The sequence below is a fragment of the Paracoccus sp. (in: a-proteobacteria) genome (assembly GCF_030538655.1).
Lineage (GTDB): Bacteria > Pseudomonadota > Alphaproteobacteria > Rhodobacterales > Rhodobacteraceae > Paracoccus.
In genome coordinates this window covers 1-54,979 of record NZ_JAUNTO010000018.1, presented here as the reverse complement: position 1 = coordinate 54,979, position 54,979 = coordinate 1, and the positions used below count along the sequence as shown (strand labels likewise).

Here is a 54,979-nt window from a genome sequence, read left to right as displayed (position 1 = left end):
CAGGTTCAGCCCATTTCCGAAATCACCGAAGAGGAAATGGACCGCGTTCACGCCGTGAACGTCAAAGGCGTGCTGTGGGGTATTCAGGCCGCAGCGGCCAAGTTCAAGGCCAATGGCACCCGCGGCAAGATCATTTCGGCGGCCTCTATCGCGGCGCATGAAGGATATGCGATGCTGGGCGCCTATTGCTCGACCAAATTCGCCGTGCGCGCACTGACACAGGTCGCGGCCAAGGAACTCGCCGCCGATGGCATCACCGTCAACGCCTACTGCCCCGGCGTCGTCGGCACCGACATGTGGCAGGAAATCGACGCCCGCTTTGCCGAACTGACTGGCGCCGAAAAAGGCGAAACCTTCAAGAGATTCTGCGACTCTATCGCGCTTGGCCGGTCGCAAACGCCCGAGGATGTCGCCCAGCTGGTCGCCTATCTGGCCGGGCCTGACAGCGACTACATGACTGGCCAGTCGATCGTCATCGACGGCGGCATGGTCTTTCGCTGAACCCTCAACATAAGGAATTATCATCAAGAAAGCGGCACGTTGGTATGCCGCCAAGGATATTCACGTCGAAGAGGTTGATGAACCGGCCCCCGGTCCGGGCGAGGTCAAGATCAAGGTCGCATGGACCGGGATCTGCGGCAGCAATCTGCATGAATATCTGGCCGGGCCAATTTTCGTGCCGGTCGATCAGCCCCACCCGCTGAGCGGCGGTCAGGCGCCCATCACCATGGGTCACGAATATTGCGGCACGGTCAGCGAACTGGGTGCAGGGGTCGAGGGGCTGGCCATTGGCGACCCTGTCGTAATCGAGCCGATCTTCGCCTGCGGTGACTGCCCCGCCTGCCGGGACGGCAAATACAACCTGTGCGACCGTCTTGGCTTTGTCGGGCTGTCGGGTGGCCATAGCGGTTTCGCCGCCTATTGGGTCGTGCCTGCGCGGATGGTTCACAAGATGCCAGACGGGCTGTCACTGGAACAGGGCGCCTTGATCGAACCGGCAGCGGTCGCGCTGCACGCCGTCCGACTGAGCAAGATCAGGGCGGGCGAGAAGGCCGCCGTCTTTGGCGCAGGGCCGATTGGCCTGCTGACGCTTGAGGCGCTGCGGATCAGCGGGTCTTGCCGCTGCTGGGACACGCCCCTTTTGGCGATGCCCGCGACGGGCTGACCGTGGGCCATCTGCTGACGATGCAAACCGGGCTGGCCAGCACCTCGGGCGCGAATTACGGCGCCTGGGTCAGCAGCCGCGACTGGGTGGAATCGGCTCTGGCCCGGCCCGAGGGTGCGCCGGGCGGGCGGTTCATCTATTCCACCGGCGGCTGGCATGTGCTGGGTGCGGCCTTGGCGCGGGCCTCGGGGATCAGCCTGCATGCCATGGCGCGCGATTGGCTGAGGGCACCGCTGGACATCGCCATTCCGCGCTGGATCGCCGATTCGCAGGGGCGCTATCTGGGGGGCAATGATATGGCGGTCAGTCCGCTTGCGCTGGCCCGAATCGGGGATATGGTGCTGAACGGCGGGCGGATGGGTGACCGGCAGGTGGTCAGCCGCGCATGGATTACGGCGTCGATGCAACCGCGCACCCGGTCACCATTTTCGGGCGATCAATACGGCTATGGCTGGTTTCTGACCCGGCTGGACGGTCAGCCCGCCGCCTATGCGCGCGGCTATGGCGGGCAGATGCTGGTCGTGGTGCCCTCGCGCCGGTTAAGCATCGCCATCACATCCGATCCCGACCGCCCGGCGCGAGGTGAGGGTTATTTCGGCGAATTGCGCCGCCTTGCCGACCGGATCACCGCCGCCGCCTGAAGGGTCGCTGATGAAAACCGCCTTGATGACCCTGACTGTTGTCGCCCTGTTTCCCCCGATCCTGCGCGCCGAGGACAAGATGCCCAGCCTGACCCTGAGCACCCGTGATGCCGTGTTCCAGATCACCCTGAACGACAGCGCGACGGCGCGTGATTTTGCCGCTCTGCTGCCTTTGGATATTGAGCTGAGCGATTACAACCGCGTCGAAAAGGTCTTCAGCCTGCCGCGCCGTCTGACCACCCAGGGCGCGCCCGAGGGATATGATCCCGCGCCGGGCGATGTGGCGCTGTTCGCGCCCTGGGGTAATATCGTGCTCTATTACGGTGATGCCCCCTGGTATCGCGGCATCGTGCCCATCGGTCGGTTTGGCGGCGATCTGGATGCGCTGTCGCGCGCCGATGGTCCGGCGGTGATCCGCGCCGATTGATGGCGCTTTGCGCGGGCTTGGCTCTGGCGTCGGGTGGGGATTTTCCCTAAACCGCCCGCAACCAAACAGGAGCCGCCCATGCTGACGCTTTCGCTGATCGCCGCGCCATCGGTCGCCAATCTGGAATCGGCGCTGATCGACAGCCTGCGCCGGTCGTGGGGCGGGGCGGATGTGCGCTGGCTGAACCCCGGTATCGCGGCGGAATTCCAGATGCCCGCCATGCCCGGCGATCTGGATCAGGTGGCCGGTGATCTGCAAACCATCGGTATTGATCTGGCAGTGCAGCCGACCCATGGGCGGCGCAAGCAGGTGCTGCTGGCCGATATGGACAGCACGATGATCGGGCAGGAATGTATCGACGAACTGGCCGCGATGGCAGGCGTGGGCGACCGCGTGGCCGCGATCACCGAACGGGCCATGAACGGCGAGCTGAACTTTCACGAGGCGCTGATCGAGCGTGTGGGCCTGCTGGCGGGTCTGCGCGAAGGGGTGATTCAGGACGTGCTGGACAATCGCATCACCCTTGCCCCCGGCGGGGTGGAACTGGTGACGACGATGCGGGCGCATGGGGGCTATGCCGCGCTGGTCTCGGGCGGGTTTACGGCGTTCACGGGGCCGGTGGCGGCGGCGCTTGGCTTTGACGAGCATCGGGCGAATACGCTGTTGGCCGATGACGGAGTGCTGACCGGCCATGTCGCCCTGCCAGTGCTGGGGCGCGAAGCCAAGGTCCAGGCGCTGCATGACATCGTGGCGGCGCGGGGTCTGACGGCGGCGGATGTGATCGCGGTGGGGGACGGCGCTAACGATCTGGGGATGCTGGCCGAGGCGGGCACCGGCGTCGCCCTGCACGCCAAGCCGGTGGTGGCCGCGCAGGCGCAGGTGCGCATCAACCACGGCGATCTGACGGCGTTGCTGTATCTGCAAGGCTACAGCAACGCCGAATTCGTCAGCCCGGTGGGCTAATCTGCGGGTCTGCGGGCGGATTTTCGTGCGTGCGGTTGCGTGGGGATTGGGCAGGCAAGGCGCGGCCTTGTGCCGTCTGGATCAGACGCGCAGCATGGCGGTGATCGTGGCGGCTGGGGCGGCGATGGCCTGTGCCGCGCCGGTTCCGGCCCAAAAGGCGCCATAGCCGCTGTCGCCTGCCGCTGATGCCGCGGCGTGCAGCGCTTTGCCCACCGAATAGGGCAGGGGATAGTCGGGCGCGTTTGTGGCCTCGATTGCCGTGAACCTGTTCAGCAGACAGCGTGCCGGGCGGCCGGATATGGCGCGGGTCATCTGTGTTTGCCCACCGGCCAGTGCCGCGCGATGTGCGGGGGGCGTGCCGCATTCATCGGCGTTCAGATAGGCGGTGCCGCATTGCACCGCCACGGCCCCGGCATCGCGTGCTGCCTGTGCGTCAGCGGCGGACATGATGCCGCCTGCGGCGATCACCGGCACGCCCACACGCGCCAGTTGCCGGGTCAGGTCCAGCGTTGACAGCCGCTCGTCCGGGCCATCGGTGTCAAAGATGCCGCGATGCCCACCCGCCTGCCAGCCTTGGGCGATCAGCGCGCGGATGCCGGATCGGGTCGCCAGACGCGCCTCGGGTTCCGATGTGGCGGTGGCGATCAAGGTGGCACCGGTGTCTGTCAGCGTGGCGATCTGATCGGCGCGGGGCAGGCCGAAATGGACCCCGATCACGGCAGGGCGTGCCGCCAGCACGGTGCGAAACAGCGCGTCGTTGATACGAAAGCTGGTATAGGGGATGGTCAGTTCACCGGGCGGGGTGGCCCCGACACCGGCAAAGGCCGGGCGCAGATGGTCGATCCACGCCGCTTCGCGCGTGGGGTCGCGGCGGGGCGGGGTGTGGCAGAACAGGTTGACGCCGAACGGCCCGTCCCATCGTGCCCGCAGATCGGCCATGGCTGCTGCTGCCCCATCCGCATCCAGCGCCCCGAAGGCCAGCATCGGAAAGCCGCCCGCCACCGCCACCGCCGCCGCCAGAGCCACAGTCGAGGTCCCCGCCATCGGTGCCTGAATCACCCGGTATGCTGCGAAATCCATCAGATCCTCCTGCCCCCGTTGGTGGGCAGTATGGCACTGCTGTGGCCCGCCGGAAAGCCGGGTTTACATTCGATCCCGCCGGGCGCATGTGGCGGGCATGTTTGAACTGACGCTTGATCTGGCCGTGATGTTGATTTTTGCCGCCTTTGCGGCGGGGTTCGTGGATTCCATCGCGGGCGGCGGCGGGCTGATTACCGTACCGGCGCTGTTGCTGGCCGGTATCCCGCCCGCGCAGGCCCTGGCCACGAACAAGGTGCAGGGTGCGTTCGGGGCGGCGACGGCGGCAATCAGCTATGCCCGCGCGGGGCTGGTCGATTTGCGGAGGCAGGGGCGGCTGGCGCTGATTGCCTTTGCGGCGGGGGCTTTGGGCGCGGCGCTGGTGGCCTGGCTGCCGGTGCAGGCGCTGAACTATGTCCTGCCCGCGATTCTGCTGGCGATCGCGGCGTTTTTCGCGCTGAAGCCGGGGCTGAACGATCTGGACCGGGTGCAGCGCATGGGACCGGCGATGTTTGCCGCAACGGTGGTGCCTCTGATCGGGTTTTATGACGGGCTGATCGGGCCGGGGACGGGCGCGTTCTTTATGCTGGCCTTTGTGATGCTGGCCGGATACGGCATCCTCAAGGCGACGGCGCATACCAAGCTGCTGAACTTTGCCTCGAACATGGGCGGGCTGATCGCCTTTGCCATCGCGGGCGCGCCCTTGTGGGCCATCGGTCTGGCGATGGGTGTGGCCCAGATGGCGGGGGCATGGCTGGGGTCGCGGCTGGCGATGCGGATCGGGTCACGGGTGATCAAGCCGCTGCTGGTCATCACATCCACCACGCTGGCGCTGCGGCTGATCTGGCGGCTGATGGCGGAATAGAACCGGCGTCCCCTCTGCCCAGAGGACGCCGGCCGGCAAGACTGCGGCAAGATGCCGGGGACTGGCTGCCGCGCGTGCACCTAAACACGTCCGTGCAAATCTTTCGTGACAGATCAGCCCGCAAAGCCCGGCGCGCGGCGCAATTCGCCGGTCACGATGCCGCGCCAGTTCTTTTGCGGGCCGGTCAGATAGGTGGCGACCACCGGATGATCGGCATCAAGCAGGCCCAGATGCACCAGAATCGCGGTGATCGCCGCCTCGGATGCGCGGGTGCCGCCGTCCATGATCTTCAGCGCGATGCCCAGGCCCCGGTCGGGGGCGATGGCGACAAAGACCGCCTCGGCCCCGGTTTTTACGGCGACGCGGCCACCCATGGCGCGCATCAGATTGGTGCAGGCACGCCCTTCGCCCGCGACCAGTTCGGGGAAGGCGCACATGGCCTGCACCAGCCGTTCCATCGCGCGGCCCCGCGAATCGCCCTGCGGCGCGGCAAAAGCCGCCATCGCGCGGGCCAGCCCGGTGACGGTGCAGGCGTGATTGGGCGCGGAACAGCCGTCGATGCCATAACCGGGGCTGGTTTCGCCGGTGACATCCTCGAAGGCGGATTTGATGGCGGTCTGCACCGGGTGATCGACCTCGATATATTCGGGACCGGCGCGCAGGTGCTGGTTCAGCGTCAGAAAGCCCGCGTGTTTGCCCGAACAGTTGTTGTGCAACTGGCAGGGCGATTCATCTGAACAGGTCAGGCGTTTGTTTTCGTCCTTGTCGGCGGGCATATGTGCGCCACAGCGCAGATCTGATTCGGCCAGCCCGCGCGCTGCCAGCCAGTTGGCCACGCGGCTGGTGTGGATGGCCGCGCCGTTATGGCTGGCGCAGGACAGGGCCAGTTGTTCCGCCGTCAGCCCGGCGGCATCGGCGGCCCCCGATTCCAGCAAGGGCAGGGCCTGTATCATCTTGCACGACGACCGCGGAAAGATCACCGCCCCCGGATCGCCCCATGCGGCCACGATGCCGCGCGCATCGGCCACCACCGCATGGCCCTGATGCACGCTTTCGCGCATCCCGCCGCGCCACAATTCGATCAGATCGGCTGGTGCCATCATGCCCCTCGTTCGTTGTGTATCCCTGACATTCGCGCGATTTCCCGCCAAGGGGCCTTTCTTGCGCAGCAAAAATCGCGCTATTGTCGCGCGAGGTGGTTGAAAACGCCACAGCAATCAGATTCAAAGCCGGTAAACAGGCGAATTTGGCAGGAGGCCAGAGCATGAAACTTACCACGCTGCGGGGCATGACCGCCATCGCGATCCTTGCCGCAGGGATTGGTGCGGCACAGGCGCAGGAATCCACGAATGTCGTTGCCACCGAAGGTGACTGGACGGTATTCGCCGCCGACAGCCCGCGCGAATGCTGGGCGGTGTCGCCGCCGCGCTCCTCGGTGAATACGCGTGACGGGGCGCCGGTGCAGGTGAACCGGGGCGATATTCGCCTGTATGTCGCCTATCGTCCCGGCCAGCAGGGTGAGGTCAGCTTTAGCGGCGGTTATCCCTTTGCCCCCGATTCCACGGTCGAGGTGGATGTGGGCGGCGCCAAGTTCAACCTGTTCACCGAAGGTGAAAGCGCCTGGACCGGCAGTGCCGATGATGATGCGCGGCTGATTTCGGCCCTGCGCGCCGGGGCAACGGCGGTGGTGTCGGGCCGGTCGTCGCGCGGGACGCGGACGGTGGATACCTTCAGCCTGGCCGGGATTACGGCGGCGACCAACACCGCCCGGTCGCGCTGTCAGTAACCGGCACCCGCGCCCCAAGGCCGGGGGCGCTTCGCCCCCCGGACCCCCAGAGGATATTTACGGACAGAAGATGCGGGCTGGTTGAAAGACCGGCCTGTTTCGCGTATATCCGGGTCTTTCCTCTTAAGAATCCGGTTTGCCCATGTCTGCCCCGATCACTCAGGATGTCGTGACCATCCCCCGCAAGCTGTCCGACGGCGGGCGGGTAAATATCGTCGGGCTGACCCGCGATCAGTTGCGCGCGGCCTTGATCGAGGCGGGGACGCCGGAAAAGCAGGCCAGGATGCGGGTCGGGCAGGTCTGGCAGTGGATCTACCATTGGGGTGTGCGCGATTTCGCGCAGATGACCAATCTGGCCAAGGATTACCGCGCCCTGCTGGCCGAGCGGTTCGAGATCGCCTTGCCCGAGGTGGTGACGCGGCAGGTCTCGGCCGATGGCACCCGCAAATATCTGCTGCGCATCGCCGGTGGGCACGAGGTCGAGGCGGTTTACATCCCCGAGGAAAACCGTGGCACCCTGTGTATCAGTTCTCAGGTCGGCTGCACGCTGACATGCAGTTTCTGCCACACCGGCACGCAAAAGCTGGTGCGCAACCTGACCGCCGGGGAAATCGTCGGGCAGGTGATGGTGGCGCGGGATGACTTGGGCGAGTGGCCGCAGCCCGGCGTGCCCAAGGACGAAACCCGTCTGGTCAGCAATGTCGTGCTGATGGGCATGGGCGAGCCGCTGTATAATTTTGAATCGGTGCGCGATGCCATGCAGGTGGTCATGGATGGCGAAGGCATCAGCCTGTCGCGCCGCCGCATCACCCTGTCCACCAGCGGCGTGGTGCCGGAAATCGCCCGCACGGCGCAGGAAATCGGCTGTCTGCTGGCCGTATCGTTCCACGCCACCACCGATGAGGTGCGCGACCGTCTGGTTCCAATCAACAAACGCTGGAATATCGACACGCTGCTGGGTGCGCTGCGTGATTACCCGCGCCTGTCCAACAGCGAGCGGATCACCTTTGAATATGTCATGCTGGACGGCGTGAATGACAGCGATGATGACGCGCGCCGTCTGGTCAAGCTGATCCGCGGCATTCCGGCCAAGATCAACCTGATCCCGTTCAACGAATGGCCCGGCGCGCCCTATAAGCGGTCGTCCTGGGACCGGATCGAGGCGTTCGCCGACATCATCTACAAGGCCGGTTACGCCAGCCCGATCCGCACCCCCCGCGGCGAGGACATCATGGCCGCCTGCGGGCAGTTGAAATCCGCGACCGAGCGGGGGCGCAAATCGGCGGCTCAGATCGCGGCAGAGGCTGCACGGTAATCAGCGCGGCTTGGGTGCCCAGTTGTCGATGATGGCCACCGCCTCCTCGGCGGTTTCGACATAGCGCATCAGGTTCAGATCCTCGGCGTATATGGTGCCGGATTCGGCCAGCGCATCCCAGTTGATGATGCCGTCCCAGAATTCACGCCCGAACATCAGCACCGGCACCCGCCGCATGCGCTCGGTCTGGATCAGGGTCAGCGTCTCGAACAATTCGTCCAGCGTGCCAAAACCGCCGGGGAACACCGTGATCGCCCGCGCCCGCATCAGGAAATGCATCTTGCGGATGGCGAAATAGTGGAAATTGAACGACAGTTCCGGGGTGACGTAAATATTCGGCGCCTGTTCATGCGGCAAAACAATGCCCAGACCGATGGATTCGCCCCCCGCCTGTTGTGCGCCCAGATTGCCCGCCTCCATTACGCCGGGTCCGCCGCCGGTGCAGATCACAAAGTCGCGCCCGCCGGTGGCAAGGCTGCGCTCGGTTATCATCCGCGCAAAGATCCGCGCCTGTTCGTAATATCTCGACAAAGCGGCCAGCATCGGCGTGCGCGCCGACCCGGCATCCTGCGGCGCGGGAATGCGGGCGCCGCCGAACATCACCACGGTCGATTCGATGCCATGTTCATCCATCAGCATCTGCGGTTTCAGCAACTCCAGTTGCAGCCGCACCGGGCGCAATTCCTCGCGCATCAGAAAGTCGCGGTCGGTATAGGCCAGACGATAGGCGGGCGACCGGGTCTGCGGCGTATCAGCAATGCGGGTGGCGCGGGCGGCATCCTCGTCGCTGTGGGTCAGGGCGTGGGCACGGTCGTCGTCCGGCGTCATCGGAACCTCTTGTTTTGCGAACCCGGCGCATTGCACGGGCCTTTGCCCCCGCTTATAGCCCAAAGGCAGAATTTGCCACCCGGAGACACGCCATGACCACCGATCTTGAAACCGCCATCGAAGCCGCGTGGGAAAAGCGCGACCAGATTACCCCCGAGACCAAAGGCAAGACGCGCGATGCGGTCGAAGAAACGCTGAACGCGCTGGACAGCGGCGCGCTGCGCGTGGCCGAACCGCGCGGGGGTGACTGGCATGTGAACCAATGGGCGAAAAAGGCCGTGCTGCTGTCGTTCCGGCTAAACGATATGGAAAAGCACGCCGGCGGCCCGCAGGGCGGCACCTGGTGGGACAAGGTGGACAGTAAATTCGCAGGCTGGAAGAAAAAAGACTGGCAGGCCGCCGGTTTCCGTGCCGTCCCGAACGCCATCGTTCGCAAGTCGGCCTATATCGGCAAGGGCGTGGTGCTGATGCCGTCCTTCGTGAACCTCGGTGCTTATGTGGATGAAGGCACGATGGTTGACACATGGGCCACCGTTGGTTCCTGCGCGCAGATCGGCAAGAACGTGCACCTCTCTGGCGGCGTCGGCATCGGCGGTGTGCTGGAACCGATGCAGGCCGGCCCGACCATTATCGAGGACAACTGCTTTATCGGTGCCCGTTCCGAGGTGGTCGAGGGCTGCATCATCCGCGAAGGCTCGGTCCTTGGCATGGGCGTGTTCATCGGCAAATCAACGAAAATCGTTGATCGCGAAACCGGCGAAGTCATGTATGGCGAAGTTCCCGCCGGTTCGGTCGTCGTCGCCGGTTCGATGCCATCGAAAAACGGTGTGAACCTCTATTGCGCCGTGATCGTGAAACGCGTCGATGCGCAAACCCGGTCAAAAACCAGCATCAACGAGCTGCTGCGCGACTAAAGCAGGCATCTTTTGTCCTTAAATATCCTCTGGGGGTCTGGGGGGCGAAGCGCCCCCAGCCGTCGGGGGTAACGCCCAAAACCTGCCTCCAACGGATCAATCTTTCCAGCCAGGCTGAACCTTGGCCCCGGCGATTTCGGGGCAGATGCGCAGGTCATGGCATAACTATGCTGTCCGTCCGTGGTGATCTGATAGATCAGCGGGCCGGGCGGATTATGGATCAGCCATTCATCGACCGGCCACCCCTTTGCAAAATTCGGGATACGGTCGCGTTCATAGATGCTGCTCCACCCATGACGGGCATAGCGGCGCAGTCGCCCTTCAACACAGCGAAATTCACCGCTGACCCAATGCGCGAAAAGATGCTGTGCAGGGCGACATTGCTGCTGAGCTGATCGACCGAAACAGCGCAGGGGCCGGCGGGAAAACCCATTGCATGGTAATGTGGCGATGCAGCTTGATCCGGGGCAAGCCGGTTATCAATTCATCGGTCAGGAACAACTGCCCGCCGCTGATTTCCCAGATGCAGATATAGCCTTTGCTGTTGGCGGTGCGGTAATGGGCCGTCACAGGGTGCCGCGCCTTGGCGCGGCGGTTCAGATGCGGCATCAGCGGGTGAGCGCAGCCCATCGTTTGGCCGTGACGGATCAGCAAATCACGGATCTGAGTGGTTATTTCACCTCATCTTTGGGATAAGACAGCATAGCGGATTTGCCGCGCTCCGACAAATTGCCATCTGCCGGACAGCATATAAAATTATTCCACCCCCAGCCGCAGTTCCACCCAAACCAGCCGATGCGCAGACACGGCCGCCACCGCCGCCCCCAGCGGCGTGTCCGGGTCGGGCCAGACCACGCCAGCCGCCGCCACCTCGACCCCGCGCGCGGGCAGCACATAGGACACCCGCAGGTTCCCCGGTGCGCGGTCAGGCCACCAGGCCGTGTCCAGCGCCGGATCACCGCTGTGACCCTCGTCATGTGGCCCTTGCGGCACTGGCCAGTTGCCGCGCGGCTGCGGGTCTTGGGCGGCGGCGATCAGCGCGCGGATCGCCTCGTGCCGGCCGTTGCCGTCGTTCGGATCAAGGTTGGCATTGCCCGCCAGAACAAAGGGCGCGTCGGGCAGATGGTGCAGCCAGAACATCGCCTCGTCATGGTTGCGCCGCGCGTTCCGCTCGCCCCCGTCGCGGCCAAAGACCGGCGGTGTCGCCGACCATGCCAGCAGATGCAGCACTCCGGCCCCGGTCTGCACCGGCACATCCCAATGCGCGGTGGATGACAGGCGCTGCACCTGCGCTACCTGCGGCGGGGTATCATCGGGCATCAGATTGCCCGGCAGATTGCGCCACAGCACCGCTGAATAATCCGTCACCGCACCCAAGGGCAGCCGTGACAGCACCGCCATGCCGCCCGCACCGCGAAACTGGCCAAAGCCCTGCGCGTCATCAGGGCGACCGCTGCGGCCATCGCCGTCCATGTCGATGCCGGTGGCCAGCCCGCTGTTGGGCGGCCCGGCAAAGCGATGCGGATAATCCAGCCCCTGATCCGCCAGCAGGGCGGCAAAGGCATCCAGCGCCAGCCCGTCGTGATCCCAGTCAAAGCTGGTCAGCACGATCACATCGGCCCGCGCCGCCACGATCACCTGCGCGGCGGCGGCGATCTGGTCATCCTTGCCGCTGCGAATGTCGCGCAGCAACAGCCCCGGCCCGCGCCGGGTCAGCGCAGGGGCATAGGTCGCCACCCTGACCGATCCATCGGCAGGGCCGGGCACATCCGCCCCGGCGGGCAGCGCCAGCAGCGCGGCCAGTGCAACCGCCGCGGCGCGGATCAGACCCAAGGCCGCGCCTGCGCCATCCGCGCCTCGTAATCGTCGATGACGGCGGATTTTTCCATCGTCAGCCCGATGTCGTCCAGACCGTTCAGCAGGCAGTGCTTGCGATGAGGGTCGATGTCAAAGGCATAGGCGGTGCCATCCGCGCCGGTCACGGTCTGCGCCTCAAGATCCACCGTCAGCCGGGCGTTGGCACCGTTGCGGGCGTCCTCCATCAGTGCGTCCACGGCGTCCTGAGGCAGCACCACCGGCAGGATGCCGTTCTTGAAGCAGTTGTTAAAGAAAATATCCGCAAAGCTGGTGGAAATCACGCAGCGGATACCGAAATCCAGCAAGGCCCAGGGTGCATGTTCACGCGACGATCCGCAGCCGAAATTGTCGCCCGCGACGATGATCTGTGCCTCGCGCCAGGCGGGCTGGTTCAGCACGAAATCCGGGATTTCCGCGCCATTCGCATCATAGCGCATCTCGTCGAACAGGTTTTTGCCCAGCCCTGAACGCTGGATCGTTTTCAGGAACTGTTTCGGGATAATCATGTCGGTGTCGATATTGACCAGCGGCATGGGGGCCGCGATTCCGGTCAGTGTGGTGAACTTTTGCATCTGCTTGTCCTTTGTCAGTGGGGCGACGTGGTGGGGCAAGGGCTGGTTTCACACCCTGCAAAACGCCGAATTTTAGTTAAATGTGCGAACATAACCCTCTTGGGTTTTGTCCAATTTGATTGTAAAGACGAATAATTCAAGCTGGTTAGCGGGGATAGCGTGGATTTCACGCGAATCATGGATTGCGTGCAGCGCAACTGGGCACCCGGTGCGGTTGGCCCCGCGACCAGCGATTGGCTGGTGTCGCTGATCTGCCTTGGCTGCGCCGTTACCAGCTTTGCCGTCGTGCGCCGTCAGGGTCGCGCGGCAGGGCGGGTTTTCTGGACCCTGCTGGGTATCATGCTGTCGCTGCTGGTCGTTGCCCGCATCTTTGATCTGGATACCGGCCTGTCGGCGGCGGGCCGCTGTTTTGCCCGTGTCGGCGGCTGGTATGCCGACCGGCAAGAGGTGCGGCAAACGCTGATGCTGTGGGTGCTGGCGGCGGCGGGACTGGTGACGGCAGGTATCATGCTGACCCTGCGCGGACGGCTGCTGCGCAATATTCCGGCGCTGATCGGGCTGGGGTTGCTGCTGGCTGTGATCGGGCTGCGCGTCATCAGCGCCCATAGCGTCGATGCCTGGCTGCATGGATATGTGGCCGGGGTGCCGCGCCATGTCGGGCTGGACCTGCTGGCGCTGTCGATCATCGGGGTGTCGTTGCTGTGGCATATGAACGCCCCCCGGCCCATGCGGCGGCGTCGCCGCCGACATGGATCGCGGGGGGAACCCCTCAGGCGGAAACGGCGGTCATCGCGCGGACGTCCGTCAGATGGCCCGCTACCCCGGCAGCCGCAGCCATCGCAGGTGACATAAGGTGGGTGCGCCCCTTATAGCCCTGCCGCCCTTCAAAATTGCGGTTGCTGGTGGCGGCGCAGCGTTCGCCGGGTGACAACTGGTCGGGGTTCATGCCCAGACACATCGAACAGCCCGCCAGACGCCATTCAAAGCCTGCGTCGATGAACACCTGATCCAGACCTTCTTCCTCGGCCTGCGCGCGCACAAGGCCCGAGCCTGGCACAACCATACCGCGCACACCCTGCGCCAGATGGCGGCCGCGCAGGATGTCGGCGGCGGCGCGCAGATCCTCGATCCGGCCATTGGTGCAGGACCCGATGAACACCGCGTCGATGCGGATCTGATCCAGCGGGGTGCCGGGTTCCAGCCCCATATAATCCAGTGAACGGCGTGCGGCATCGACCTTGCCGCCGGTGAAATCCTCGGGCGCGGGCACCGCCGCCGTGATCGGCAAGGCGTCCTCGGGCGAGGTGCCCCAGGTGACGGTCGGCGCGATGTCCTCGGCCCGGATCGTTATCACCTTGTCGAACTGCGCGCCTTCATCGGTGTGCAGCGTGCGCCACCAGTTCACGGCGGCTTCCCAGGCTGCGCCCTTGGGCGCATGGGGGCGGCCCTGCACATAGTCAAAGGTCGTCTGATCCGGCGCGATCAGCCCGGCGCGGGCGCCGCCTTCGATGGCCATGTTGCAGATGGTCATGCGGCCTTCCATCGACAGGCTGCGGATCGCCTCGCCGCAATATTCGATGACATGGCCGGTGCCGCCCGCCGTGCCGGTGACGCCGATGATATGCAGCACGACATCCTTGGCGGTGACGCCGGGCGACAGCTGCCCGGTGATTTCCACCTTCATGTTTTTCGATTTTTTCTGGATCAGCGTCTGTGTGGCCAGCACATGTTCCACCTCGGACGTGCCGATGCCATGGGCCAGCGCGCCAAAGGCCCCGTGGGTCGAGGTGTGGCTGTCGCCGCAGACCACCGTCATGCCGGGCAGGGTCCAGCCCTGTTCGGGGCCGATGATATGCACGATGCCCTGACGGATGTCGGTCACGGGGTAATAGTTCACCCCGAATTCGCGGGCGTTGTGATCCAGCGCATCGACCTGAATGCGCGATTCTTCGTTGTCGATGCCGTTTTCGCGGTCCCATGTGGTGGGCACGTTATGGTCGGGCACGGCGATGGTCTTTTCGGGCGCGCGCACCTTGCGCCCGGTCATGCGCAGCCCCTCGAACGCCTGTGGGCTGGTGACTTCGTGGACCAGATGGCGGTCGATATACAGCAGGCAGGTGCCGTCGGGCTGCTGATCGACGACATGGGCATCCCAGATTTTATCGTAAAGCGTGCGGGGCGCGCCCGCGGGATTGGTGCCGGTCATGGGTTTGGCTTTCGTAAAGATGGCAAGGGGCAGGGCGGATCAGGGCAGGCACGGCCATCAGCCCCGCGCGGTCACGCCCAGAATTTCGCCGTAGAACCGCCCTGGCAGACGGGCGCGGTCATGTATGTCGAAAAAACGCATCATTACTGATGATTTTATGTCCTGCGCCCTCTTGTGACAAGGGGGATGTGCAGGCCAAAGCCGGGTCGCGGGGCGGGCAGCGGCAGCCCCGCGACCGGGCAGCGGGCGGAAAATCCGCATCCGGCAGGCAATTTCACCGCGCCGGATTGAGAAAGGACAAAAAACTGCTATCTTTAAGGGAACCCGGCGCCGGGGCAATCGGCGCGATGAACGGAGGATGACCCCCTGTCCCGACCCGTCCCGACGGCTGAACAGCCGACCGCGACCACCGCAGGCACCGAACCCGGCAGCGATCAGGTTCTTGCCCGTGTTCTGTCCTCGCTCGAGGATGACAAGGCCGAAGATGTCGTGACCATCGACCTGCGCGGTCGTTCGGCCATGGCCGATCACATGGTCATCGCATCCGGGCGCAACGCCCGGCAGGTGGCCACCATCGCCGAAAAGCTGGCCGAACGCTTTAAAGAGGCGACAGGCCGCACCCCCCGGATCGAGGGGAAAGACGCAGGCGACTGGGTTCTGATCGACACCGACGATGTGATCGTCCATGTCTTCCGCCCCGAGGTGCGCGAGTTTTATCAGCTTGAAAAGATGTGGCTGCCCTCGGATGCGCTGTCGCGTCTGCGCGAGGATCAGCCACACTGATGCGGATTGCGATTGCCTTGCTGGGCGGGCTGATGGTGCTGTCGGCCTGTTCGTCCCAGCCCCGCGCCAAGGCGGCGGCCAGCACGGGCACCGTGGTGCGGATGACCTGCCCGACACCCGGCGCGCATCCGGCGTCTTTCGGTGTGGCGCCGACCATGCAGGACCGTGTGCGTCAGCCGGCCTATTGGCGCTATCTGGTCGCGCATGGCACGAATGCCGAACTGGCCTTTGCGCTGCGCTTTGCCGGGGAGCGGCGCGATGTGGCCATACCGCCTGATCTGGTTGCCATCGGGCGGCAGGCGCAGGCGTTCCGCCGCGCGAACCGCTGCGCCGATCTGCCCGACAATCCGCTGATCTGATCCGATGCGCATTACCCTGCTGGCGGTCGGGCGGCTGCGGTCAGGCCCGGAACAGGCGCTGATCCACGACTATCTGGACCGTTTCGCCAAGACCGGCCGCCCCCTGGGCCTGCCCCCGGTCCAGATCACCGAGGTCGAGGATAAAAAAGGCGGCGGCATGGCGGCCGAGGCATTGCTGCTGACCCGTGCCATCCCCGAAGGCGCCGCGCTGGCGGTGATGGACGAACGCGGCGCGCAGATGACTTCGCCCGAATTTGCCACGCGGCTGGCCGGGTTTCGCGATCAGGCGCGCGATCTGTGCTTTGTCATCGGCGGGGCCGACGGGCTGGACCCGGCGATCCGCAACCGCGCCGACTGGCAGATCAGCCTTGGCCGGATGGTCTGGCCGCATATGCTGGTGCGGGTGATGCTGTCGGAACAGCTTTACCGCGCCGCCAGCATTCTGGGCGGCAGCCCCTATCACCGCGCCTGAGCGTCCCGGCCCCTGTTCCCACCAAGGCCGCAGCCCCGGCGTCAGTCAGTAATCCCGCTCAAAGAACAGGCCGATGCTGCTTTGCCCGTCGCTGGACACGGTGCCGCGCGCGCGCAGCGATTGGTTGATGTCCAGATTCAGGTTCAGTTGTGTTTTGCCGTCATCGCCGACCGCGACATCGGTATAAACGTTATCGGCCAGATATTTCCCGGCCCGCACCTGCACATTGCCTTCGTCGTCGGTGGCCAGATCCAGATCGTCCAGTCCGATGCCCTGCCGCAATCGCCCCACGATGCCATCACCGCCGCGCCCGGCCAGCACCGCCACCGCATTGGCAAGCTGCGCCGCCTGCAAAGGGGTGATGTTGTCCAGCCCGCGCCCGAACAGCAGTTGTGACAGCACTTCTTCTTCGGGCATGTCGGGCGATGCCTCGAAGGTGATGTCGGGGTCGCTGGCGTCGCCGTCGATGATGATGCGGGTGAGCACGTCATCCTGCTGCGTTTCCGCCACCAGCCGGATGACCGGGGTCATGCTGCCCTGCAACTCGATCCGGCCTTCGGTCAGGTCAAAGCGTTTGCCCAGCAGATCGACGCGGCCCCGGATCAGTTCCAGTGTCCCGACCGGCACCACGTTTCGCGATGTGCCGGTGATCCGCATCTGCCCGCCCATTTCCGCATCGACGCCGCGCCCGCGGATAAAGATCTGGTTCGGGGCGTCGATGGTCAGATCCAGCCGTGGCGGGTTAACGGGCGGCGTGGCGGGCGGGGCGACCATGCCGGCATCGGTTGCGGCCTGACCGGGGAACGGCTCCAGCCCGGCCTTGGCGCGGGTGGCGCGCACCGGGCGGGTATCGCCCACATGGGTGATGTCGGGGATCGGGGTCGAACCGCCCAGGCCGGTCGAGGGAATGCGGATCTCTGCATGTGGCACCGCCACCCGGCCCGAGATCAGCAGCCCCTGCGCCATCACCCCCGAGGCGCGGACCGATCCGTTCAGCAGCGCCTCATACAGATTGGGGTCGCGGATGGTGACGTGATCCAGTGTCAGCAGCACATCCATGCTGCCCGCGTCCAGATCAACCGGCCCGCTGAGGGTTACGCGCCCGCCCGCCGCCACATTGCCATCGCCCTCGACGGCGATGCGGCGCCCGTTCAGATTGGCGATCAGGTTCAGCGCCTCCAGCCGGATGCCAAGGCGCGGTTCGGCCAGGCGGCCGTTCATCAGCTGCACCGTGCCCGACAGCCCGTCCAGCCCCGGCTGACCGCGCATCGCCAGATCAAAACTGACCGGCCCCTCGATACTGCGGGTGCGCAGGAACGGGTTGGCGACCGCCGCATCCGAGATGCCCGAGATACGCAGATCGGTGGTGGCAAAGTCCTGCGCGGCGGTGCCGCTGACCTGCGCCCGCGTGCCGCCCGGCCCGGTGGCGGTCAGGTTCACGGCATAATTCGTGCCGGTCTGCCGCACCGTGCCCGTGACCTGCGCCGGGCCGGGAAAGCCCTGCACCAACAGGCCCAGATCGGCCAGCCGCGCATCCAGATTCAGCCCCGCCGTGGGGCTGCCGTCGCCGGTCACGGTCAGTTGCGGGTTGCGCAGGTTCAGCCGCTGCACCGAAAAGGCGCCGCTGACCACCTGCTGGCTGGCGGCCAGGTCAAATGTGGTGGTTCCGGCCAGCAGCCGGTCGGCCTGTTCCTGCCCCGCCCGCAGCCCCTGGCCCGAGCCTTGCGCCGTGATCCGCCGGGTGGTGCCGTCATCGGTGATCCGCCCGTCCGCGCTCAGCGATCCGGCGATGCCGTTGCCCAGAAAGCGCAGGTCGCGGGCATTGATCTGCGCCGTCAGATCGGTGGCCGCCTGCCCGACCTGTCCGGTCGCGGTCGCATCCAGCCGTGCGTTGCGGATTTGCGCATCCTCGATGGTGAATACGCCGCTGCGTTCGATGGCGCGGATCTGCACCTGCGTCGGACCGGTCAGCGCCGCATCGACCTGCGACTGACCAAGCGCCAGATCATTGGCCGTGCCATCCAGCACCAGCCGCCGCGCGCCATCGCCGTCATCGGCAAAGCTGGCATCGGCGCTGAAACTGCCGTGCCAGCCCAGACCCAGCGATTCCAGCCGCCGGATTTCGGCCTGCGCGGTCAGATCGGTGCCTTGCGGGCCGATCTGGCCGGTGGCCTCGATCAGACTTTGGTCATTGGTCAGCCGGGCCTGCTCGATGCTGATCTGGCCGTTCTGTTCGGTGCCGCGCAGGGTGATCTGCGTCGTGCCGGTCAGCGCGCCATCGACATTCTGCTGCCCCAGCCGCAGGTTCTGGCCGGTGCCGGTCAGGTCAAAGCGGCGGATGCCGTCGGTTTCGCGCGCCGTCGCCTGCGCGGTCAGCGCACCCGACATGCCGCCGCCAAGGGCCGCCAGATCGGGCAGGTCCAGATTCAGCGTCGCATCCAGTTCGCCGGGGGCGAAATCGCCGCTGCCGTCCAGCGTGATCTGCGGGTTCGCCAGCCGCAACTGTTCCAGCTTATAGGCCCCGTCGCCGCCCTCGCCCGCGATCACGGTCAGATTGCTGCGCCCGGCCAGCAGCCCGTCCAGTTCGTTGATGCCCAGTTCCAGATCCTGTGCCTCGCCGCTCAGTGTCAGGCGGCGTTGCCCGGCAGGCCCGTTCAAAAACGCCTCGGCCAGCAGCGAGCCGCCAAAGCCCGGATCGGCCGCCGACAGATCGGCCAGTTCGATCCGGGCCGTCACATCCGATGACAGGCTGGAAATCAGCCCCTGCGCCGTGGCGGTCAATTGCTGCGCGTTGATGAAGAAATCATTGATCTCGATGCCGTTTTCATCGCGACGGACGGATGCCAGAATATTCGACTGCCCGCGCAGCATCCGGTCCAGCTGATCCTGACCGGCGGTGATGTCGGTGCCGGTGATTTCGGCATTCACGTCGAATGCGCGGGTCAACAGCTGATACAGCCCGGAAATCTGCGCCTCGGCCTGTCCGGTCAGCGGGCGGCCCGCCAGCCCCGACAGCCGGTCCAGCGCATCATAACGCGCCACCACATCGCCTGATACGGTGATCCCGCCCGACAGGCCCGACACCAGAACATAGCCATCCAGCCCGTAATCGGCGCCGGTGATGGTCAGGCCGGAAAATTCGGCGGCGTTCATCGGGGCATAGTCGAAATTGGTCCGCCCGGTGATCGCATCGCCCACCGCCTGCGCCATCGCCGGATCGGCAAAGACCATCTCGCGGGTGCCAAAGCTGATCTGGCCGGTGATTTCCGACAGGTCGCTGCCGTTCAGCACCACCTCACCGGAGCCGTCCAGTTCCAGCGCGCCCACGGTCAGATCGGGGCGCTGGAACTGGCCGATGCGGCCGGTCAGCGACCAGCCTTGCCCGCGCGCGGCGTCATATTCCAGCGACAGCCGCCCGTTATCGACCAGCGTGCCCTCGGTAAAGGGCATTCTGACCGGCAGTTCGGTCGCGCCCGCATCGGCGCCCAGGGTCATCAGCAGCACGGCGGTTTGCGGGGCGCCCTGATCGGTCAAGCTCAGCGCGCCCGACAGGTTCATCGCCTCGGTGTCGATCATCAGCACCGGCACATCCAGCCGCCCGTCGTCACCCTGCCAGCCCTCGGCCAGCAGTTGCGTGCTGGTGCCAAAGAAGGCGCGGTTTTCCGGGGCCAGCAGGCTGGCCACATCGCCGCCCAGTTCCAGCCGGAATCCGGTGCCGGGGCTGCCATCATCGCCCGCGCGTTCGGTCACGCTGGCGCGGCCGGTGACGCGGGGCTGGCCATCGGTCGCCAGCGCGATGCTGGCGGTGAAATCGCTGATCGGGCCTTCGCCGGTGATGTCGGCGTGAACGGCGGGTTTGCCATGCAAATCAATCAGATTCGCCAGCAGACCATCGGCGGCCTCGTCCAGCGTCAGGTCCATCTTCAGCACCTGTGTGCTGTTGGAATAGCCCGCGTCCAGCGCGAATTGCCCGCGCGGGCCATCCTGCCGGTCGATGGTCAGAACGGCGGTGCCCTCGCCCCCTGACAGGTTCATCTGGCCGCTGACCGACACCACGGCGTCAAGGCCGATGACGGGTTCGCCGATGGTGACGCGCCCGGCCTGAATCTGGTCGATGGCGATGCCCACCGGCAGTTCGGGCAGGCGGAATTCCGGCACCTCGGGGCTGATTGCGCTGCTTTCCTCGCCCGCGGGCAGGCGCGGCAGCAGGATTTCGGCGGCGGACAGTTCGGCAATCTCGATCCGGCGGCGCAGCAGAGCGGATCGGTTCCATTGGATCGCGCCGTCGCGCAGGGTCAGCCAGACGCCTTCGTCATCGGCGATAGTCAGTTCGGAAAAGGTCGCCCGTGACGACAGCGCGCCGCGAAAATCATGGATCTGCACCACCCGGCCCGCGCCGGACAGGTTTTCTTCCAGCAGGCGGGTGATAAAGCCGCGATCGTCGCTGACCTGTTGTGACAGTTCGACCAGACCCTGCGCATCTGCCGGGGATTGCGCCGGGGCGGGAACGGGGGCGGCGATCCACAGAAACGCCAGTGCCGCAAGGATTTTCCGCATCAGAATGCCTGCCCCAAACCCAGATAAAGCTGCACGCCGTCGCCGGTATCGCCGCCCACCGGCGCGGCCACGTCGAACCGCAGCGGCCCGATGGGCGTGGCATAGCGCACCCCCAGCCCCGCGCCCGATTGCCAGCCACCGTCGCCGCCAAAGGAACTGTCGGGCCAGACCTGCCCGGCATCGGCAAAGGCCACCACGCCGATGCGTTCGCGCACCTGCCAGCGGATTTCGGCGGACAGGGTGGTGATGGACATGCCGCCGGTCTTGACCGGGCCGTCCGGCCCCTGAATGACCTCGACCCCCAGCGATTGATAGGGCTGACCGCGCACGGTGCCCCCGCCGCCGGAATAGAACAGGTAATCGCGCGGCGTGTCCTGAATATCCGACCCCAGCACCGTGCCCGCGCGCAGCCGACCCGCCAGCGTGATCCGGTCATCCGTGCCGAAACTGCGATAGACCCGACCCTCGCCGATGACCTGCCCGCCGCTGCCGGTTTCGCCAAAGCCATAAAACGGCGTGATCTGCCCTTCCAGCCAATAGCCCTTTTTCGCGTCGGTCGGTTCGTCGCGGGCGTCGAATGTCAACCGGCTGGGCAGGGCCAGCGCGCGGAAATCGTTCTGCCCGGTGTCATCCGTCACGCGCGCAGCGATATATTGCAGCGCCATATCCCCGGTCAGCCGGTCGCTGTGGATGTAATTGGCCCCGAACGACAGGCTGACGGCATCGGAATCGTAATCCACCTCGCGCATCCGCGACAAGTTGGTGGCCAGATAGGCGGTCACGTCGGGGTGAAAGGTGGCGGGCCGTTCCAGCCGCAGGCCAAGGTTGTAATCGGCGTCACTGGTGCGCGCTCCGATGTCGGATACCGCGCCGTCGATGCGCAACCGCTCGCCGCCGCCGCGCAGGTTGCGATGCAGCCAATAGGCCGACAGCATGATCCCTTCGGTGTTGGAAATCTCGAACCCCGCGCCGATGCGGCGGGGCTTTTGCTCGATCACCGTCAGATCCATGTTCATCGAGTTGTCGGGGTTCAGCACCTCGGCTTCGGTCAGGGTGATGGCGGAAAAGATGCCGGTGCGGCGCAGGCGCTTGCGCACCGTGTCCAGATCCTCGGGGTCAAAGCGCGCGCCTTCGGGATAGCCGGCGATCTTGCGCAGCCGCCGTTCGATCAGTCGTTCATTGCCGCTGACATGCAGCGGACCAAAGGTCACGACCGGGCCGGGGTCCAGCGCGATCTGGCTGTCCACGCCGTGGCTGGGATGGTCGGCGATGATCTGTTGTCCGGCCACATCGGCCTTGGCATGGCCGTGATCGCGCCAGTCGCGCACCGCCTGCGTCGCCGCGCCGCGAATGATGCCGGTGCCTGCCATCCGCCCCGGCGCATAATCGTCATCCGCCCGTGTTCCGGGGGCAAGAGGGGCAATGGCCGCGCGGGAAAAGGTGAACTGACGGCCCGGCTCGACCGCGATCACCACCTGCCGCACCTCGGCCGGGGCATCCAGCGGGGCGATGGCCGCCGCCTCGGTGCCGTCCAGGGTGATGTTCACCACGGAATCGTAATAGCCCAGATCATACAGCGCCCCCAGCAGGCGCGCGTAATCGGCCCGTGCAGCGGCCAGAATATCCTGCCCGGTGGCCCGGTCTTCCCGCAAGGCACCTGCGATCAGCGAGGTATTGCGCAGGCTGCGGTCCAGCGCGTCATCTCTGCCCGCGATCTGCCAGTTCAGGCTGACCGCGCCTTCCGGTTCCGACCGCCCGCCGAACAGCCCCGAAAACGGGTTCGAGGATTGCGCCAATGCCGTATCCGGCACCATCGCCATGGCGGCCAGTAACACGCCTGCCCGAAAAACCTGCATTGCCCACCCCGGTTTTTTTACTTGAGCGGATTTTGACAGGATATGGCCGCCAAATCCAGTGAACCTTTGATGGGGTAAGCCGTAATTGACCCCATAAATTGCAAAACCGCCCGCCTATCACGCCAATGCGGCCAGACAGCCGTGCAGCGCCGCCATATCGTCGCGGATCAGCAGAACGGGGGTGGCTTGCGGGATGTGGCGCATCAGCGGTTCGGCCAGAAACCCTGCCTCGAATTGCGCCATCCGCCCGGCCATGCTGCGCGCGACGCTGCCGGCCAGATACAGCCCCTCTTGCGGCATAAAGCGCAGCACCAGTTCGCGGCACAACAGTCCCAGCAGTTCGGCGAACAGATCGCAGGTCGCCGTCGCGGCCTCGTCGCCGCCCTCGGCTGCGGCGACGATCTGTTCGGCGCGCAGCACGGGTGTGCCGGTGCGCAGGGCGTGCAGTTGCGACAGCCCGCGCCCGGCAAAGGCTTCCTCGGTCGAAAAAAACACCTTGCGCGCCTGTGGGCCGATCTCGGTCTCCAGTCGGGCCATGATATGGGCGGGCAGGCGGGTGTGGCCTTCCTCGGCCTCCAGGCAGATGACGCCGCCGCGGGGCAGGCTGTAGACGGCGCAGACATTGACCCCGGTGCCCGCCCCCACAACCAGCGCCTGCCCGTTGCGCGCCCGCGCATCTGGCGCGGGGCGCAGCACCTGCACGCCGTCCCCCGCCAGCCGCGCCGTGGCATAGCCAAGCGCGGTCAGATCGTTTATCAGCCGTGCCTGATCCGCCCCGGTCAACCGCGCCAGCCCGGTTTCGGAAAAGGACCAGTCGCGATTGGTCAGCGCGGCCCGCCCACCGCCGACCGGCCCGGCCACCGCCACGCAAAGGGCGGTGATGCGGGGCTGGCCCTGCTGCGCCAGAAAATCCTGCACCACCTCGTCAAAGCTGGCATGGTCATCGCCCCGGTAACGGCTCAGGCTGGCCTGAATGATCCGGCCATCCTGCGCCAGCGCCAGCCGCGCATTCGTGCCGCCTACATCCGCCAGCAACATCGCCATGATCCGCCCCTTTTTCGCACCGTATGACCACCTGTCTAAGCCAGCCGTCCCGCCCCGCCAAGGGGCCTGCGGGAACCTTTGCGGCCTGCGCACGTTGAGTGCAGGTAATGATAAACCGCAAACGAGTGAAAACCATGACTGCCCCGTTCACCGCCCGCATTGCCGCGACCGCCGCCGTGCTGACCACGGCGCTGACGCTGGCATCCCCCGCCGCCGCCGCGCCGATCAAGGCATGGTCGGCCATGTCCGGCGTCGAACCCGCCGTGCTGCTGCACACCGCGCAGGAACTACCGCTGTCCGCCGTCGCCGTGGACGATCAGCCCTATTGCGCCCCGGATGCCGAAATCGCCACGACCCTGCGCCATGATTTCGCCGAACAGCGCGTGGATACCACCGGGGTTGACGGTCACCGGACCGAGCTGTGGGGTTCCGACCTGATGGGCACCTGGACGCTGGTTGCGGCCCGCGCCGATGACACCAGCTGCATCATCGCATCCGGCATCGGCTTTGACGCCGATACCGACAGCGCCGCCTTTTACCGCACCGCCGGGCTGATCTGATCCGGCCCTGATCCGGCTTGCCGCCCGCCCCGCCCGGCCTTAGCCTTGCTGCAAAAGCAGCGAGGCACCCATGACCACCCCCCTGATGATCGGCCCCGAGGCGGAAAGCCGCCTCGACTGGATCGCCCTGACCGACGCATTGGCAGATGGCCACAGCCGCCCAAGGGCCGAGGTCAAGGACAGTTTCCTCTACCGCGATAAAGATACGCTGCTGACCCGTTCGGCATGGATCGACGGGCTGGGGCTGGCGGTGAAATGCGCCACGATTTTCCCCGGCAACCCTGGCGCGGGCCTGCCGATGGTGAACGGGGCGGTGAACCTGCTGGATGACGCCACCGGCCAGCTTCAGGCCATCGTCGATTTCCACCTTGTCACCAAATGGAAAACCGCCGGGGACAGCCTGCTGGCCGCCAGCCGCCTCGCCCGCAAGGACGCCCGCGAGGTCCTTATCGTCGGTGCAGGCCATGTCGCGGCCTCCATGATTGCGGCTTACCGCGCCCTGATCCCCGACGTCCGCTTTACGATCTGGTCGCGCCGCCCCGAACCGGCCCGCGACCTTGCCGCCCAAACCGGCGCCACGGCCACCACCGACCTCGAATCCGCCACCCGCCGGGCCGAGATCATCGCCACCGCCACCATGACCAAAGACCCGATCATCAAGGGCGACTGGATCGCCCCCGGAACCCACCTCGACCTGATCGGTGCCTATCGCCCCGACATGCGCGAGGTGGACGACACCGCCCTGCGCCGCGCCCGCCTGTTCGTGGACAGCCGCGCCACCACCATCGGCCATATCGGCGAAATCCAGATCCCGCTGGACAGCGGCGCGATCACTGAAGACCAGATCATCGCCGATTACTACGACCTGCCGCGGTTCACCCGGCAATCCGACGACGAGATCACCATCGCCAAAAACGGCGGCGGCGCGCATCTGGACCTGATGACCGCGCGCTATATCCTGAACGCCGCCAGCCCGTCTTTCGTTTGAAAATATCCCACAGGGGGTCTGGGGGATGTGAAATCCCCCAGCCTTCAGGCGCTACCACGGCTCATCCACAACAGCCGCTTCCCACCCCGCAAGTGCCGCCCCGGCCCAACTGCCATAGGCGGCATTCGGAAAAATAATCCACTCCGCCCCGAACCGATCCGCATTCGCCGCCACCAAAGCCTGCTGATCGCCCAAACCCGCCAGAAACCCCGCATCGAAATCGGGCAAGGTATCGCCCAGCAGCATCACCACACGATGCCGCGCCGCCACCACGGCGCGGCGATCCTCCTTGGGTGAACCCAGCAACAACACCCGATCCTCTGCCACCTGCGGCAAGCCCAGCCCGCGCAGGGTCGCCAACGTTGCGCCCGCCTGCCGCTCGTCGCGATCCGACAGGTAATAGATCGCAAAGCCCAAGCCGTCGGCATGATCCAGAAACTCCCGCGCGCCGGGGATCAGCGGCGGATTACCCTCTCGTTCCCAGTGCCGCCATGTGCGCCAATCGTCATAGGCCCGCCCCGCCGCCAGATCGCGCGCCAGCAGGGCGGTGTTGTCGATCACGGTTTCATCCAGATCCGTGACCACGGCCAGCCCGTCCACCGGCCCCGCCGCCGCCATCTGATCCAGCCGCAGCCGCGCAAGATTATAGGCCTGATATTGCAGCGCCCGCACCTCGGCCGATTGCTGCTGAAACCGCAGCCCCATGGCGTATTCGCGCACATCCGCGCCGCCACCACCGATGGGCCGCTTCATGCCGTTACCATGCGGGCCGGGGCCTCGCGGATCGGCAGATGGATCAGCGCCGAAAACGCGCCAACCCCCACGCCGATCCACCAGACCAGCGTGTAATCGCCGTAAACATCATACAGCCAGCCGCCCAGCCAGACCCCCATAAAGGACCCAAGCTGATGCGACAGGAACACGAACCCATACAGCGTCGCCATATAGCGCAGCCCATAGATATAGGCGACAAGACCCGAGGTCAGCGGCACCGTCGCCAGCCACAGCCCGCCCATCACCAGCGAAAACACCACCACCGACCCCGGCGTGATCGGCATCATGATGAACACCGCCGCCGCAATGGTGCGCAACGTATAGATCCCCGCCAGCAGGTATTTCTTGGTATAACGCTTGCCCAGCCAGCCCGCAAAGATCGCCCCGGCGATATTGGCCAGCCCGATCAGCGAAATCGCCACCGCCCCCAGCCGCGACGTCGTGGTGATCCCCATGCTGGCCAGCATCCCGCCGGGCGCGATGGGACCGCACATCTCCTCGACCATCGCCGGGAAATGCGCGGTGATAAAGGCCAGCTGATAGCCGCAGGAAAAGAATCCGGCAAAGATCATCAGATAGCTGGGGTCGCGGAACGCGCGCAGGACGACCGCGCCCATGCTTTCCTCAAGTTCGGACCGGGTAGCGGGCTTGCTGTTGCCCAGCATCGGCAGGAACAAAAGGCAGCTGAGAACCAGAACGCCAAAGATGATGAACACCGTTTGCCACGGATAGAATTGCAGCAAAATTTCGGCCAAGGGCGCACCGAACACCTGCCCCGCCGAACCCGCCGCCGTCGCAATCCCCAGCGCAAGGCTGCGATTCTCGTCACTCGCCGCGCACCCGATCACCGCCAGAATGACGCCGAACCCCGTGCCCGCGATGCCGAAACCAACCATGACTTCCAGCAGTTGCATGGTGGCGGGGGTGGTGGCAAAGGCGGTCAGGATCAGCCCGGCGGAATACAGAAACGCGCCCAGAATGATCGCCAGCCGGTCGCCCCAGCGTTCCGCAACCGCGCCAAAGACCGGCTGACCGATGCCCCAGGCCAGGTTCTGAATCGCGATGGCCATGGAAAATTCCACCCGCGGCCAGCCGAATTCGGCGCTGATCGGGATCTGGAACATCCCGAAACTGGCGCGCAGAGAGAAATTTATCAGCAAAATCATACAGCCGCCGATCAGGATCGGCGTGAACAGGCGCGCGCTGTGCTGCGACATGATGGCCCCTCTGGCTATGACCAGAAAGGTGTGGCGCGCGCCCGTGACACTGTCAACGGGGGTCGTAAGACCGCCGGATCAGTCGCGGCATCAGTTGCGGCGGCCGATCTCGTTCTGGATCGAAAAGCGGGATGAGGGGATGTTCATGCCCTTGGACATCTCGCCCAGGATGACGGTGGTTTTCTCGCCCGCCTTGTCGGTGATGATCCACTGCCGCAACTCGGTCGGGCCGCCGGTGAACACCATCTGGATATTGCCATATTCAGGATGCGCCGGGTCTTGCGCGGTGACGACGGTGGCGTTGTTGCGTTCCGTATGGCCGGTGACCATATTGGCGCGGCCCAGATTGACGTTGCGGTCAAGGATGATCGACAGCGGCGTTTCCGACAGCGGATATTGCTGCGGCGCCGAGCGGGTCTTGCCGTCAAACACCGCCACCGTCCCGCCCGAGGCCAGCACCAGCGTGTTGTCATTGTTATATTCGAACCGCACCTGACCGGGGCGCGAGATATAGACCGTGCCGGTCGAAATGGTGCCGTCATTGTTGACCTGCGTAAAGGCCGATGTGACAGTGCGCAGACCGTTCAGATAGTTCGACAGCTCGTTAAGGGAAATCCGCTCGGCCAAAGCCGGAAAGGCAAGGGCAAGCACGAAGGCGGGCGCAAGGGCGAGGGTTTTCAGTTTCATGAACCGGATCATATCCATTATTCAAAGGCTTGCACATCACGTTCGCAGGATGCGCACAGATGGAAACAGTCGCGCGCACGTGATGGTTCCATAACGCCGCTGTTTTCCTCACCTGCCCCCACCACGCCTGTAATCTGCGCCGCGATTGCGTTTTTTTCCAAACAGAAAGCGCAGGGATGCGCCCGATCCCCATCCATTGCGGCACGAGCCGGGGCGGTTTCTGCCCCACCGCCCATGCGATCCGCACTACGATCTGCGTTTTTATCCCAACAAGACGCAGCAGGAATGCGCCCTGGTCCCCACGCGTTCCGGCATGAACCGGGGCGGTTTTCTGTTTGACGGACATCGCCGCGCTATCCGGTTTTGTAGGGCCAGAGATGGCGGTGAATGGTTATGAAAGGGCGCGCGGGTTTGCTGTTCGCCCAAACACGCATTCCGGCTGTGTAACCGGCGCTGCGCTGCTGTTGCCGACTCTGTGTTTTTGGCGTGCGCTGCCTGTGCACAGCTTGTGCACAACCTGTGCACGGGTGGTGCACGGGTTGTGCAGGCCGAATCCCTGCAATTGCTGGCGATTTGTCGTCGTGGATCGCTGCCTGTTGCGCGTGCAACGCACGGCGGTGTTGCGCGCTTTACAGCGCCTGTCCGGTCAACAGTCGGGGCATCGGCTTTAGCGACAGCCCCGCCGCCTGCCGCATAAAGGCGCGGCGCAGCGGCGGGATGCGGCTGACCGCGCCCATGCCAAGGCCCCGCGCCACCGCAAGGATCGGGTTATCGTTTGAAAACAACCTGTTCACGGCGTCCATGCCCAGTGCCAGCGCGGTGGCGTCAAACCGCCGCCATTGCTCATAGCGTTCCAGAACGGCGGTCGCGCCCATATCTTCGCCGCGTCGGGCGGTATCGGCCAGCACCTCGGCCAGCGCCGCCACGTCGCGCAGGCCCAGATTCAGCCCCTGTCCGGCAATCGGATGCACCCCATGCGCCGCATCCCCCACCAGCGCCACGCGCGGCGCGGCATAACGGTCGGCCAAAGACAGCGACAGGGGATAGCTAAACCGTTGGCCTGTCAAGTAAATATTCCCCAGAAAGTCGCCAAAGCGCGGGCGCAGCACGTCGATGAAGGCATCATCGGGCAGGGCCTTGACTGTCTGTGCCGTGGCATGGGGTTCCGACCAGACGATGCTGCTGCGATTGCCGGGCAGCGGCAGGATCGCCAGCGGGCCGCCGGGCATGAAATACTGATGTGCGATGCCGTGATGCGGCTTGTCATGATCCAGCGCGGCAACCAGCGCGGTCTGGCCGTAATCATGCCCGCGCCGGGTGATTCCGGCCCGGTGCGCGACGCCCGAACCACGCCCGTCCGCCCCGATCAGCACCCGCCCGCGCAGGCGGCGGCCATCGGCCAGTTCCACGGAAACCCCTGCCGGATCAACCTCTTGCGTAATGACGGCGGCGCCGGGCAGATGGGTGATGCCGTGGTCCCGCATGGCCGTCAGCAGGGCGCGATACAGGAACCGATCCTCCAGCATGTGGCCGACCAGCCCTTCCTCGATCTCGGCACCGTCAAAGTGCAGAAACAGCGGGCCTGCGCCCTCGCCCGGATGGCCCTGCGATGCCTTGACCTGCCGGATCGGCTGCGCCTGCGCCGCCAGATCGCGCCACAGCCCCAAGGCCCCGAACAGCCGCGACGAGGCCAGCGCCAGCGCATAGGCACGCCCGTCAAAATCGTCGCCGGCGCGGTCATCGGCAGGGCGCGCGTCCACCACCGCGACCGACAGCCCCGCCCCGGCAAGGGCCAGCGCCAGTGCCGGCCCGTTCAGTCCGCCGCCGGCGATGATGATATCATGGTCAAAGGCCATCGCGCCCGTCCTCTTGTTCCAGAATCGCCGCCAGACCGCTGCGATAATCGGGGTATTTCAGGCGGATGCCCAGATCGCGGGTGATGCGGTCGTTCCGCACCCGCTTGGATTCCGAATAAAAGCTGCGGGCCATGTCGTCCAGCTGCGCGCCCTCGAACGGTTCGGCAGAGGGGACGGGCACGCCCAGCAGGTCGGCGGCATGCGCGATCACATCCTGTGGCGGGGCGGGGTCGTTGTCGCAGACGTTCCAGATGCGCCCCGGCATCGCCGCGCCCGTGGGACCAGGCAGGGTGGCGGCGACGACCTGGGCAATGTCTTCGCCGTGGATGCGGGAAAACACCTGATTTTCCTTGATGATCCGCCGCGCCGTGCCAGCCCGCAGCTTGGCGAACGGCCCGCGCCCCGGCCCATAGATCCCCGCCAGCCGAAAGATATGCAGCGGCACGCCCGCCGTGTCGGCCAGTGCCTGCCATGCGGCTTCGGCGATCAGCCGCGCCCGTCCGCGCTGCGTCGTCGGCATGGGCGTGTCGGTTTCATCCACCCAATCGCCCGCCCGGTCGCCATACAGCCCGGTGGTGGACAGATAGCCCAGCCAGCGTGGCCGCGCCGCCGCAATCGCGTCACCGAATTCCGCCAGAACCGGATCGTGGCCATCGCGCGCGGGGGCGACCGATGACAGCACCGCATCGGCCCCGGCAATCGCCTGACGCACCGCCTGATCCTGTCCGGGCCAGATCAGCGCCTCGGCCCCGGCCGCCGCCACGCGGGCCGTATTGCCGCGCGTCGTGCCGTTGACCTGCCAGCCCTGCGCCGTGACCTGCCGCGTCACGAACCCCGCCGAATAGCCATGTCCAAGGATCACCAGCCGCATTGCGCCCCCTTTCATATACCCAGCCTATCGCGCCGCGTGCGCGGGGGAAAGGCGACAGGCTGCCGCCCCCCGGCTTGCTCTTTGATGGTGCGGCTGGCACATTCCCGACAAGGCATCAGGAGGTTACGCGATGGAACAGGACAGCCGCTTTCTGCCGGTCGAAACGCCCGAGCCGGTGGCGCGGGAACAGTTCACCGATGCGGATGCCGCTGTGTCGCGGCTGGCCGAGCTATATGAAACCGCCGCCGGGTTTCTGCTGGAAAAATTCACGGTCGCACTGGAAGGTGCCGTCCCCAAAGCCCGGTTCCGCGCCTTCTACCCCGAGGTGCGGCTGACCACGACCAGCCATTCCAAGACCGATTCCCGTCTTGCCTTTGGCCATGTCGCCATTCCCGGCAGCTATGCCGCGACGATCACCCGGCCCGATCTGTTCGGGCGGTATCTGCGCGAACAGATCGGGCTGCTGATCCGCAACCACGACACATCGGTCAGTGTGGGCTTCAGTGAAACGCCGATGCCGGTGCATTTCGCCGTGGCCACCCTGTCGAACCTGAATGTGCCGCAGGAAGGTGTGCTGAGTTTCAGTCTGCGCGATGTGTTCGACGTGCCGGACCTGAACACCGTCAACGACGATATCGTGAACGGCGTGGCGGTGGCGCAGCCCGACGGGTCGGGGTGGCTGGCGGCCTTTACGGCGCAGCGGGTGGATTATTCGCTGGCCCGGCTGGCGCATTACACCGCCACCGCGCCCGAGCATTTTCAGAACTTTGTGCTGTTCACCAACTATCAGTTCTATGTGGACGAATTCGAAGCCTATGCCCGCCGGGTTCTGGCCGATCCGGGGCAGGGCTATACCAGTTTCGTCGCGCCGGGAAATCAGGTGATCGGTGGCCCTGATGGTGTCATCACGCCGCTGGCCAAGATGCCGCAGATGCCCGCCTATCACCTGACCCGGCCCGACGGGAACGGTATCACGCTGGTGAATATCGGCGTCGGGCCATCCAACGCCAAGACGGCAACCGACCATATCGCCGTGCTGCGCCCTCATGCCTGGCTGATGGTGGGGCATTGCGCGGGTCTGCGCAATTCGCAGTCGCTGGGCGATTTCGTCCTGGCCCATGCTTACCTGCGCGAAGACCATGTGCTGGATGACGATCTGCCCGTCTGGGTGCCGATCCCCGCGCTGGCCGAAGTGCAGGTTGCCTTGCAAGAGGCCGTCGCCGAAGTGACCCGGCTGGAAGGGTTCGAGCTGAAACGCATCATGCGCACCGGCACCGTGGCCACCATCGACAACCGCAACTGGGAATTGCGTGACCAGTCTGGTCCGGTGCATCGCCTGTCGCTGTCACGCGCCATCGCTCTGGATATGGAAAGCGCCACCATCGCCGCCAACGGCTTCCGGTTCCGGGTGCCCTATGGCACGCTTTTATGCGTCAGTGACAAGCCGTTGCACGGCGAACTCAAGCTGCCGGGGATGGCGACCGACTTTTATCGCACACAGGTCGCAAACCATCTTCTGATCGGAATCCGCGCGATGGAGAAATTGCGCGCCATGCCACTAGAGCGGATTCATTCGCGTAAATTGCGCTCATTTACGGAAACAGCGTTTCTTTGATGTGACAATATCTTGCAGCACATTGCCGACGATGCGTCATGTTGACAAAAAATCCTTGAACTGCCGGTCAAAACCGTGTGTAGCAGGCGTTATGCCGTCAGTCCGGCACAACGATATCGCCCACAACGGGTAGAGGAGACAGAAGACATGGCTACCGCTTCCGCCAAACCGATGACCAAGACTCAGCTCGTTGCGGCGCTTGCCGAAGAAATGGGCAGCGACAAGAAATCCGCGAATGCTGCACTTGATGCAATCGCTTCGGTTGTGGCGCGTGAAGTGGCTGCCGGTGGTGCCGTGACCCTGCCGGGGATCGGCAAGATCGCCTGCCGCCACCGTCCCGAACGTCAGGTCCGCAACCCGCAGACCCAGGAAATGATGACCAAGCCCGCTGACAAGCAAGTCAAGGTCACGGTGGCGAAAGCCCTGAAAGACAGTGTGAACGTCTGATTCGTTCCGCATAACCCGATCAGGCCGCGCCCATGCGCGGCCTTTTTTATGCGCGGTGGTGGTCAGCATTGCCCTTTCGGGCCGTGACGGCTTTTGCTAGCCAATCGAAAAAGGGGGACGCATGGATCTTAAAGCCATCGGCATGGGGCTGCTGTTTGCAGTGATGTGGGCCTCGGCCTTTACGTCCACCCGCATGATCGTGACCGAGGCGCCGCCGCTGCTGGCGCTGGCGGTGCGGTTCGTGCTGTCAGGCAGCATCGGTATCCTGATCGCGCTGGCCATGGGTCAGACGTGGCGCACCCTGACCCGCGCGCAATGGCGGGCGGTGGTGGTGCTGGGGCTGTGTCAGAACGCGCTGTATCTGGGCATGAACTGGGTGGCGATGCAGTGGATCGAGGCCGGGCTGGCATCCATCATCGCCGCCACCATGCCCCTGATGGTGGCCTTTATCGGCTGGATCGTGCTGCGCGAACGGCTGCGCCCGATGGGCGTTGCCGGGCTGGCGCTGGGCCTGCTGGGTGTGGCGCTGATTATGGGCGCGCGGCTGCAAGGTGGCAGCGATCTGACCGGGATCGTGCTGTGCTTTGTCGCCGCGCTGGCGCTGGCCATTGCGACGCTGACCGTGCGCGGGGCATCGGGCGGCGGCAATGTGATGATGATCGTGGGGCTGCAAATGCTGGTCGGCGCCGCCAGCCTGCTGATCGTTGCGCCACTGTTCGAGGATTGGAACGTCACCCTGACCCCGCGTCTGATCGGGGCGTTTGTCTATACCGCCTTTGTGCCGGGACTGGCTGCCACCTGGGTGTGGTTTTTGCTGGTGCAGCGCATCGGTGCGGTGCGGGCGGCGACCTTTCATTTCCTGACACCGTTTTTTGGCGTGGCGATTGCAGCGTTGTTGCTGAACGAATCGCTGGGTGTGATGGATGTGGTGGGCGTCGGTATCATCATGGCGGGGATTCTGGCGGTGCAACTGTCCAAGGCTCCGCCGCCGCAACCGCCCCTCCGCCGCGCGCCATCGGCCTGAGATCAGGCCGCGGCACCGCCCAGCATGATGACATCCGCCGGGTCCAGCGTCAGCCGCAGCAGATCGCCCGGCGCGGGCGGGGTGGTGTTGCCGCGGCTGAGGCTGTCGAACACCACTTCGGTGCCATCGCCCAATGTGGCACGCGCGCGCTGCACCGCGCCCAGATATTCGACCGACACAACAGTGACAGGGATGCCACCCTGCACCACCTGGCTCAGCGCCTCGGGGCGGGTGCCGATCTGGGCGGTCAGGCTGCCTTGGGGCAGGGGATGGTTCAGCACCATCTGCATTCCAGCCAGATCGACGACACCGCGCGCCGCATCCAGCACCGTTACCGGCAGCCGGTTCAGCGTGCCGACGAAATTGGCGACGAAATCGGTGGCGGGGCGGGTGTAAATCTCGTGCGGGGGGCCGATCTGGTCGGCGATGCCCTGATGCATGACCACGATGCGGTCGGAAATGGACAGGGCTTCTTCCTGATCGTGGGTCACGAACAGGGTGGTGATGCCCAGATCACGCTGAATCTGCCGGATTTCATTGCGCAGGCTGACGCGGATTTTTGCGTCCAGCGCCGACAGCGGTTCATCCAGCAGCAACAGTTGCGGGCGCGGGGCCAGCGCGCGGGCCAAGGCCACGCGCTGTTGCTGGCCGCCCGACAGCTGAAACGGATAGCGGTCGCCCAGATGCGGCAGGCCGATCAGGTCCAGCATTTCTGCCACGCGGGCGTCACGTTCTTTCCGGCGGATACCGGCGACGCGCAGGCCAAAGCCGACGTTTTCCGCCGCCGTCAGGTTGGGAAACAGCGCATAGGACTGAAACACCATACCGATGCGGCGGCGGCTGGCGGGCAGGCTGGTGACATCCTTGCCATCGACGATGATCGCCCCGCTGGTCGGGGCCTCGAACCCCGCGATCATACGCAGCACGGTGGTTTTGCCGCAGCCCGAGGGACCAAGCAGGGAAATAAACTCGCCCTTGGCCAGCGACAGGTCGAAATCGCGCACCACCTGCGTGTCGCCAAAGGATTTCTTCAGGTTCGAGAGGGTCAGGAATCCGGTCATTTCATCTGCTGTTGTTGGGCGCGGCCATGGCGCGTCATTCGGGTGGCAAGCTGCATCAGCCCCATGCAACCCCATGTGATGGCAAAGGCGATGATCGCCAGCGCCGCCGGTTCATAGGCACGGTTGCCGCCCAGCCAGACCATATACGGCCCAAAGGCGGGGCGGTTCAGCAGTGCCGCGAAAACATATTCGCCGATCACGATGGCGAATGTCAGGAACGCCCCCGACAGCACCGCGCCGAACAGGTTGGGCAGGATCACCCGGCCCAGCACCGTGATCCAGCCTGCGCCCAAAGACTGTGCCGCTTCGGTCAGGGTGGCGACATCCAGCGTGCGCAACCCCGCATCAACGGCGCGATACATGTAGGGCAGCGCCAGCACGCTGTAGCCCGCGACCAGCAGAAAGTTCGTGCCGCCCACGCTGCCGGTCAGCGGCAGCCAGGAACTGGTGTTGAACATGCGGATATAGCCGAACACGATCACGATGGCCGGGATCACCAGCGGCAGCAGGGTGATGAATTCGACCACCGGGCGCAGCCATGGCAATTTCAGCCGCACCCAATAGGCGGCGGGCACTACGATCAGGATGCCCATGACGATGGTGGCCAGCGCCGCCATCACCGAAAAGCCAAAGGTGGCCTGAAACTGCGGGTCGCCCAGCACGCTGCGATAGGCGTCCAGCGAGTATTCACCGCGCCGGGCGCGCAGGCTGAATTCGAACGTGCCGACCAGCGGCACCAGCATGAACAGCGCGCCCAGCAGAAACGACAACCACGACAGAACCCGCGTCATTTCAGCCACCTTTCCGCGCGCGTGCGCAGGATGATCGAAATCAGGCTGGCCACGCCAGTCAGCACGATCATGCCAAAGGCGATGACATAGCCCAGTGTCGGGTCTTGCAGCACATCGCCCCTGATCTGGGCAAACAGCACGATCGGCACCAGCGACAGCGACGATCCGGTCAGCGCCATCGCGGTCGCCACCGCGCCAAAGGCATTGGCAAACAGCAGCGCGAATGCTCCCAACACCGCCGGCCACATGATCGGCAGCACTACCATGCGCCAATATTGCAACTGCGAGGCACCCAGGCTTTCGGCGGCCTCGCGCCAGTCGCGTTTCAGCCCGTCCAGAGATGGCGAGATAACCAGCACCATCAGCGGGATCTGGAAATACAGATAGGTCAGCACCAGCCCCCAAAAGCTGATGAGGTTAAAGCCGCTGGCATAGATGTTGATGCCGAACCATTCGCGCATCAGCACCGTGACAAAGCCCAGCCGCCCCAGCGTGGCGATAAAGGCAAAGGCCAGCGGCACCCCGGCAAAATTCGCCGCCACACCGGAAAAGGACATCAGTGGTGCGCGCAGCCCGCGTGGCAGTCCGCCCCGCGTCACCGATGCCGCGATCAGGAATCCGGCCACACAGCCCAGCAGCGCGGTGATAAAGCTGATGCGGATCGACACCCAGAATGCGGTGGTGATGCGCGGCTGCGTCAGGCCCGACAGGTTGGCCAGTGTGAACCCGCCTTCGGGCGCGCGAAACGCCCCCACAACCACGCCAAGCGTCGGCAGGATCAGAAACAACAATGCAAAGATGGCAAAGGGCAGGATGCCCAGCCACAGGCCAAGACGGCGCGAAAGATTTGGGGCGCGTGCCATGATGCCTCGGCGCTGGATGAAAAAAGAGGGGCAGGCCAGACAGGCCCGCCCCGCCAGTGCGTGGTTATTCGCTGACGGTCGCGCCGACAACGTTATCCCAGTTCTCGGTCACGACCCTTTTGAGGGCGTCCTGCTGTTCCACAGTCGGGAACACGGCGCGGTCCACCAGATCGGGCTGCGGCAGTGCGTCCAGCATATCCTGCGGGATCAGCCCGGCCTCTTTCATGGCGACGAAACGGGCCGGATAGCAGCCGCCTTGCAGCCAGCCCAACTGGCCTTCATCGGAATACAGATGCTCCATCCACAGTTTCGCGGCATTGGGGTGCGGTGCATGGGCGGAAATGCCCTGCACATAGACGCCCGCCAGCACGCCATCGGCGGGGATCACCACCTCGACCGGGGGGTTGCCGGCCAACTGGTCGCGCCATGTGAACAGGTTATAGTTCCACGCGGCAACGATCGGGGTCGCGCCCTGCGCGATGGTGCCCGCCTTGGCCGTGACCGGCACGAAATTGCCCGCCTTGTTCAATTCGGCAAAAAACTCCAGCCCTTTGGTGCCGCTGTCTTCGCCGGGGGCGCCGCCGCGCGAACCGCCCGCCGACATCACCGACAGAATCGCCTGATTCGAGGCGCGCGGATCGCCGGTCAGCGCGAAGGAATTGGCATATTCGGGTTTCAGCAGATCGGCCCAGTTCTGCGGCACGTTGTCCACCAGATCGGTGTTCACGCCGAATGCCATGATACCGTAATAGTCGGCATACCAATGGCCGTCCGCGTCTTTCAGGTCAGCGGGAATATCGTCCCAGGTGGCGACCTTATAGGGCTGGATCAGCCCTTCGGCCTGCGCCTGCGGACCAAAGGCCAGACCCACGTCGATCACGTCGGGCGCCTGCGGGCCGGTGTTGCCGACATTGGCGCGGATTGCCTCTAGCTCGTCGGCGGAACTGGCGTCGGGGTTCAGTTCGTTGACGGTGATTTCGGGGTATTTTTCCTTGAAGGCCGCAATGACGCCGCCATAATTGCACCAGTCATGGGGCAGGGCGATGGTTGTCAGCATCCCTTCGGCCTTGGCAGCCTGTTCCAGCGCGGCCAGATCGGTCTGGGCGGTAGCCGCCGTCGCGCCAAAAGCGGCGATTACGGCGATCACAGAGGCGGAATATTTCATTTTTAGGTTCCCTGTCAGATGTTGATCCGCGCCCGGTTAGCGCGGTTATGTGTTGATTTTGTGAAACCAAAATGGCGGGCTGGCAAGGCAATATCGCGGATTGCACGCTGTAGTTGCCGCGCGTCCGGCCTTGATGCAAAGTGATGGTGATCTGCGGAACCAATCCCCTTGCACGGGGTTCACCGACCATAGGACAGGGAGAAAAAGATGCGCTATCTTTTCGGGATCATCATCTTTGTGCTGGATGTCTGGGCCATCGCCTCGGTCATCAACAGCAATGCGGACCGGACCAACAAGATCATCTGGGTGCTGGTTATCGCGGTTTTGCCGGTGATCGGGCTGATCGCATGGTGGTTCGCGGGGCCGAAGGCAAATTACAACCGATGAGAGTGGCCTTTGTTCTGGCCGTGCTGCTCGCTGCGCCCGTGGCCGGAACGGCTGACCCTGTTCACCTGCCCCTCGATGCGATGGGGCAGGTCGTGATTCAGGTCGTGGACAACCCGACGGGCGGCAATCGCGTCTTTATCGTCGATCAGATTGAAGAAAGCAGCGCCCCCGATGGCACTGTGGCGGCGTTGTTCTGGCTTTGGCCGAATATGACCGGCTGGCCGGATGTCCAAGCGACCGGCCCGGATCGGTTCACCGCCTATTCTGGTTGCGATGCGACCTGTGGCCGCTGGGGCAATGTCTATGAATACAAGGCCGTGCGAAGGAATGGCGCCTGGGTTCTGGCCGGGTTCACACGGGTGACGAATGACCGGATCGAGGCTTCGGTGACGGTGTGTGACGTGAACCTGCTGACCAGCGCGGTCGAGAAAAAATTCCTGCCTTCTGACGGCGAGGATCGCACGGAAACCCTGACGACCACGGCCCGCGCGATGCCTTTGTCTGATCTGACCGGGGATTACATGGTCCCCGAATGTGCCGATCTGCCCTAACGGCGCAGATAGACGTAATAGGCCCCTTCGCCGCCATGGCGGAAATGCGCGGCCGTGACCTGCTGCACGGCACCTGCCAAGGGCGTGTGATGCAGCCAGACCGGCACCTGATGGCGCAGCGCGCCGGGGCGGGTGGGCAGCGGGCCGTGATCGCCGCGCCCCTTGCCGGTGATGACCAGCACCAGCCGCAGGCCCGAGGCGCGGGCACGCAGGATGAAATCAATCAGTTCAGGATGCGCCTGTGCCAGCGTCATGCCGTGCAGGTCCAGCCGTGCTTGGGGGCGCAGTTTGCCCTGGGTCATGCGGCGGTGGGTTTTCTGATCCATGCGCAGCGCCTGCGCGGCCAGATGCTGCGCGGGCGACAGCGGCATGGCGTGGGACGCGCCGCCTTTGGCGGGCGATTGCCCGATAACAAAGGGTTGCGGCACAAAGACGGGGGCCGGGGGGTGCTGCGACCCCTTCAGACCGGGTGCGGGCTTGGTCTTGGGGGCCGGTTCGGGCAGGGGGTGTTTGCGCGATTGATGCAGCGGGACGATGCTGCGGGCCACCCGCTGCCACAGATCGTGATCCTCGCCACTCAGCCCTCGGCGGCGCGACATATATCCTCAGCCCGTCGCGACAAGCTGCCAGTTCGGGTCGTCCTGACCCATGCGGCGGGCAAAGGTCCAGATGTCGCGCTGCTTGCGTGCGGATTTGGGATCTCCCTCGACCACATTGCCTTCGGCATCGCGGGTGGCGACGATCAGTTCGCCGACGAATTTCACCGAAACCTCGGCCTCGCCGGTGGTGTCGTTGAATTCGGCCCCGGCCAGCGCGGTTTCGCGGGTGCCCAGAAACTGCGCCTCGACCGTCTGGCCGCGGGCTTTGCGGTCGTCGATGACCGACTGGAACGCCTGCGCCACATCGGGTGACAGGAACGGGCGCACGGGTTCAAGATCGCCGTTTTCAAAGGCCATCAGAATCATTTCATAGGCGGATTTCGCCCCCGACAGGAACTGGCCCAGATTAAACGACGGCTCGGCCCGTTTCATCTGCGCCACGGCACGGCCCGCGGCCCCCTGCGGATCGGTGTGGTCGGAAATGTCGTGATCGCCCTGTTCGGCGGTTCCCTCGATCACCTCGAACCGCTGGCGGGCCTGCGGCTGGGGCTGCTGATCGACCTTGGGCGGCTCGAACCCGTCGCGGGTGCCCAGCACATTGCGCAGCCGCAGGATCAGGAATACAGCGATCCCGGCAAGCACAAGCAACTGGATAAGCGGACTGTTCATCGGCGAAACCCCTGACATAAAAGCGCCAGTTGGTATCGGCGCGGATGCATCCTATGTAGGGGCTGGACCGGGCCAAGTCCAGTTCAGAGGGTCAGCCAATAGGGGGGCGCCATGTGGCTTTTGTTGATGTTCGTCGCGATTCCACTGATCGAGATCGGCCTGTTCATTCAGGTCGGCGGTGCCATCGGAGTGTGGCCGACGCTGGCTCTTGTGCTGCTTGGCGCGGTTCTTGGCGTGATTGTGATGCGCGCCAATGCTGCCCGCACCTCGTATGAGGGGCAGCGCGCCTTGGCCGAGCTGCGCGACCCCACCCGTCCGCTGGCGCATGGCGCGTTGGTCATGCTGGCCGGTGCGCTGCTGGTGCTGCCGGGCTTTTTCACCGATGCCATCGGCCTGCTGCTGCTGATCCCGGCGGTGCGTGATCTGGTGATGCGGCGCATCGGGCGCCGGGTTCAGGTGCAGACGGCGGGCTTTGCCGGGATGCGCCCCGAACCGCATCGCCCACCGTTTCAGGGCGGTATCATTGACGGCGATTACACGGTCGAGGATGACGACGACCCTCGCCGTCCGCCCGGCCCGCCCGACACACTGCCGCCCGACGTGCTGCCACCCGGTGGCGGGTCCGGCTGGACGCGATCCTGACTGTTCGGGCCTGACCGCTTGGCGATTGAGACCGGCGCGCAGCCCTGATAGGACACGCGCAACGTCTTTTTACACGAGGAATCGACATGGCCGACGAAAACAACGGCGCAGCGGGCACTGCCGCGGCTGACGGACAGCAGCAACCGCCGCAGGTCCAGATGCGCATTCTGGCCCAATTTATCCGCGATCTTTCGTTCGAAAACGCGGTGGTCCAAAAGGGCGTCCCGACCGGCGAGGTCAAGCCCGAGATCAACGTGCAGGTCAGCCTCGACGCCCGCAAGCGTCCGGTCGATCATCAGTATGAGGTCGTCACCAAGTTCAAGGTCACCTCGACCAACACCGTGGACAGCCAGACCCTGTTCCTGTGCGAGCTTGACTATGCCGGTGTGTTCCACGTCGAGGGCGTGCCCGAAGATCAACTGCACCCCTTCCTGATGATCGAATGCCCGCGCATCCTGTTCCCCTTTGTGCGGCGGATCATTTCGGATGTGACCCGTGACGGCGGCTTCCCGCCCTTTAACATGGACCCGGTGGATTTCGTGGCCCTGTATCGTCAGGAAATCGCCCGTCGTCAGCAACAGCAGCAGAACCAGCGCCCCGAAGGCGTGCCGCTGTCCTGATCCGGGCCGCAATGCCCCCCCGCGTAAAATCGTCGCGCGCCTGGCAGCGAATGCTGTCGGGGCGCCGGCTTGACCTGCTGGACCCGACGCCTTTCGACATCGAGATCGCCGATATTGCCCACGGGCTGGCCTTTGTTGCCCGCTGGAACGGGCAGACGCAGGGCGACTGGCCTTATTCGGTGGCCGAACATTCGCTGCTGGTCGAGGTCATCTTTTCCCATATGGTGCCGCAATCCAGCGCCCGGTCGCGTCTGGCGGCCCTGCTGCATGATGCGCCAGAATATGTCATCGGTGATATGATTTCGCCGGTCAAATCGGCCTTGGGGCTTGAATACGGCGAAATAGATCGGCGGATTTCTGCCGCCATTCACCGCCGCTTTGGCCTGCCTGCGGCATTACCGCACAGTTTACACCGTCAGATAAAAGCAGCTGACCGGATTTCCGCCCGGATCGAAGCGGAACGTATCGCGGGCTTTACCCCAACCGAGGCGAAAAAGCTGTTCCCGGTGCCGCAGGCGGATATTCTGGATTATTTTGCAATAATGCTGCGACCGCCTGCACAGGTGCGTCAGGCATATCTGTCGCGATTTGATGAGCTGATGGCGCTGGCCGATCAGGAGAATTAAGGGCTGCCGCCAGAACGGCAGCCCTTAAATTGTCAGATCAGCAGATCTTCCAGAGAGCGGCCCGAATCCAGGCTTTCCTGAACCCAGCGCGGTTTGCGGCCACGGCCGGTCCAGGTCATGGTCGGATCATTGGGATTGGCGTATTTCGGCGCCACGGTGCCCGCCCGACGCGGTTTGCCGCCGGTCAGATCGGCCAGATTAAAACCATATGTGCGCGCGGCTTCTTCGACGGCGGCCAGTGCTTCGCGGCGTTTGCGGTCCTCATACGAATTGATGGCCCGCTCCAGCTTGGCCCGAAGTTCGCGAAGTTCCTTCAGGTCCATTTTCTCGATTTCTATGGTCATTGTCGTCGTATCCCCAACAAATGTATTCTGCCCATTTATTTATATTAGCAGAATGTGCAAGGGGTCAAAAGATATATTCAGCGCGGACTGCGTTTGGCCAGTATCCGCTGTAAGGTGCGCCGATGCATATGCAAGCGGCGCGCGGTTTCGCTGACATTACGGTCGCATTGTTCGAAAACGCGCTGGATATGTTCCCAGCGAACGCGATCGGCCGACATGGGTTCTTGTGGTGGCGGCGGTAAGATGTCACCACTGGCCAAAAGCGCCGACGTTACGTCATTTGCATCTGCCGGTTTGGAAAGATAATCGGTCGCACCCATTTTGACCGCGGCGACGGCGCTGGCGATGGCGCCATATCCCGTCAGCACGATGGCGCGGCAATCGGGGCGGGCTTCGTTCAAAGCCTCGACCACATCCAGACCTGATCCATCCTCAAGCCGCAGATCGACCACGGCATAAGCGGGGGGTGATTGCGCGATGGCTTTCATGGCTTCGGCCACGCTCAGCACGGCGGTGGTGCGAAAGCCGCGCTTTTCCATGGCACGGGCCAGCCGCGTTACGAAAATCTCATCATCATCGACCAGCAGCAAGCTGGGGTCACTGCCGATCCGGGTGCCGGGTGTGTCAGCCATATCGCCTCCTCGTTTGTGCGATCTAAGCTGTCCGGGTCTGTCTGGTCAAACGCTTAGACGATAACTTTATGCGGCATCCAGAAAACAGGCGGTGCGCTGGGCCATATCGGCGGGGGTCACGTCACGGCCAAAAAACTCGACTGTGCCGGTGCCGGGCAGAACCAGATAAGTATTGGTCATGTGATCGACCAGATAATAATCGTCGCCATCCGCATCCTGCGCGCGATAGTAATTGCGCCAGCCCCGGTTCACATCGGCGATTTCCTGATCGGTTCCGGTCAGGCCGATCATGTCATCGGAAAACAGGGCGGTGAAATCACGTAATGCTTCGGGCGTGTCGCGTTTGGGATCGACGGTGATAAAGACCGTCTGCACATCCTTGCCCTGTCCGGCCAGCAGATCGGCGGCCTCGGCATTGCGGGCGCTGTCCATCGGGCAGACATCGGGGCAGAAGGTATAGCCGAAATACAAAAGCGACGGCTTGGTGAACACATCGGCATAGCTGACCCGCTGACTATCCTGATTGGTCAGGGTGAAATCGGTGCCGAAACTGTCCATTCCGCCGCTGACCACCGACTGACGGCACCCCGCATAAGGATCGCCCGCAGGTCCGCGTGACAGCCACAGCCAGCCACTGACCAGCAACAATGCGGTCGCGGCGGTTCCCAGCATGATGATCCGGCGTTCGGTAGTCATGGCGATCCTCGGTTTGACAGATGGGCGCGCATTGATCGCCCAGAAAGCCGGGGTTATCAAGCGACGCATCGTCACAACCCGGTGCCCGTCATGATCCGACCGCAACCCTCTGCCCCCGCGACACCGCCCTTGCCCGCCATTCAGGCCGAGCCGATCCGCGCGCGCACCCTGATCCTGCTGCGCTGGATGGCGGTGGCGGGGCAGGCGGCGGCGGTGGCGGGGGCCTTGGCTCTGGGGGTGCTGTTTCCGGTCGTGCCGGTGGCGCTGCTGATCGCGGCGGCGGCGGTGCTGAATCTGTGGCTGGTGATGCGCGGTCCGCAGCGTATGTCGCCGCGCGCGGTGCTGGGGCAGCTTGGCTTTGATCTGGTGCAACTGTCGGCGCTGCTGGCGCTGACCGGCGGCATTGCCAACCCCTTTGCGCTGCTGGTGCTGGCGCCTGTCACCGTATCGGCCACAGTGCTGGACCGGCGGCTGACGGTGGCGCTTGGCCTGCTGGCGGCGGCGCTGATTTCTGCGGCGGGGCTGTGGGGCTGGCCGATCTATGATGCGACCGGGATTCAACTGGAACTGCCGCCATTGCTGGCGTTGGGGCATTGGCTGGCGATTGTGGTGGGCATCGGCTTTTTTGCGATCTATGCCCGCCGCGTGACCGGCGAGATTTCGGACACCACCAGCGCCCTGTTTGCCACGCAGCTTGCGCTGGCGCGCGAACACCGGTTGCAACATCTGGGCGGCGTGGTGGCCGCCGCCGCGCATGAGCTGGGCACGCCCTTGGGCACCATCAAGCTGATCGCCGCCGAGCTTGAGGACGAGTTGGCCGATCGCCCCGATCTGGCTGCCGATCTGGCCGTGCTGCGGCAATCGGCCGCCCGCTGCGCCGCGACACTGCGATCCATGGGCCGGGCGGGCAAGGATGATCTGCTGCTGCGCGCGGGGCCGCTGCGCGTGATCCTGGAAGAAGCGGCCGAGCCGCATCAGAACCGTGGTGTCGCCATTCAGATCGACGCGGACGGCCCTGACATCCGCCGTGATCCCGGCGTGATCCACGCGCTGCGCAATTTGATCCAGAACGCGGTCGATTACGCGGCAACCAGGATCGAGATCACAGCCTTTCAGGATGCTGACAACCTGACGGTAACGATCCGCGACGACGGGCCGGGCTTTCCCGCCGGGCTGCTGCCGCGTCTGGGCGAAAGCTATCCGCTGGGACCGCGATCCGTTTCCACGCGCAAGGATGGCGAGGGGATGGGCCTTGGCCTGTTCATCGCCCGCACTCTGCTGGAACGGTCGGGCGCCGCCGTTGATTTTGCCAATCTGCGGCCCGGTGCGCAGGTCACACTGCGCTGGCCGCTGGCGCTGATCGCGGCGGATACGCGGCAGGCTTTGGGCGAAAACCCCGAGATTACCGGCTGAAGCGGTTTTGTTAACCTTCCCTTAACGTCTTGTGACATAATGTCTGTGCAATAGTGGGAATCCGGGGGCAGACTGTCCGTGTTGCAGACGTTTTTGATCGCGCTTGGGGCCGGCATATTATCGGTGATTCTGGCGGTGGCAGCCATCCGGTTGTGGGACCGGCGGCGCGGCGGCTCTGTTGCCGTGGCGCGGCGGCTGGATCTGCTGGAACCGGCGGTGCAGCCCATGGTCTTTCTGTTCCGCGACCGGATGCTGATCGACGCCACGCCGCCCGCCCGTGCGCTGCTGGACAGCGTGACCGGCACCGGCGGCGAATGGGCGCGGCTGGACGGCTGGATCGCCGGGCGTTTTCCCGATGCCGCCGGTGCGCTGGACCGGCTGGCCGACAACCCGCGTCAGGATCTGCGCGGCCCTGACGGGCATGGCAATGCCACCCTGCGGCTGGCGGCCGAGGATCTGGGCAGCGGGTTGATGCGCCTGACCCTGACCGATCCTTCCGCCGAACATGCGGGCATCACCGTCGATTCGCTGGTGCTTCAGGCGATGGAGGAAGAACTGGACCTTCTGCGCCTGTCCATGGATCAGACCCCGATGCTGGTCTGGCGGCAGGATGCCGACGACCGGATCACATGGGCCAACGCCGCCTATCTGCAACGTGTCGAGGCGGGGGCGGATGGGCAGATCGCATGGCCTTTACCCCGGCTGCTGGATGTGCCGCGGATGCAGGCTGCGGGCGGCACGGCACCGCGCCGGGCACGGCTGGACAGTGGCGGATCGGTGCTTTGGTATGACTGTCACAGCCACCGCGCGGGCGATCAGACCATGATGTTCGCGTTGCCCGCCGATGCGGCGGTGCGGGCTGAACGGTCCTTGCGCGAATTCGTGCAGACGCTGACCAAGACCTTTGCCGATCTGCCGACCGGGCTGGCGATCTTTGATCGTGAACGCAAGCTGCAACTGTTCAATCCGGCGCTGATCGATCTGACGCGCCTGCCGACCGGATTTCTGACCGCGCGCCCGACGCTGTTCGATTTTCTGGATCAGTTGCGCGAGGCGCGGATGGTGCCCGAACCCAAGGATTATCGCAGTTGGCGTCAGCAGATGAGCAATCTGGAAAATGCCGCCGCGACCGGGCGGCATGTCGAAACATGGTCCTTGCCCGGCGGGCAGACCTATCGCGTGACCGGGCGTCCGCACCCTGATGGCGCGGTGGCGTTCCTGTTCGAAGATATTACCTCGGAAATCACCCTGAACCGCAAATACCGCGCCGAATTGTCGCTGAGCGAGATGGTGCTGGACGGGATCGAAGACGGGCTGATCGTATTCGGCCCGAATGGTTCGGTCAAGACCAGCAACAAGGCATATGCCGAGCTTTGGGGCCAGCGCAGCAACCGTGCCGATCAGGCCCTGGCGCTGTGGCAGGGCGAGACGGATGAGGCCGGACCGGGGCTGAGCGCCCTGCGCAACCGGGTTCGCGGCGCGGCGGATGCCCGCGACGAGGGGGCGATCATCGGGCCGCGCGGGGAATTGCTGGGCTGGTCGGCCACGCGCCTGCCGGGCGGGCGGCTGATGATCCGTTTTCGTCCGTCCGCTGTCTCTGCTGCCGGTCGCGGGGATGGGGCGGCAATCACGGATGCGTCAGGGGCACCGGCACCACCTGCGGCCATTGCGGGCTGATTGCCCTGCTGCGACATGGCGGTCGGTGCCGATCAAACTCAAATCCGCCCGGCCAGATGGGGCGGTGGGGCAGAACGCGGTTCGCGCCCTGCCATGCCCGTCAGGCCCATGAACCCGCCAGCTCCCCATCGCAGCAGGATATTACCGGAAAAGCGCCCGCAAGTTTTCACTCTTTCGGGACGCATGATTGGCCAAATGCACCAACGCGGGCTGCTTGATCGTGGGGCCGCCACGCCTTGCGCGTTCGGCACGGCCTATTGGGCCGCTCAGACGTCCCGCAACAGCAGAGGGAATGCAGCCAAAACCTTGCCTGCTGACCGGGCATCGGCGGCCCGAAGCTGTGCCAATCGAAACGGCCCGTCGTCCCTGCCATCTGACCATGCCGGGACCGCGCAAGTGCCATACCGCGCGGCACAGCGGAATTTTGCACCGTGTCGTGATCGTCAGAACGGATTTCGGCACCTGCGCCCTCTTGGCTTTGGTTGCCCCTCGGCCCGCACGGGCGTATTGAGATGCAAGATCAAGACAAGAGGGCGGCGATGGCGAAACCTGTGATCCTGTGCATTCTGGACGGCTGGGGTATTTCCGACCGGCCCGAACAATCCGCCCCCGATCAGGCGAACACCCCGACCTTTGATGCGCTGATGGCGACCTGCCCCCATGCGACGCTGACCACTTTTGGCCCGGATGTCGGCCTGCCCCGTGGCCAGATGGGTAACTCCGAGGTCGGCCACACCAATATCGGCGCGGGCCGGGTGGTGGCGATGGACCTGGGTCAGATCGACCTTGCCATCGAGGACCGCAGCTTTTGGGCCAACAGCGCCTTGGGCGAGTTCATCACCCGGCTTAGGGCGACGGGCGGGACGGCGCATCTGATGGGGGTGGTGTCGGATGGCGGGGTGCACGGCCATATCAGCCATGTGATCGCCGCCGCACAGGCAGTGGCCGGGGCCGGTGTGCCGGTGGTGATCCACGCTATTACCGACGGGCGTGACGTGCCGCCGAAATCGGCGCTTGGCTTTGTCACCGAACTGGCCGGCAACTTGCCCGAGGGCGCGCGCATCGGCACCGTTATCGGCCGCTATTACGCGATGGACCGTGACAACCGCTGGGACCGTGTGTCGCGCGCCTTTGCCGCGATGATCCGGGCCGAGGGGCTGACCGCTGCCGATGCCCCCGACGCAGTAACCGCCGCCTATGTCCGTGACGAAACGGACGAGTTCATCCGGCCCACTGTCATGCCCGGCTATACCGGCGCGCGTGATGGCGACGGATTTTTCTGCCTGAACTTCCGCGCCGACCGCGCGCGCGAGATTCTGGCCGCGCTGGCCGCGCCGGAATTCGCAGCCTTCGACACTGGCATCCGCCCGAAATGGGCGGCAATGCTGGGCATGGTCGATTATTCCGCCGAGCATGATACCTTTATGACCGCCGCCTATCCAAAACGGCAGGTCGTCAATACGCTGGGGGCCTGGGTTGCGGCGCAGGGGCTGCGCCAGTTCCGACTGGCGGAGACGGAAAAATACCCCCATGTCACCTTTTTCCTGAACGGCGGCAAGGAAACGCCCGAGCCGGGCGAAGACCGCTTCATGCCCTCCAGCCCCAAGGTGGCGACCTATGATCTGTCCCCGGAAATGGCCGCCGCCGAGGTCAGCGAGCGGCTGGTTCAGGCGATCCACGACGGCTACGATCTGATCGTGGTCAATTTCGCCAATCCCGACATGGTGGGCCACACCGGCAGCCTGCCCGCCGCCATCCGCGCCTGTCAGGCGGTCGATCGCGGCCTTGGCATGATGATCGCCGCGCTGCGCGAGACCGGCGGCGCGGCGGTGATCTGTGCGGATCACGGCAATTGTGAAACCATGGTTGATCCGGCCAGTGGCGGCCCGCATACCGCCCACACCACCAATCCGGTGCCGGTGATCGTCTATGGTGGCCCTGCGGGTGTCGCGTTGCGCGACGGGCGGCTGGCCGATCTGGCGCCCACGGTGCTGGAGCTGATGGGCCTGCCGCTGCCGCCCGAGATGACCGGCCAAAGCCTGATCTGCCGCACATGATCGCCTGTTTGCGTCCTCTTGCCGCCGTGGCGCTGACCGCCGTGCTGGCTGTGCCTGCGGCTGCCGTCACGCCGGCGTCCGAGGCGGCGCAGGCCGCGCAGCAGGCGGCGGATCAGCTGCGCGCGTCCATCTCGCGGCTGGAGGCGGCGCTTGGGGCCGACGATCAGGTGACCGCGCTGACCGAGGTGATCCACGGCTATGAACAAGGCCTTGCCGCCCTGCGCGCGGGCCTGCGCGAAGCGGCGCAGCGCGAATCTGATCTGCGCGCGCGGTTTCAGGCACAGCATGACCGGCTGTCGCGGGTATTGGGGGCGATGACCGCCATGCAGCAAGCACCCGAAACCGCGCTGCTGCTGCATCCCGGCGGGGCAACCGCCACCGCCCGGTCGGCGATGATCGTCGCCGACATCGCCCCCGGCCTGCGGGCCGAGGCCGAGGCGCTGCAATCCGATCTGGACGAGATCGCCACCGTGCGCGAATTGCAAGACAGCACCGCGCAGGTGCTAGGCAGCGGCCTGATCGCCGTGCAAGAGGCGCGTCGCCTGCTGGCCAGTGCCGTCACCGACCGTTCGCATATGCCGGTGCGCTATGCCGAAAACCCGGCGGAATTGCAGGCGCTGGAAACCAGCGCCGCCAGTCTGGATGAATTTGCCGCCGGTGTGTCGCGCATGGATCTGGATGTCGGTCCGCCGATCACCGATTTCGAGGGCGCGCAGGGCAGCCTGCCCTTGCCGGTCGCGGGCACCGTCATGCGCCGCTATGGCGAGGCGGATGCAGCCGGTGTCAGCCGCCCCGGTCTGGTGATCGCCGCAGCCCCCGCCGCACTGGTCACGACGCCATGGCCTGCGACGATCCGGTTCCGTGGTCCCTTGCTTGATTACGGCAATGTGATGATTCTCGAGCCTGCGTCCGGTTATCTTCTGGTGTTTGCAGGTCTAGGTCAGGTGTTCGGAGAAGTGGGCGATGTGCTGGCCGCCGGTGAGCCGGTCGGTCTGATGGGCGGAACCGAGCCGCCGGCACAGGAATTCGGTGCGCAATTCGTGGCCGATGCCACCAAAGGCGGCGATGCAGGGCAGTCCCAAACCTTGTATCTTGAATTGCGCAAGGGCAGGGAAACATTGAACCCGGCGGATTGGTTCGTGATGAACGCGCTGACCGGAACGCAGCAGGCGCAGGATTAAGGCAGAGACCAGATGAAGCACTATATGATGGCAGGGGTCGGCGGCATTCTGGCCGGGATTCTGGTGACGACGCAATTGGCAGGCCCGCTGATCGCGCAGGAAAGCAATGGCAATACCGCGCTCTATCAGGATCTGGAACTGTTCGGGAATATCTTCGAACGCATCCGGTCGGATTATGTCGAACGCCCTGACGACAAGAAACTGATCGAGGCGGCGATCAACGGAATGCTGACCTCGCTTGATCCGCACAGCGGTTTCCTGTCGGCCAATGATTACCAGGACATGCAGACCCAGACCCGCGGCAGCTTTGGCGGGCTGGGGATGGAGGTCACGCAGGAAGATGGCATCGTCAAGGTGGTTTCGCCTATCGACGATACGCCTGCGGCCAAGGCGGGGGTCAAATCGGGCGATTTCATCACCCATGTGAACGGCGAATCGCTGATGGGTCTGGGCGTCGATCAGGCCGTGGACCGGATGCGCGGCCCGGTCGGGTCCGAGGTGACGATCACGATTCTGCGTCAGGGCGAACAGGAGCCCTTCGATCTGACCATGACCCGCGACACGATCAAGCTGACTGTGGTGCGCACCCAGATCGAGGGCCATGCCGTTGTCGTGCGTGTGTCCACCTTTAACGACGAAACCTTTGCGACGCTGAAGACCGAACTGGAAAAGGCGGTTGCCGAGGCGGGCGGCATGGACAAGATCAGCGGTTTCGTGCTGGACCTGCGCAACAACCCCGGCGGTCTGCTCAATCAGGCCATTGCGGTCAGCGACGCCTTTCTGGATGCGGGCGAAATTGTATCGACCCGTGGCCGCAACCCCGAGGAAAGCGAACGCTGGAACGCCGAACCCGGTGATCTGGCGCAAGGCAAGCCAATGGTGGTGTTGATTAACGGCGGTTCGGCCAGCGCCTCGGAAATCGTCACCGGCGCTTTGCAGGATCACCGCCGCGCCATTGTGGTGGGCGAGAAATCCTTTGGCAAAGGCTCGGTCCAGACGGTGATGCCGGTCACGGCCGACAGCGCCATCCGACTGACCACGGCGCGCTATTACACCCCCTCGGGGCGGTCGATTCAGGCCATGGGCATCAATCCCGACATCATCGTGGTGCAGCCCCCCTCGCGCCCGCACGAGGGCAACGAGGATCAGGAAAACGGCCCGCGCAGCAACTCCAGTTTTTCGCGCTCCGAGGCGGATTTGCGCGGCGCGCTGAACAACGATTCCATCAGCGAGGAAGAGCGCAAGCAGATCGAAGAAGAGGCCGCACAGGTCGAGGCGACGGCCCGGCTGCGCGAACAGGACTATCAGCTTGCCTATGCGGTGGACATCCTCAAGGGCCTGTCAGCGGTCGATTTCCGCGCCGGTGACGTGCGGGCCGAGGCGACGCCAGCGGTCACGGGCGAAGGATCGGGCGCACAGGGCACCGGCGACGAGGCGGCGGAATGAGCGACGAACGCGGTGCCAACGGCCTGCCCTATCGCCCCTGCGCGGGGGTGGTGCTGATGAACCGCGATGGCCTGATTTTTGCAGGCCATCGCATCGATAGTGACAGCAATGCCTGGCAGATGCCGCAGGGCGGTATCGACAAGGGCGAAACTCCGCAACAGGCGGCCCTGCGCGAACTGGTCGAGGAAACTGGCGTTTCCGCCGATCTGGTCGAGGTGATCGGTGAAACGCCCGACTGGGTGATCTATGATCTGCCGCCCGAACTGCTGGGCAAAGTCTGGAAGGGCAAATACTGTGGCCAGCGTCAGAAATGGGTGCTGATGCGCTTTCTGGGGCAGGACAGCGATGTGCGCATCGACACCGATCACCCGGAATTCGATGCCTGGCAATGGGTGCGGGCCGATGATCTGGTCCAGGGCATCGTGCCGTTCAAGCGCGAGGTTTACCGGCAGGTGATGGCTGAATTCGCCCCGCATCTGGCGGGCTAAGCGCCGCCGTATCTATGAACAGCCCCATAACCAAGGCCCGCGTCACAGCGGGCCTTGGTCATTCAGGCAATGGTTCAGAACAACCGCCGCCCCAGCCAGATCAGGATCACCGCGCCCACCAGCCCGGCGATGCCTTGCGCGATCCAGCTGCCCGCCTGTGCGTTGATGCCGACCATCGCGAACAGCGCATTTGCCAGAACCGCGCCAACGATTCCCAGAATGATATTCACCAGAACGCCGGTATCGGCCTTCATGATGTTGCTGGCAATCCAGCCCGCGATCCCGCCGACAATGATTGCCGCCAGCCAACCCAGTCCCTGCATGACTCACTCCTTTCAACAGCTTGAACGGCTAACGCCGCAATCTTCCGAAAAGTTCAGCCCGCCACGGTATCTTCTGTTCGGAAATATCCCACAGGGTGAAGAGGATCAGGAAAAGATCCAGAGGACCTTTTCCCCGACGAACGCCCGGTCCTTGGGCCGGGTTAGGGGGGTGTGAAATCCCCCGGCGCACCGCTTATCGCCGCAACTGCCCCAGCAGGATCGAGGTCGGATAGCCGTCCGGTGTCACCCCGATGGACCGCTGGAACGCCGACACGGCCTCCATCGTGGCCGATCCGAACAGCCCGTCGATCTCGCCCTGATAAAAGCCGCGCTGCATCAGACGCCGCTGGATTTCTTCGCGTTCGGATGTGGACAGCGGGCGGTCGGCACGCGGCCAGTTGCCCTGAATGCCGGGGCGTCCGGCGATCCGTTCCGCCAGATAGGACACGCCAAGCGCATAGTTGTCGCTGTTGTTATAGCGCAGGATCGACCGGAAGTTGTCCATAATCAGGAAGGCCGGGCCACGTGCCCCCGCCGGCATGATGATCGAGCCGCTGCCCGCGGGCACCGCGCCGCCGCCGATGCGCCGCACGCCCATGCTGCCCCAGTCGGCGCGGCGGGTGCCCTTGCCGATCAGGCCCATGTTGAAATTGGCGGGCAGTTGCACCTCGGCCCCCCAGCTCTGACCGCGCACCCAGCCGTTCCGCGCCAGATAGGCGGCGGTCGAGGCCAGCGCGTCGGTGGGGTCGTCCGACCAGATGTCACGACGGCCATCGCCGGTGAAATCGACCGCATATTGCAGGTAGGAGGTGGGCATGAACTGCGTGTGCCCCATCGCACCGGCCCATGATCCCAGCATATGTGCCGGGTCGATGTCGCCCGCCTGAATGATCTTCAGTGCCGCGATCAACTGACCTGAGAACATCTCGCCCCGGCGACCGTCATAGGCCAGCGTCGCCAGCGAGGGGATGATCTGCATCCGGCCCCGGTTTGCGCCGAAATTCGATTCCATCCCCCATACAGCCAGCACGATTTCGCGCGGCACGCCATAGCGCGCCTCGATCGCGGCCAGCGTGCGGCCATGGCGGGTCAGCATCTGACGGCCGGTGGTGATGCGGTTATCCGACACGGCGCTGTCCAGATACAACCAGACCGGGCGCGAGAACTCCGCCTGCCGCCGGTCCAGCCGGATCACCTCGGGGTTATAGCGGGCGATGGCCATGGCGCGGTCATAGGTGGCGGGGGTGATGCCCGATGACAGCGCACGGGGGCGGAACTGGGTGATCCAGCGTTGCAGCCCGGCCTCGTCAGCGGGGCTGGCGGCGGGGATCGCCGCCGGGGTCTGGCCACCCGACACAGCAGGCGGCCCCCCCGCGCCGGGCACCTGCACAACGGCAGCCCCGCAGGACGCAATCGTGCCGATCACGGCAGTGGACATCAAAAAGCGGATAACGGATCGAGTCATGGATGTGCCTGTTCTGGACTGCTTTGGTTTTCGTTCCCCGCATCCTAGACCAAGCGGTCGGGTCTGCCTAGTTATTCAGTCCCGGCATCTGATGGATTGGGTCGATAATGAACTGCCTGGTTCTGAAATCCAGATTCTAAAGGCGTATTCATAGGGCGTGAGACCGCTGAGGGCCTTGAGGCGGCAAGCGAAGTCATAAGCCGCCACGATCTCGCCGAGGTGGTGGCGCCGTAGATCGCAATGGTCATCATAATGGAAGCGTTTGGCTGTGACCTCCTTGATGGCTTTGTTTATCGGCTAATCTGTCAGGCGGAACCGCTTGAAAGCCGAGTTCCATTTGTCGAACTCCCCCGGCAGGCCGCGCCATAAGCCCCTGGTTCGGGCGATCAGAGCACAGCCTCGACGAACAGCCAGGGATCGGGGTCCGAGGCTCAGGATCACACTCCCGGCCAAGCTGCGCGGGGCGGTGATCGTCTATTACGTGTCAGTCGATGTTATCGGGATCCAAATTGTCCCCCATGTGACAACCTTGAATCATCCAGTGACCGATTGGGGTATCCTTAAAACGGTAACAGATTGTAGCAAGCTCAGTGCGCTTTGCAGTGACGGCATGTTTTCAACTGGGCTGAAAGTCATGAGCTCAAGATGTATGGAAGCTCTGCAATAGGTTGTACTGCCCGGAAAGCCGCGAGCCGTTGGGCGGCTTTTTCTGCCGATGCTTCAAGGTGCTGTACCAGCGTTTCCTGCACGGCAGTCGGATCTTCGTCACGCAATGCAGAAACGATTTCCAGATGCTCGTCCATAAAGAGAGGGTCGATGCGGGCATTGGCGTCGAAGGCAAGCTGGATATGCTTGCCGGCGACAAGGATGCAATGGCTGCGCTTCAGGGCTTCGATAATCTCGGAGTTGCGGCCAAAGCGGGCGCAATCGATGTGAAGATCGGCTTCCAGAAGGTCCAGATCCGCGATGGAGATCGCTGGAAACTCACTCTGCGCGCGACGCAGGCGCGCCTCGATCTTATCAAGTTGTGCAGTTGGAATCTGGCCGGTGGCACTGGCCATGACAGCCGACTCGAGCAGTATACGCAATTCATAAAGATTATCAAAGCGCTCTTCGTCCAGCGGCACGATCCACCAGCGTGAACCCTCATCCTTATAGACGATTCCCACTTCACGTGCATGGATCAGCAGATCGTGCGCCACTGTTCGACCGATATCCAGATGCCGGGCCAGCGCCAATTCGTTAATCCGCGCCTTGCCGAATACCGAGCGTAAAATGATCTCGCGCTCGAAATCGTAGTAATGGGGTTGCCATGCAAAACTCTTGGTGCTGATCCCGTTGTCATCGTTCAGCAACAGCATATCGTGGTAATCTTTAGCCTACGCGGCACCGGGTTCTGACCAACCAGTAGGCCACGACCATCGAACCGGCTGAGCAGACCCTCATCCTCAAGCTCGGTCAGTGCGCGTTTCACTGGTGAGCGACTGGAACCAAACAGCACCGCTAGACGGCGTCTTCATTTAAGGATTCCCTTGTCATTCGAGTTCTGATTCAAGA

The 54,979-nt window shown here is 64.6% G+C and carries 57 protein-coding genes and 1 pseudogene (1 of these 58 cut by a window edge); 29 read left to right on the top strand and 29 right to left on the bottom strand.

From position 1 onward, the window contains the following. The 5 genes from Q4G22_RS12235 to serB form a co-directional block, all read left to right on the top strand. On the top strand, window positions 1-501 hold the 3' portion of the coding sequence (locus Q4G22_RS12235; RefSeq protein ID WP_303386178.1) for an acetoin reductase. It extends 285 nt beyond the left edge of the window; only the last 501 of its 786 coding nucleotides appear in the window; its start codon lies off the left edge, out of view; its stop codon occupies window positions 499-501. Between the two features lie 16 nt (window positions 502-517). Beyond that, complete coding sequence (locus Q4G22_RS12230) at window positions 518-1,165, top strand: alcohol dehydrogenase catalytic domain-containing protein (RefSeq protein WP_368661479.1); 648 nt, start codon at window positions 518-520, stop codon at window positions 1,163-1,165. Continuing rightward, window positions 1,117-1,806, top strand: coding sequence for a serine hydrolase (locus tag Q4G22_RS12225; protein WP_303386177.1), 690 nt, complete (start codon window positions 1,117-1,119; stop codon window positions 1,804-1,806). The genes Q4G22_RS12230 and Q4G22_RS12225 overlap by 49 nt, the downstream gene beginning before the upstream one ends. Before the next feature lie 10 nt (window positions 1,807-1,816). Continuing rightward, window positions 1,817-2,233 carry a cyclophilin-like fold protein gene (locus Q4G22_RS12220; RefSeq protein WP_303386176.1) on the top strand — a complete coding sequence of 139 codons (417 nt, stop codon included), beginning with the start codon at window positions 1,817-1,819 and terminating at the stop codon, window positions 2,231-2,233. 78 nt (window positions 2,234-2,311) lie between these two features. Next, the gene (gene serB / locus Q4G22_RS12215) at window positions 2,312-3,196 is read left to right on the top strand and encodes a phosphoserine phosphatase SerB (RefSeq protein ID WP_303386175.1); all 885 of its coding nucleotides are present in this window, start codon (window positions 2,312-2,314) and stop codon (window positions 3,194-3,196) included. Window positions 3,197-3,277: 81 nt separating this feature from the next. Here the strand turns inward: serB and Q4G22_RS12210 are convergent, their stop codons facing one another. After that, a complete protein-coding gene (locus Q4G22_RS12210) occupies window positions 3,278-4,276 on the bottom strand; it encodes a nitronate monooxygenase family protein (protein WP_303386174.1) in 999 nt (332 codons plus the stop codon). Window positions 4,277-4,373: 97 nt separating this feature from the next. Here Q4G22_RS12210 and Q4G22_RS12205 point away from each other — a divergent pair, with 97 nt between their 5' ends. Beyond that, window positions 4,374-5,138: a TSUP family transporter gene (locus tag Q4G22_RS12205; RefSeq protein WP_303386173.1), complete on the top strand. Its 765-nt coding sequence runs from the start codon at window positions 4,374-4,376 to the stop codon at window positions 5,136-5,138. 113 nt (window positions 5,139-5,251) lie between these two features. Here the strand turns inward: Q4G22_RS12205 and Q4G22_RS12200 are convergent, their stop codons facing one another. Continuing rightward, window positions 5,252-6,241 (bottom strand): asparaginase, encoded by a 990-nt coding sequence (locus tag Q4G22_RS12200; RefSeq protein WP_303386172.1) that lies wholly within the window; start codon window positions 6,239-6,241, stop codon window positions 5,252-5,254. A 161-nt stretch (window positions 6,242-6,402) separates the two neighbouring features. On the opposite strand from Q4G22_RS12200, the gene Q4G22_RS12195 reads away from it, so the two are divergent. Next, on the top strand, window positions 6,403-6,924 hold the full coding sequence (locus tag Q4G22_RS12195) for an invasion associated locus B family protein (RefSeq protein WP_303386171.1): 522 nt from the start codon (window positions 6,403-6,405) through the stop codon (window positions 6,922-6,924). A gap of 136 nt (window positions 6,925-7,060) precedes the next feature. Then, window positions 7,061-8,239 carry a 23S rRNA (adenine(2503)-C(2))-methyltransferase RlmN gene (gene rlmN / locus Q4G22_RS12190; protein WP_303386170.1) on the top strand — a complete coding sequence of 393 codons (1,179 nt, stop codon included), beginning with the start codon at window positions 7,061-7,063 and terminating at the stop codon, window positions 8,237-8,239. On the opposite strand, the gene Q4G22_RS12185 is transcribed toward rlmN, so the two are convergent. Beyond that, complete coding sequence (locus Q4G22_RS12185) at window positions 8,240-9,067, bottom strand: LOG family protein (protein ID WP_303386169.1); 828 nt, start codon at window positions 9,065-9,067, stop codon at window positions 8,240-8,242. Window positions 9,068-9,159: 92 nt separating this feature from the next. Here Q4G22_RS12185 and dapD point away from each other — a divergent pair, with 92 nt between their 5' ends. Further along, entirely contained in the window at window positions 9,160-9,981 is an 822-nt protein-coding gene (gene dapD / locus Q4G22_RS12180) for a 2,3,4,5-tetrahydropyridine-2,6-dicarboxylate N-succinyltransferase (protein WP_303386168.1), read from the top strand. 336 nt (window positions 9,982-10,317) lie between these two features. Here dapD and Q4G22_RS12175 read toward each other — a convergent pair whose 3' ends face one another. From Q4G22_RS12175 to leuD, 3 genes are all read right to left on the bottom strand, one after another. Then, window positions 10,318-10,611, bottom strand: a complete 294-nt coding sequence (locus Q4G22_RS12175; protein ID WP_303386167.1) for a hypothetical protein — start codon at window positions 10,609-10,611, stop codon at window positions 10,318-10,320. A 126-nt stretch (window positions 10,612-10,737) separates the two neighbouring features. Beyond that, the gene (locus tag Q4G22_RS12170; protein WP_303386166.1) at window positions 10,738-11,814 is read right to left on the bottom strand and encodes an endonuclease/exonuclease/phosphatase family protein; all 1,077 of its coding nucleotides are present in this window, start codon (window positions 11,812-11,814) and stop codon (window positions 10,738-10,740) included. Then, a complete protein-coding gene (gene leuD, locus Q4G22_RS12165; RefSeq protein WP_303386165.1) occupies window positions 11,805-12,410 on the bottom strand; it encodes a 3-isopropylmalate dehydratase small subunit in 606 nt (201 codons plus the stop codon). Before leuD ends, Q4G22_RS12170 begins: the two co-directional genes overlap by 10 nt. Before the next feature lie 159 nt (window positions 12,411-12,569). Between leuD and Q4G22_RS12160 the strand changes: the two genes are divergently transcribed. Beyond that, on the top strand, window positions 12,570-13,262 hold the full coding sequence (locus Q4G22_RS12160; protein ID WP_303386164.1) for a hypothetical protein: 693 nt from the start codon (window positions 12,570-12,572) through the stop codon (window positions 13,260-13,262). Here Q4G22_RS12160 and leuC read toward each other — a convergent pair. Beyond that, window positions 13,180-14,616, bottom strand: a complete 1,437-nt coding sequence (gene leuC, locus Q4G22_RS12155) for a 3-isopropylmalate dehydratase large subunit (RefSeq protein WP_303386163.1) — start codon at window positions 14,614-14,616, stop codon at window positions 13,180-13,182. The two genes, Q4G22_RS12160 and leuC, sit on opposite strands and share 83 nt — an antisense overlap. A gap of 453 nt (window positions 14,617-15,069) precedes the next feature. Here leuC and rsfS point away from each other — a divergent pair, with 453 nt between their 5' ends. The 3 genes from rsfS to rlmH are packed head-to-tail and all read left to right on the top strand — an operon-like array spanning window position 15,070 to window position 16,230. Then, window positions 15,070-15,399: a ribosome silencing factor gene (rsfS, locus tag Q4G22_RS12150; protein ID WP_303386182.1), complete on the top strand. Its 330-nt coding sequence runs from the start codon at window positions 15,070-15,072 to the stop codon at window positions 15,397-15,399. Continuing rightward, window positions 15,399-15,758, top strand: a complete 360-nt coding sequence (locus Q4G22_RS12145) for a hypothetical protein (protein WP_303386162.1) — start codon at window positions 15,399-15,401, stop codon at window positions 15,756-15,758. Before rsfS ends, Q4G22_RS12145 begins: the two co-directional genes overlap by 1 nt. Before the next feature lie 4 nt (window positions 15,759-15,762). After that, entirely contained in the window at window positions 15,763-16,230 is a 468-nt protein-coding gene (rlmH, locus tag Q4G22_RS12140) for a 23S rRNA (pseudouridine(1915)-N(3))-methyltransferase RlmH (RefSeq protein ID WP_303386161.1), read from the top strand. 45 nt (window positions 16,231-16,275) lie between these two features. Here the strand turns inward: rlmH and Q4G22_RS12135 are convergent, their stop codons facing one another. From Q4G22_RS12135 to Q4G22_RS12125, 3 genes are all read right to left on the bottom strand, one after another. Beyond that, complete coding sequence (locus Q4G22_RS12135; protein WP_303386160.1) at window positions 16,276-20,787, bottom strand: translocation/assembly module TamB domain-containing protein; 4,512 nt, start codon at window positions 20,785-20,787, stop codon at window positions 16,276-16,278. Further along, window positions 20,787-22,643: an autotransporter assembly complex family protein gene (locus Q4G22_RS12130; RefSeq protein WP_303386159.1), complete on the bottom strand. Its 1,857-nt coding sequence runs from the start codon at window positions 22,641-22,643 to the stop codon at window positions 20,787-20,789. The genes Q4G22_RS12135 and Q4G22_RS12130 overlap by 1 nt, the downstream gene beginning before the upstream one ends. Before the next feature lie 117 nt (window positions 22,644-22,760). After that, window positions 22,761-23,687, bottom strand: a complete 927-nt coding sequence (locus tag Q4G22_RS12125; RefSeq protein ID WP_303386158.1) for a glucokinase — start codon at window positions 23,685-23,687, stop codon at window positions 22,761-22,763. Between the two features lie 134 nt (window positions 23,688-23,821). Here Q4G22_RS12125 and Q4G22_RS12120 point away from each other — a divergent pair, with 134 nt between their 5' ends. Beyond that, on the top strand, window positions 23,822-24,247 hold the full coding sequence (locus Q4G22_RS12120; protein WP_303386157.1) for a hypothetical protein: 426 nt from the start codon (window positions 23,822-23,824) through the stop codon (window positions 24,245-24,247). A gap of 70 nt (window positions 24,248-24,317) precedes the next feature. Continuing rightward, window positions 24,318-25,235, top strand: coding sequence for an ornithine cyclodeaminase family protein (locus Q4G22_RS12115; RefSeq protein ID WP_303386156.1), 918 nt, complete (start codon window positions 24,318-24,320; stop codon window positions 25,233-25,235). Window positions 25,236-25,286: 51 nt separating this feature from the next. Here the strand turns inward: Q4G22_RS12115 and Q4G22_RS12110 are convergent, their stop codons facing one another. The 5 genes from Q4G22_RS12110 to Q4G22_RS12090 all read right to left on the bottom strand — a co-directional run bounded on the left by Q4G22_RS12110 (window position 25,287) and on the right by Q4G22_RS12090 (window position 30,655). After that, on the bottom strand, window positions 25,287-25,988 hold the full coding sequence (locus Q4G22_RS12110; RefSeq protein WP_303386155.1) for a 5'-nucleotidase, lipoprotein e(P4) family: 702 nt from the start codon (window positions 25,986-25,988) through the stop codon (window positions 25,287-25,289). Next, window positions 25,985-27,226 (bottom strand): MFS transporter, encoded by a 1,242-nt coding sequence (locus Q4G22_RS12105; RefSeq protein WP_303386154.1) that lies wholly within the window; start codon window positions 27,224-27,226, stop codon window positions 25,985-25,987. Before Q4G22_RS12105 ends, Q4G22_RS12110 begins: the two co-directional genes overlap by 4 nt. 90 nt (window positions 27,227-27,316) lie before the next feature. Next, window positions 27,317-27,913, bottom strand: a complete 597-nt coding sequence (locus tag Q4G22_RS12100; protein WP_303386153.1) for an outer membrane lipoprotein carrier protein LolA — start codon at window positions 27,911-27,913, stop codon at window positions 27,317-27,319. Between the two features lie 629 nt (window positions 27,914-28,542). After that, the gene (locus Q4G22_RS12095; protein ID WP_303386152.1) at window positions 28,543-29,769 is read right to left on the bottom strand and encodes a UbiH/UbiF/VisC/COQ6 family ubiquinone biosynthesis hydroxylase; all 1,227 of its coding nucleotides are present in this window, start codon (window positions 29,767-29,769) and stop codon (window positions 28,543-28,545) included. Continuing rightward, complete coding sequence (locus tag Q4G22_RS12090; protein ID WP_303386151.1) at window positions 29,759-30,655, bottom strand: SDR family oxidoreductase; 897 nt, start codon at window positions 30,653-30,655, stop codon at window positions 29,759-29,761. Before Q4G22_RS12090 ends, Q4G22_RS12095 begins: the two co-directional genes overlap by 11 nt. Before the next feature lie 115 nt (window positions 30,656-30,770). Between Q4G22_RS12090 and Q4G22_RS12085 the strand changes: the two genes are divergently transcribed. The 3 genes from Q4G22_RS12085 (at window position 30,771) to Q4G22_RS12075 (ending at window position 33,726) form a co-directional block, all read left to right on the top strand. Then, complete coding sequence (locus Q4G22_RS12085) at window positions 30,771-32,255, top strand: AMP nucleosidase (RefSeq protein ID WP_303386150.1); 1,485 nt, start codon at window positions 30,771-30,773, stop codon at window positions 32,253-32,255. Window positions 32,256-32,402: 147 nt separating this feature from the next. Further along, a complete protein-coding gene (locus tag Q4G22_RS12080; RefSeq protein WP_303362310.1) occupies window positions 32,403-32,702 on the top strand; it encodes an HU family DNA-binding protein in 300 nt (99 codons plus the stop codon). A 121-nt stretch (window positions 32,703-32,823) separates the two neighbouring features. After that, complete coding sequence (locus Q4G22_RS12075) at window positions 32,824-33,726, top strand: DMT family transporter (RefSeq protein WP_303386149.1); 903 nt, start codon at window positions 32,824-32,826, stop codon at window positions 33,724-33,726. 2 nt (window positions 33,727-33,728) lie between these two features. Here the strand turns inward: Q4G22_RS12075 and Q4G22_RS12070 are convergent, their stop codons facing one another. The 4 genes from Q4G22_RS12070 to Q4G22_RS12055 form a co-directional block, all read right to left on the bottom strand. Next, the gene (locus tag Q4G22_RS12070; protein ID WP_303386148.1) at window positions 33,729-34,787 is read right to left on the bottom strand and encodes an ABC transporter ATP-binding protein; all 1,059 of its coding nucleotides are present in this window, start codon (window positions 34,785-34,787) and stop codon (window positions 33,729-33,731) included. Then, entirely contained in the window at window positions 34,784-35,578 is a 795-nt protein-coding gene (locus Q4G22_RS12065) for an ABC transporter permease (protein ID WP_303386147.1), read from the bottom strand. The genes Q4G22_RS12070 and Q4G22_RS12065 overlap by 4 nt, the downstream gene beginning before the upstream one ends. After that, entirely contained in the window at window positions 35,575-36,441 is an 867-nt protein-coding gene (locus tag Q4G22_RS12060) for an ABC transporter permease subunit (RefSeq protein WP_303386146.1), read from the bottom strand. Before Q4G22_RS12060 ends, Q4G22_RS12065 begins: the two co-directional genes overlap by 4 nt. A gap of 64 nt (window positions 36,442-36,505) precedes the next feature. After that, window positions 36,506-37,606: an ABC transporter substrate-binding protein gene (locus Q4G22_RS12055; RefSeq protein ID WP_303386145.1), complete on the bottom strand. Its 1,101-nt coding sequence runs from the start codon at window positions 37,604-37,606 to the stop codon at window positions 36,506-36,508. A 207-nt stretch (window positions 37,607-37,813) separates the two neighbouring features. Between Q4G22_RS12055 and Q4G22_RS12050 the strand changes: the two genes are divergently transcribed. Together Q4G22_RS12050 and Q4G22_RS12045 are read left to right on the top strand one after the other, a co-directional pair. After that, window positions 37,814-37,993 carry a PLD nuclease N-terminal domain-containing protein gene (locus Q4G22_RS12050; RefSeq protein WP_303386144.1) on the top strand — a complete coding sequence of 60 codons (180 nt, stop codon included), beginning with the start codon at window positions 37,814-37,816 and terminating at the stop codon, window positions 37,991-37,993. Further along, a complete protein-coding gene (locus tag Q4G22_RS12045) occupies window positions 37,990-38,544 on the top strand; it encodes a hypothetical protein (RefSeq protein WP_303386143.1) in 555 nt (184 codons plus the stop codon). The genes Q4G22_RS12050 and Q4G22_RS12045 overlap by 4 nt, the downstream gene beginning before the upstream one ends. Here Q4G22_RS12045 and Q4G22_RS12040 read toward each other — a convergent pair. Continuing rightward, on the bottom strand, window positions 38,541-39,143 hold the full coding sequence (locus Q4G22_RS12040) for a Smr/MutS family protein (RefSeq protein ID WP_303386142.1): 603 nt from the start codon (window positions 39,141-39,143) through the stop codon (window positions 38,541-38,543). The two genes, Q4G22_RS12045 and Q4G22_RS12040, sit on opposite strands and share 4 nt — an antisense overlap. Window positions 39,144-39,149: 6 nt before the next feature. Further along, window positions 39,150-39,812, bottom strand: coding sequence for a Tim44/TimA family putative adaptor protein (locus tag Q4G22_RS12035; RefSeq protein WP_303386141.1), 663 nt, complete (start codon window positions 39,810-39,812; stop codon window positions 39,150-39,152). Between the two features lie 111 nt (window positions 39,813-39,923). Between Q4G22_RS12035 and Q4G22_RS12030 the strand changes: the two genes are divergently transcribed. The 3 genes from Q4G22_RS12030 to Q4G22_RS12020 all read left to right on the top strand — a co-directional run bounded on the left by Q4G22_RS12030 (window position 39,924) and on the right by Q4G22_RS12020 (window position 41,700). Next, window positions 39,924-40,454, top strand: coding sequence for an FxsA family protein (locus tag Q4G22_RS12030; protein ID WP_303386140.1), 531 nt, complete (start codon window positions 39,924-39,926; stop codon window positions 40,452-40,454). 86 nt (window positions 40,455-40,540) lie between these two features. Beyond that, window positions 40,541-41,074, top strand: coding sequence for a protein-export chaperone SecB (gene secB / locus Q4G22_RS12025; protein ID WP_303386139.1), 534 nt, complete (start codon window positions 40,541-40,543; stop codon window positions 41,072-41,074). Between the two features lie 11 nt (window positions 41,075-41,085). Then, window positions 41,086-41,700 carry an HD family hydrolase gene (locus Q4G22_RS12020; protein ID WP_303386138.1) on the top strand — a complete coding sequence of 205 codons (615 nt, stop codon included), beginning with the start codon at window positions 41,086-41,088 and terminating at the stop codon, window positions 41,698-41,700. Window positions 41,701-41,732: 32 nt separating this feature from the next. On the opposite strand, the gene Q4G22_RS12015 is transcribed toward Q4G22_RS12020, so the two are convergent. The 3 genes from Q4G22_RS12015 to Q4G22_RS12005 all read right to left on the bottom strand — a co-directional run bounded on the left by Q4G22_RS12015 (window position 41,733) and on the right by Q4G22_RS12005 (window position 43,372). Further along, on the bottom strand, window positions 41,733-42,044 hold the full coding sequence (locus Q4G22_RS12015; RefSeq protein ID WP_303386137.1) for an H-NS histone family protein: 312 nt from the start codon (window positions 42,042-42,044) through the stop codon (window positions 41,733-41,735). Window positions 42,045-42,121: 77 nt separating this feature from the next. Continuing rightward, window positions 42,122-42,676 carry an ActR/PrrA/RegA family redox response regulator transcription factor gene (locus Q4G22_RS12010; RefSeq protein ID WP_303386136.1) on the bottom strand — a complete coding sequence of 185 codons (555 nt, stop codon included), beginning with the start codon at window positions 42,674-42,676 and terminating at the stop codon, window positions 42,122-42,124. 66 nt (window positions 42,677-42,742) lie between these two features. Continuing rightward, window positions 42,743-43,372: an SCO family protein gene (locus Q4G22_RS12005; RefSeq protein ID WP_303386135.1), complete on the bottom strand. Its 630-nt coding sequence runs from the start codon at window positions 43,370-43,372 to the stop codon at window positions 42,743-42,745. Between the two features lie 90 nt (window positions 43,373-43,462). Here Q4G22_RS12005 and Q4G22_RS12000 point away from each other — a divergent pair, with 90 nt between their 5' ends. From Q4G22_RS12000 to Q4G22_RS11975, 6 genes are all read left to right on the top strand, one after another. Beyond that, entirely contained in the window at window positions 43,463-44,785 is a 1,323-nt protein-coding gene (locus tag Q4G22_RS12000; protein ID WP_303386134.1) for an ActS/PrrB/RegB family redox-sensitive histidine kinase, read from the top strand. A 78-nt stretch (window positions 44,786-44,863) separates the two neighbouring features. After that, complete coding sequence (locus tag Q4G22_RS11995; RefSeq protein WP_303386133.1) at window positions 44,864-46,462, top strand: PAS-domain containing protein; 1,599 nt, start codon at window positions 44,864-44,866, stop codon at window positions 46,460-46,462. A gap of 539 nt (window positions 46,463-47,001) precedes the next feature. Continuing rightward, a complete protein-coding gene (gene gpmI, locus Q4G22_RS11990; RefSeq protein WP_303386132.1) occupies window positions 47,002-48,519 on the top strand; it encodes a 2,3-bisphosphoglycerate-independent phosphoglycerate mutase in 1,518 nt (505 codons plus the stop codon). Between the two features lie 26 nt (window positions 48,520-48,545). Then, complete coding sequence (locus Q4G22_RS11985; protein WP_303386131.1) at window positions 48,546-49,700, top strand: murein hydrolase activator EnvC; 1,155 nt, start codon at window positions 48,546-48,548, stop codon at window positions 49,698-49,700. Window positions 49,701-49,712: 12 nt separating this feature from the next. Then, complete coding sequence (locus Q4G22_RS11980) at window positions 49,713-51,146, top strand: S41 family peptidase (RefSeq protein ID WP_303386130.1); 1,434 nt, start codon at window positions 49,713-49,715, stop codon at window positions 51,144-51,146. Further along, window positions 51,143-51,634, top strand: a complete 492-nt coding sequence (locus Q4G22_RS11975; protein ID WP_303386129.1) for an RNA pyrophosphohydrolase — start codon at window positions 51,143-51,145, stop codon at window positions 51,632-51,634. Before Q4G22_RS11980 ends, Q4G22_RS11975 begins: the two co-directional genes overlap by 4 nt. A gap of 74 nt (window positions 51,635-51,708) precedes the next feature. On the opposite strand, the gene Q4G22_RS11970 is transcribed toward Q4G22_RS11975, so the two are convergent. The 5 genes and pseudogenes from Q4G22_RS11970 to Q4G22_RS11950 form a co-directional block, all read right to left on the bottom strand. Beyond that, entirely contained in the window at window positions 51,709-51,957 is a 249-nt protein-coding gene (locus Q4G22_RS11970; protein WP_303362067.1) for a GlsB/YeaQ/YmgE family stress response membrane protein, read from the bottom strand. A gap of 193 nt (window positions 51,958-52,150) precedes the next feature. Beyond that, window positions 52,151-53,422, bottom strand: coding sequence for a lytic murein transglycosylase (locus Q4G22_RS11965; protein WP_303386128.1), 1,272 nt, complete (start codon window positions 53,420-53,422; stop codon window positions 52,151-52,153). Between the two features lie 67 nt (window positions 53,423-53,489). Further along, window positions 53,490-53,716 (bottom strand): annotated as a pseudogene (locus tag Q4G22_RS11960) (IS481 family transposase); the annotation flags it as partial. 338 nt (window positions 53,717-54,054) lie between these two features. Further along, on the bottom strand, window positions 54,055-54,783 hold the full coding sequence (locus Q4G22_RS11955; protein WP_303386127.1) for a GntR family transcriptional regulator: 729 nt from the start codon (window positions 54,781-54,783) through the stop codon (window positions 54,055-54,057). Continuing rightward, window positions 54,771-54,896, bottom strand: coding sequence for a hypothetical protein (locus Q4G22_RS11950; protein ID WP_303386126.1), 126 nt, complete (start codon window positions 54,894-54,896; stop codon window positions 54,771-54,773). Before Q4G22_RS11950 ends, Q4G22_RS11955 begins: the two co-directional genes overlap by 13 nt. Window positions 54,897-54,979: the final 83 nt, after the last annotated feature.

Coding starts and splice junctions, on each gene's coding strand:
- Q4G22_RS12220 (WP_303386176.1), top strand. CDS start 1,817: ATGAAAACCGCCTTGATGACCCTGACTGTTGTCGCCCTGTTTCCCCCG.
- serB (WP_303386175.1), top strand. CDS start 2,312: ATGCTGACGCTTTCGCTGATCGCCGCGCCATCGGTCGCCAATCTGGAA.
- Q4G22_RS12210 (WP_303386174.1), bottom strand. CDS start 4,276: ATGGATTTCGCAGCATACCGGGTGATTCAGGCACCGATGGCGGGGACC.
- Q4G22_RS12205 (WP_303386173.1), top strand. CDS start 4,374: ATGTTTGAACTGACGCTTGATCTGGCCGTGATGTTGATTTTTGCCGCC.
- Q4G22_RS12200 (WP_303386172.1), bottom strand. CDS start 6,241: ATGATGGCACCAGCCGATCTGATCGAATTGTGGCGCGGCGGGATGCGC.
- Q4G22_RS12195 (WP_303386171.1), top strand. CDS start 6,403: ATGAAACTTACCACGCTGCGGGGCATGACCGCCATCGCGATCCTTGCC.
- Q4G22_RS12185 (WP_303386169.1), bottom strand. CDS start 9,067: ATGACGCCGGACGACGACCGTGCCCACGCCCTGACCCACAGCGACGAG.
- dapD (WP_303386168.1), top strand. CDS start 9,160: ATGACCACCGATCTTGAAACCGCCATCGAAGCCGCGTGGGAAAAGCGC.
- Q4G22_RS12175 (WP_303386167.1), bottom strand. CDS start 10,611: ATGGGCTGCGCTCACCCGCTGATGCCGCATCTGAACCGCCGCGCCAAG.
- leuD (WP_303386165.1), bottom strand. CDS start 12,410: ATGCAAAAGTTCACCACACTGACCGGAATCGCGGCCCCCATGCCGCTG.
- leuC (WP_303386163.1), bottom strand. CDS start 14,616: ATGACCGGCACCAATCCCGCGGGCGCGCCCCGCACGCTTTACGATAAA.
- Q4G22_RS12145 (WP_303386162.1), top strand. CDS start 15,399: ATGCGGATTGCGATTGCCTTGCTGGGCGGGCTGATGGTGCTGTCGGCC.
- rlmH (WP_303386161.1), top strand. CDS start 15,763: ATGCGCATTACCCTGCTGGCGGTCGGGCGGCTGCGGTCAGGCCCGGAA.
- Q4G22_RS12135 (WP_303386160.1), bottom strand. CDS start 20,787: ATGCGGAAAATCCTTGCGGCACTGGCGTTTCTGTGGATCGCCGCCCCC.
- Q4G22_RS12130 (WP_303386159.1), bottom strand. CDS start 22,643: ATGCAGGTTTTTCGGGCAGGCGTGTTACTGGCCGCCATGGCGATGGTG.
- Q4G22_RS12125 (WP_303386158.1), bottom strand. CDS start 23,687: ATGGCGATGTTGCTGGCGGATGTAGGCGGCACGAATGCGCGGCTGGCG.
- Q4G22_RS12120 (WP_303386157.1), top strand. CDS start 23,822: ATGACTGCCCCGTTCACCGCCCGCATTGCCGCGACCGCCGCCGTGCTG.
- Q4G22_RS12115 (WP_303386156.1), top strand. CDS start 24,318: ATGACCACCCCCCTGATGATCGGCCCCGAGGCGGAAAGCCGCCTCGAC.
- Q4G22_RS12110 (WP_303386155.1), bottom strand. CDS start 25,988: ATGAAGCGGCCCATCGGTGGTGGCGGCGCGGATGTGCGCGAATACGCC.
- Q4G22_RS12105 (WP_303386154.1), bottom strand. CDS start 27,226: ATGTCGCAGCACAGCGCGCGCCTGTTCACGCCGATCCTGATCGGCGGC.
- Q4G22_RS12100 (WP_303386153.1), bottom strand. CDS start 27,913: ATGAAACTGAAAACCCTCGCCCTTGCGCCCGCCTTCGTGCTTGCCCTT.
- Q4G22_RS12095 (WP_303386152.1), bottom strand. CDS start 29,769: ATGGCCTTTGACCATGATATCATCATCGCCGGCGGCGGACTGAACGGG.
- Q4G22_RS12090 (WP_303386151.1), bottom strand. CDS start 30,655: ATGAAAGGGGGCGCAATGCGGCTGGTGATCCTTGGACATGGCTATTCG.
- Q4G22_RS12085 (WP_303386150.1), top strand. CDS start 30,771: ATGGAACAGGACAGCCGCTTTCTGCCGGTCGAAACGCCCGAGCCGGTG.
- Q4G22_RS12080 (WP_303362310.1), top strand. CDS start 32,403: ATGGCTACCGCTTCCGCCAAACCGATGACCAAGACTCAGCTCGTTGCG.
- Q4G22_RS12075 (WP_303386149.1), top strand. CDS start 32,824: ATGGATCTTAAAGCCATCGGCATGGGGCTGCTGTTTGCAGTGATGTGG.
- Q4G22_RS12070 (WP_303386148.1), bottom strand. CDS start 34,787: ATGACCGGATTCCTGACCCTCTCGAACCTGAAGAAATCCTTTGGCGAC.
- Q4G22_RS12065 (WP_303386147.1), bottom strand. CDS start 35,578: ATGACGCGGGTTCTGTCGTGGTTGTCGTTTCTGCTGGGCGCGCTGTTC.
- Q4G22_RS12060 (WP_303386146.1), bottom strand. CDS start 36,441: ATGGCACGCGCCCCAAATCTTTCGCGCCGTCTTGGCCTGTGGCTGGGC.
- Q4G22_RS12055 (WP_303386145.1), bottom strand. CDS start 37,606: ATGAAATATTCCGCCTCTGTGATCGCCGTAATCGCCGCTTTTGGCGCG.
- Q4G22_RS12050 (WP_303386144.1), top strand. CDS start 37,814: ATGCGCTATCTTTTCGGGATCATCATCTTTGTGCTGGATGTCTGGGCC.
- Q4G22_RS12045 (WP_303386143.1), top strand. CDS start 37,990: ATGAGAGTGGCCTTTGTTCTGGCCGTGCTGCTCGCTGCGCCCGTGGCC.
- Q4G22_RS12040 (WP_303386142.1), bottom strand. CDS start 39,143: ATGTCGCGCCGCCGAGGGCTGAGTGGCGAGGATCACGATCTGTGGCAG.
- Q4G22_RS12035 (WP_303386141.1), bottom strand. CDS start 39,812: ATGAACAGTCCGCTTATCCAGTTGCTTGTGCTTGCCGGGATCGCTGTA.
- Q4G22_RS12030 (WP_303386140.1), top strand. CDS start 39,924: ATGTGGCTTTTGTTGATGTTCGTCGCGATTCCACTGATCGAGATCGGC.
- secB (WP_303386139.1), top strand. CDS start 40,541: ATGGCCGACGAAAACAACGGCGCAGCGGGCACTGCCGCGGCTGACGGA.
- Q4G22_RS12020 (WP_303386138.1), top strand. CDS start 41,086: ATGCCCCCCCGCGTAAAATCGTCGCGCGCCTGGCAGCGAATGCTGTCG.
- Q4G22_RS12015 (WP_303386137.1), bottom strand. CDS start 42,044: ATGACCATAGAAATCGAGAAAATGGACCTGAAGGAACTTCGCGAACTT.
- Q4G22_RS12010 (WP_303386136.1), bottom strand. CDS start 42,676: ATGGCTGACACACCCGGCACCCGGATCGGCAGTGACCCCAGCTTGCTG.
- Q4G22_RS12005 (WP_303386135.1), bottom strand. CDS start 43,372: ATGACTACCGAACGCCGGATCATCATGCTGGGAACCGCCGCGACCGCA.
- Q4G22_RS12000 (WP_303386134.1), top strand. CDS start 43,463: ATGATCCGACCGCAACCCTCTGCCCCCGCGACACCGCCCTTGCCCGCC.
- gpmI (WP_303386132.1), top strand. CDS start 47,002: ATGGCGAAACCTGTGATCCTGTGCATTCTGGACGGCTGGGGTATTTCC.
- Q4G22_RS11980 (WP_303386130.1), top strand. CDS start 49,713: ATGAAGCACTATATGATGGCAGGGGTCGGCGGCATTCTGGCCGGGATT.
- Q4G22_RS11975 (WP_303386129.1), top strand. CDS start 51,143: ATGAGCGACGAACGCGGTGCCAACGGCCTGCCCTATCGCCCCTGCGCG.
- Q4G22_RS11970 (WP_303362067.1), bottom strand. CDS start 51,957: ATGCAGGGACTGGGTTGGCTGGCGGCAATCATTGTCGGCGGGATCGCG.
- Q4G22_RS11965 (WP_303386128.1), bottom strand. CDS start 53,422: ATGACTCGATCCGTTATCCGCTTTTTGATGTCCACTGCCGTGATCGGC.
- Q4G22_RS11955 (WP_303386127.1), bottom strand. CDS start 54,783: ATGCTGTTGCTGAACGATGACAACGGGATCAGCACCAAGAGTTTTGCA.